The organism is Balneolaceae bacterium (assembly GCA_034521495.1).
Lineage (GTDB): Bacteria > Bacteroidota > Rhodothermia > Balneolales > Balneolaceae > Rhodohalobacter.
On the sequence record JAXHMK010000009.1, the window covers coordinates 595687 to 653357 of the forward strand.

The following is a 57671-nucleotide window of genomic DNA, read 5'->3' on the forward strand; positions in this document are numbered from 1 at the left end:
GTGATTTTCGCATGATTCATTCGGCCCGGTAGATCCCAGGCAGCCGGATAAATAAACAGTGAAGAGCAATAAGAGAGTAGCAGATCGAATCATATAACGTGCTTAAATTTTTGAAGTGAGTGATTTTGGTAATTATACACTTGCAAACGGAGGAAGACCTATTAAATTTTTTTCAATTGTCAGTAGTTTTCCAGGTATGGAGTGATCTAACTTCCTGAGAAGTTGAGAATCATAAAATTCCGGCTCGGAAAAATCACTCCAGAATCTCCGCTGTTGATCAATCAACGGAATAATATCTACGATCAGATCGGCATCATAAAAAAGAAGTTTCCTGTGAATCTCTTCGAGCATATCGTTGATAACTCCTGCGACGGATACAAAAAAGGGTGCTTCATCCGGGTTGTTCTTGGTCATCAGATTCTCGAGAGTGAACGTGAGTTTTCGAACATTACGAACCTTTTGGATAAGCTGATGCCGCGATGCAGTGTCTTCGTCCAGATTGTTGTAGTACTTATAGTTTCTTACAAGACGCAGGCTTTCGGTAAGGATGAGTGCAGAGGTTGCTGCGGTGAAATTTGCAAGCGCTTTACTGCTTAATTCGGCCATGTTTCGGGACTTTTTCTCCAGTCGTTTAACAATTTGAGATCTTTATTTTTGATGGTTCCCGTTTCAAGGGCAACGTCAATGAGTGTAGGGTAGTCTGTTAAACTGTAGAAAGGAACGTCTTTTTTTTCGAATTTTTTGATTGATTTGTCGAAACCGTATGTAAATATGCTGAGCAGTGCCTGTACATCTGCACCGATAAATTGAAGAGCATCTATGACTGAGATGGCAGATCCGCCCGTAGAAACGAGATCCTCAATTACAATAGTTTTTTGTCCTTTATCTACACCTCCCTCAATTTGATTGCCCATTCCGTATGATTTTGCTTTTGCACGAACATAAGCCAGGGGTTTGTCGAGATTTTGGGCAATCCATGCTGCATGTGGTATGCCTGCGGTAGCGGTGCCTGTAATTACTTCAACATCCGAAAAATTTTCTTCAATAAACGATACAAAAGCCTGCGCAATTTTTTTCCGTGTTTCCGGGTAACGGAGAGTAAGTCTGTTATCGCAGTAGATGGGGGAGTTCCACCCGGATGACCAGGTAAAGGGATCATTTGGCTTGAGAATTACGGCATTAATTTCAAGTAATGATTTTGCGAGCTCCCTGGAAAATGTCTTATCAATAATCATGCTTCAAAAAATATTCAGTCGAATTAAGATGTAACGTATAGAAAATGGAATTAATATAGTTTCAATAAAAAATTTACTGTCCGATAAACTTCTAAGCAGAATTATATCAGAGCAAAGTATGATAAATATAGAAACAACCTTCGAGACAGATGAAGGCATAAACTCCGGCTAACAGATCATCTGCTAATATACCAATTTCTCCGGGTAATTTTTGCAACTTATCTATACCCAACGGTTTAAGAACATCGAAAAACCGGAAAAGAAGAAAACCAAAGATCAATGTAAAAAGATCACCAAAAAAGGTGTAGGAAAAGCCACCCAGAATAAAAACAAGACTTTGTCCAGCGCATTCATCCATAACAAATTGTGAGGGATCATGACCATATTTTGCTTCCACAGCCGGCGCACAATAAAGAGATAACAGTATAGAGGCTACAAAGAAAGCTGGAATTCCCCAGGTTGGGAAAAGAAATGATGCAAGATAGATTAAAGGCAATGTAAATAAACTACCCCAGGTTCCCGGGGCTACGGGCAGATGACCGGCGCCGAACAGGGTGCCTAAAGCAACACGAATATTCATTATTTTTTGTATTTAAGCGAAAAGAGTGCGCGATTTACAACAAGATATTCAATGCCGGAATAGAGAGTAATGATGGTTACCAGCATCAATCCACCAAAGAATATATTCGAATCGAGAACGGTCTGGGTGATTTCACCAAAGCTGCCTTTAAGTAACATCAGAAATCCAAAGACGAGTGCAGCATAAAGATAGATCATTTGAATTGCGGTTTTTACTTTTGCCATGAAGCGGGTTTTCATGGTGACTCCTTTATAGTTGGCAAAAATTCGTAGAGATGTGATAGTAACATCGCGAAAAACAATAAGCAGCACCGCCCAAATAGGAAATTGATTTGAATCGAGGAACGGCAAACAGATAAACCCTGCAAAAGTGAGAAATTTGTCTGCCAGTGGATCAAGAAATACTCCGAAATCACTCTCTGCGTTAAAACGGCGTGCAATGTAGCCGTCGATGAAGTCTGTAGCTGCTGCTATAAAGAAGATCAACAGACTTAAGGCCCGCCAGAATATCTGCTCCTGGATAAACAGATACAGGAAGACCGGGGCCAGAAATAACCGGAAGCCGCTCAATATGTTTGGTATTTTTTGCACACTCAAAGTTATAATACTTGGCAGTTAATTGTTATCTGTGTGTATAATTTTTTAAGAATGGATAAACCCGTTAACAGCTATTTATAGTCTCCAAGCCTCATTCGTAATAAATTGGCAGAACTTTCAAGTACAAAAAAAGGAATTATATCTGTATTTCATACATGTTCAGCAAAATCCTATTTTCACATCTATGAAAAAAGCACATATCATTACAATCGGTAACGAGTTATTAATCGGCGATACCGTAAACACGAACGCTTCGTGGATTGGCAGTAAATTGACAGAATTGGGATTTTCGGTTCAAAAAACGATCACTGTTCCGGATGATTACAATCCAATTAGCGAACATATTTTAGATTCACTGAAAGAAGCTGAACTGACAATTGTAACCGGCGGATTAGGCCCCACGCACGATGACATTACCAAAAAAGTGGTGGCCGATATTTTTGAAAGTGAATTAATAGAAAATCAAAATGTACTGAATCATGTAAAAGCTATTTTTGAAAAAAGAGGATTTAAATTTTCAAAATCGAATCGCGAACAGGCGTTGGTGCCGGCTTGTTGTGAAGTGCTTTTCAATAATCAGGGTACAGCACCCGGAATGTGGTTTGAAAGGGATGAGCATTATCTTGCTGTACTGCCGGGTGTGCCCCACGAAATGAAGCATTTGATGGAAGACCGGGTGGCCGTTAAGATAGAAGATTGTTTTTCTGAAAGAGATACAATTATTACTGAATATTTCAGAACTGCGGGAATCCCGGAGAGTACGCTCAGCGATACGATTGGAAACCTGGATCAATTCATATCGAATGGAGTGGGAGTTGCCTATCTGCCGAATCCAAGTGGAGTGACGATTCGAATTAGTGCAAATTCTGAGGAAAAATTGGTTAAACTGCGTAAACACCTGCAGGAACGAGCCGGAACATTTATTTATGGAAATGGAAAAAACTTGAAACTGGCCGAGGTATTAGGTGAGTTGCTTGTTAATAAAAACCTGATGATTGCCACCGCTGAAAGCTGCACTGGTGGATTATTGTCGAATGAAATAACAGATATTGCCGGAAGCTCAAATTACATGCTGGGCGGTGTGGTAGCTTATTCAAATAGAGTAAAGAAACACCTGTTGGGAGTCTCGCAGGAATCACTGGATCAGTATGGAGCTGTAAGTAAAGCGGTAGCGCTCCAGATGGCAAAAGGAGTTGCTGAGCATCTGGGAGCCGATATTGGGGTATCTACAACAGGAATTGCAGGACCGGGCGGCGGTACGGAAGATAAACCGGTTGGATTGGTTTGGATGGGATTTTGGATGGACGGTGACCACTTTGCACTCCGGTCTGTTTTTACGAACAATCGTTTAATCAACAAAAAACGCACCGTGATGGTAGTAATGGAATCTGTACGGAGAAGATTGCTTGGAATTGACAGCCTGCCGTATGAACTCAAACCTCAACAGCCCTGATGTTGATATCCGCGATTATTGCTCTTGTATTTAGCTTGTTGCAGGTGGTACCGCCTCAATCTCCAGAAGATACGCTCTCTACAGCACCTCAAGACACATCTTTGACAGCACCCCGGGACAGCCTATCAACTACACCTCAAGATACTCTGTCGACAGGATTGGAAGACACTCTTTCAACGACTCAACAGGATTCGCTCTCGCAAGCTTTGCAAGAACAGGAGGCTGAGGAACAGATCCCTGATACGGTATATGTTTGGAATCAGAAGTTTCCGGAATCATTTGATGTGAGCGAAACAGATAGTACTCTCCGCTGGGTAAGCTTGCTAAATCTATTCGACAAATTTCACAAAGAGAGAGGGGCCATTACCTACCGAATGGGTACGGTGGGAAGGATGGATGGCGCTCTTCTTCATGCATATTCTACCCGGCATATGAACCTGGAGATGGAGGGACTGAATTTTAATGATCCACTGACGGGACATGTGAACTGGAATCGGCTGCCGATCCATAAAATCGCGGGTTTTTATGAGACGGATTACGGAGCATCTTACCGGTCGAGGGTGAGGTTGCGGGAGCACTATCTTATTCAACCACGAACGTATCTCAACTTTGATGAAAGTGATTTTAATTATCGAAGTCTGGAATTTTCTTATACACAAAATTTTTTAAAAACCACGAACCTGGAACTCTCCTTTTGGGACCGGAGGGATGGCGGTGGATATCGGGCGAACGAAGTTACAGGGCAACAAGTTACGGCAAGGGTATATCATCAGCTTAACCATCGATGGCTTCTTAAAGCGGGGTTTATAAATAATGGGATGGACCTGGGTGAACCGTTCGGATACCAGGTGAACGATCCGGAGTTTTTCGCATTTAATACCTTTGTGGCTTCACCGGTTGAATCGAATGCAAGTTCAGATTATTCCCTGAAGGATCTTTACGTTCAAGTTCATCACCGTACGGATACTATAAGTCCTGTTTCGACCAAAATGGGAATTCATTACCAAGTAGATAAGCGCTCAATGAGTTACAGTGCTGATACTCTTTCCACTAATTTTAGAAGACTTGAGATGTTTGCACGTCACCGGGTCTCGCTTTCTTCAACAGAGGTAACCGGAACCGGCCGGCTTACTCTCATGTCGGAGTTGGAAAAATTAAACCTGACGGAAAGCAGTTGGCTGGGGGGAGAGCTGAGTGTGGATGCATCACAAAAAATTGGAAGCCTGTTTGAGTTGAACGGACATGCATCCATCAAAACGTGGAATGACGGCCGTTCTACATCTGAACTTTCGGGACGATTGATATTTCGCCCGTTTAAACGATTGCGATTGTCTGGTTTTGGTGGTGTGTTATCCAGGGCACCGGACATCCAGGCGGCATACTGGCAGTCGGATGAATTTGCGGGCTCGCCCGGTTTGAGTAATGAGAATTCGCAGTTTGTGGGATTCCAGGCCGAGATCGATTTTTGGAGGGATCTGACCTTTGGTCTGCGCGGGGATATTCGAAATACAACAGATGCAGTTTTCCTCCGGGACGGACAGTTTCTAAATATTGACCCATACACGCTAACCAGTGGTACAGCATGGCTGTCGCTGGATTCGGATCTATTTGAGGGAGGCATATCGGGCACTTACAAAACCTATTCGTCTGACAGCTCTCAGCCTGTGAATTCATTGCTGGCCCAGTCTGGGGAGAGAATTTGGCTCAAGAGTCATTTTTACTGGAAAAATTATCTTTTTGACAGAGCTACGTTTGTAAAAGCCGGTTTTTCAGGAATTTTTTCTCCAAATCCTTTTCGAACAGCAGAGTTTATAACGCCGCTAAACCGATGGCAGCATGGAACAAACGAGTTCATTAATCCCTCATACTATCGGTTAGATCTGGATGTTTCAGCCAGGGTGCGTTGGTTCATGGTGCTACTGAAATGGGAAAACATACTTGATCAGGTTGGGCAACCGGGGTACTTTGAATCGGTGGGGTATCCCATGCCGGGCCGCCGGTTTCGGTTTGGAATCAGAGTTCTTTTTACGAATTAGACGGATGATATAGATGAGTGTAGGATATGTTTTGAAAGAAGGTTTTGCAGGTTTGGGCCGGGCACGGCTTGCAGCTCTTACATCAATGTTTTCTCTCTTTATTGCTGTGCTCCTCATCGGGGTTCTTTTTCGCCTGGGATATAATGCCTACGAACTCACTCAGCTTTTGAATAAACAGGTAGAGGTGGAAGTCTTTCTCGAAAATTTGAACAGTACAGATACTCAACTGATGGAAGGGCGCTTGATGGAGAATCCGGGCGTAACCGGCCTATCCTATATCTCCAAAGACAGTGCAGCCCAGGTATTTCAGCAGGAGTTTGGAACCGGTGGAGAAGCGATTGCTGAGCTTGATTTTCTGCCGGCATCATTTCGTTTGGAAATTTCTGATGAATACACAGTTGCCCAGGTCGATTCGCTCGTCCACGATATTGAAAGATACGAGGGTGTTGATGAAGTGAGGTTTAACATGGCCCTGTTGCAGATGATTGAGTCGCGTACAGAAACTATGCTTATTGCAGGTGGTGCCATCGGCATTTTTATCCTGCTGGTAGCGATGATTCTTGTTTTCAACACGATACGGTTAACCATTTACGCCAAACGGGATCTTATTAAGGCGATGAAATTAGTGGGAGCTACCAACGCATTTATACGCAGGCCTTTTTTGGTTGAAGGCGTTTTGCAGGGAATGTTTGCCGGTGGGCTGGCTGCCGGCGTGATCTATTCGCTTTTCCACTGGGCTATTCCATATTTTATGCCTCAAATTGGTGTGCTTTCCTGGCCATTTGGGCGATGGTACTATTTGATATCCGGGGTAATTATTCTGGCAATTATTCTCGGCTGGTGGGGAAGCCGCTGGGCAGCCCGGAAGTTTATTAAAGATATGGGCGTTTCTTCGTAATTTAGAACGATCATTCAAGGGGCGATACTGATCGAAGAATCTCAAAATTCCTTCTGAACAAAAATCCGCGAAGTTTTCTCTAACAAGAAGGCTTTGCAAAACTCTGACCGTCATCCTGAACTTGATTCAGGATCTCCAGATACTGGCTATAAAGACGAATGGAGAATCTGAATCGAGTTCAGATTGACCAATAACCACGGTTTTGCAAAGCTCTCAACGAGTGTTTTAGAATTTTATGAAGAGCATTACCCGTAGAACAGAAAAACTTCGCGGATTTCCTCGATCCGAAATTTATTTTAAGACAGGGTGACAAATAGTTGTCACCGCACCGGTTTACATTGTGGTATAACATCAAACAAACCACATATCACAATGACAAATGCAGCAAAAAAATTAAGCCAATTACAAAAAAGTGAACCTATTCTCATCTCCATTTTTAATAAAGCGGAGAAAGAGTACAAGGAGTTGGAAGAGATGTTCAACCTGATCGGATGGGGAGAACTGCCGGACAAGTTGAAATTTGCAATCGAATCGGATGTTCGAGGTTATATTGACGAACTGAATGGCCGGTATTCAACAACCTGTGCAGGCGTACAACGCAGGCGGGAAAGCGTTGATTTTTGGGTGAACAGCTACCTCGATGGAATCTGCTCGCTGGAAACTGCTATGGACGCATTAAAGGTTACAAAATTATGAATAACGTGATTTCGAAATATAGATGCCTCAAACTGACGATAAATATTAATTCCGATTTGGGGTAAGGAAGTTCACATGGATTTTTTATCTTTACAAAACTGTAAAAAAAGTAAATTTTCTCATGACGAACTCCTCATCCTTCGCCAATATTACCCGCCAGGGACTCACATACGATGATGTTTTATTAGTTCCCTCATATTCGCAGGTTTTACCACGCGAAGTTGAAACAAAAGTAGATCTCACACCAAGCATAACTCTCAATACGCCTATTTTCAGTGCGGCAATGGATACCGTTTCTGAATATCGTCTTGCCATTGCTCTTGCGCGTGAAGGCGGCATTGCCATGCTTCACAAAAATATGTCGATTGAAGACCAGGCAGAACATGTGCGGTTGGTAAAACGAAGTGAAAGCGGAATGATCGTAGATCCCGTAACACTGCCACCGGATGCCACCGTGAAAGATGCCCGTGCGTTAATGAAAAAGCATAAAATTGGCGGAATACCAATTGTAGAGAGCGGCAACAGATTGATTGGAATTGTAACAAACCGCGATTTACGGTTTGAGCACTACGTTGATAAAAGGCTGGATACAATCATGACCAGTGAGAATCTTATAACAGCCAAAGAGAAAACAAGTCTTGAAGAGGCAGAAGAGATTCTTCAAGAGTATAAAGTAGAAAAACTGCCAATCGTTAATAAAGACGATATACTGGTTGGATTGATTACGTTTAAGGATATCGAGAAAAAAATGAACTTCCCCAACGCCTGTAAAGACAGCATGGGCCGGTTGAGGGTGGGTGCTGCAGTTGGCGTGACTCCGGACACAATGGATCGCGTGGATGCACTTGTGGACTCCGGCGTGGATATTGTAACCGTAGATACCGCACACGGACATTCAAAGGGTGTGCTTGAAACGATTAAGAAAATTAAATCTGCTCATAAAAATCTGAATATTATAGGTGGAAACATTGCAACGCGAGATGCGGCTGAGGCACTGGTAGAAGCCGGCGCAGATGTTGTAAAAGTGGGCGTTGGCCCGGGTTCAATCTGTACAACACGGGTGGTTACAGGTGTGGGTGTTCCACAGTTATCTGCAATTATGGAGATTGCTGAATTCACAAAACAAAAGAATGTAGGTTTAATAGCAGATGGCGGAATTAAACAAACCGGCGATATCCCAAAAGCTATTGCCGGTGGGGCCGATGCTGTAATGATGGGCTCTATGTTTGCGGGTGTGGACGAAAGCCCCGGCGAAACGATTATTTATGAATCAAGGAAATATAAATCCTACCGGGGTATGGGCAGTCTTGGAGCGATGGCCAAAGGATCCAAGGATCGCTACTTTCAGGATGTTGAAGACGATCTGAAATTAGTACCCGAAGGCATTGAAGGACGTGTTCCATATAAAGGATATCTGAGTGAAGTGGTCCACCAGATGAGCGGCGGATTACGAGCTGCTATGGGCTATGTGGGCGCCTCAACAATAGAAGAACTGAAAAAAGCTGAATTTGTACAGGTTTCTGCAGCAAGTTATAAGGAAAGCCACCCGCATTCCGTGCAAATAACCAAAGAAGCACCCAACTATTCCGTTTCCTGATTTTTGGTTATCCGGACCAGTTTATATCTATAAATAGTACACGAGGGAAGAGTAGTTCAACCTGACACTATCATTTGATATGTGGAATTTTCTTAGAAAAATTTTTTCGGAGAAAGAAGGAGGGGTCACAGTAGTGGTGCTGGATGAAAGTGATCCAAATAGCTCAAGCACATACAAGCTCAATTCTTTTGATGTTATAAAAATCGGAGCTGCTGTGGTTGTGGTATCCATAGGTCTTACCATCGGGATTTTTTTTGTAACCCCACTCAGTTCAATCTATCAAAAACAGATTGATGAACGGTTTCGAGACCAGGTGATCTCCATTAACCAAAGAGTTGAGGCACTGCAGGACTCTCTTTATGCCAGGGAGGTACAACTCAATGATCTGAAACAGTTTATCCGAACGGTGCCTGATACAAATTTTACTGTAAACAGAAGTTTTGTAGGAGAAGGTCAAACCACCCGGGAAAATAGTTGGAACGAACCGCTAAGGATACCTACATATGATATGATTAACCAGGATGAGATTATCTCTTCATCCAGACTCGCCCGTATTCCTGATTTTCCAAGTCACTATCCAATTGAAGGTACGCTAACACAGGAATTTTCATCCGAAGAGAAGCACTATGGTATTGATCTGGCTGCAAACAGCAACACAGAATTTCGCTCAATTGCAGACGGAACAGTTGTGAATACAAGTTGGACAATTAACTATGGATATGTAATATACGTACAGCATTCAAATGGTATCATGAGTATTTACAAGCATGGTGCCAGACTTCTCAAGGAACAGGGAGATGTTGTTATGAAAGGCGATCTTCTTGGATTGATAGGCAATAGTGGTGTACTAAGCTCAGGGTCGCACCTGCATCTTGAGATTTGGAAAAACGGAGTTCCACAAAATCCACTCATGTATTTGATGGAGTAATTCTAAAATGTTTAAAAATAAACCTGGTAATAAAGTGAACGGAACATCTCAAAAATCACCTTCTCTGAATATGATTAGCGAAGGCACAACCATAAAAGGAACTATAAAATCGAATAACGATATTCGCATTGCCGGGAGGTTGGAAGGGGAAGCGATCTGTAAAGGAAAAGTTATTATCAGTTCCTCGGCACATGTTGATGGTAATATTGCATCAACCGAGGCCGATATTGCCGGAAAGATTGAAGGTACAATTAAAGTATCTGAAAAACTCTCTCTCAGGCAAACTGCCATCGTTGGCGGTGATATCTTCACAAAAGTTTTAGTTGTTGAGGAGGGAGCACAACTAAATGGAAATTGCAGGATGGGCGAACAGGATACCAACCTCGATGGCGAAACCGATGCTCAATACGCAGAATCAACAGTCGTTAAAGAGAAAGATTAACCTTATTCATTTGATTAAGGATTCTAAAAATAGAAAGTACCTGGAATATGCGGGTCTTGGTGTTGAAATTGCAGCTTCATTCTTTGTGCCAATTCTTATTGGATACTGGCTTGACGAACGGTATCAAACATCTCCATGGTGGTTACTTGCAGGGATCTTTACAGGAGTTCTATTGATGCTCTCTATCTTTATTAAAATTGCAAAAGATACAAACAGCCGGAATTGACAAACAGTATGCTGAAAGATGTACCGAAAAATATACAGCTCAGCATTTTTATTTTTGCACTTCTCGCATTTATCTTGATTCTTCTTTTACCTATTCATGAACGAATTGGTTTTAGTACCGGATATTTTTTGGGGCTCTTTGCTGTAATCATACATCTTGTTTTTTCGGCTATAAATAAAAATGCCGATCAAAACTTTCTGCAGATCTATTTTCTCTCTTTGTTTGTACGATTTTTGATAGTCTGCCTGCTCTTTATTTTGATTCTTACAATGACAAAAATTCACGAATTTAGTTTTACTGTTAGTTTTATAATTTCGTATATTTTCCATTCTGTAAATGAAGTGATTTTTTTGAATCATAAACTCACAAATTAATAGAGAATACTACTGCCGAAGATGAGTCTAATATTGCGTCGGATAGCTGTTACAGCTCTCTTTATTTTAACAATGAACCCTGCACTAACAGCTGCAGACGCATCTGAAGAGAGTGAGAATCCTATCGATGTTATCGGTAAAGTTCAGGATCACCACTATCTGGATGTAGCCGGATATCATTTGTACCTGCCAAGAATTTTATTTGTTGAAGGAAGTGCCATTCCCTACGTGTATGCTACTACTCAAGCCGCTGTAGCATCTGGAAATTTTGAAGAGCTTTCTGATCACTCCTTAGTATCTACAATGGGGAATAACGTTGTTTTGGACATGTCTATCACTTCGCATTTAATGTATTTCTGGTTTGGCGTAGTTCTTACTCTTTGGATAACCATTGCAATGGCAAGAAAATACAAGAGAGGGGCCGGCCGTGAAACCGAGCCGGAGGGATGGTTTCAGAACTTGTTTGAAATTACGTTTGTATTTGTTCGGGATGATATTGCAAAAACGAATATATCGGATGATAAATACAAGAAATTTGTTCCCTATCTATTTGCAGTTTTTGTAGCTATTACATTCATGAATTTATTTGGCTTATTGCCTTGGGGAGTTACAGCAACAGCCGATATTACAGTGACCGGTATTTTAGCGGCATTTACATTTTTTATTACCCAATGGAACGGATCGAAAGATCACTGGGAACACGTTTTTTGGTTTCCGGGCGTGCCGGGTTGGTTGAGATTTATTTTGACTCCCATTGAAATTTTAGGTTTGTTCACCAAGCCTCTTGCACTGGCTGTTCGTCTTTTTGCGAACATGTTGTCAGGCAAGATTATGATTATCTGTATTTTAGGGCTGATATTTATTTTTACTGAATATTTCAGTCCCGCGTTTGGATTAGGCTCCAGTATACTGGTAGTGCCGCTCACAGTTGCTCTCTATCTGTTAAAAGCATTTGTGGGCATTTTGCAGGCTTATATCTTTACCCTTCTTTCTGCGGTATTTATTGGTATGGCCGCAGAGCAGCACCCTCATGAAGAAGGACATGTCGAAGCGCATGCATAACGAACTTTATAACATCTATATACTCTAAACATTACAAAACAAAACAAGGTAAAATTATGGGTTTATTAGCAGCAGGAATCGGAGCAGGAATCGCGGCAATTGGTGCCGGTGTTGGTATTGGCATGATTGGTAAAGGAGCCGTAGAAAGTATTGCACGACAACCAGAAGCTTCAGGAGAAATTCGTGGCGCTATGATTTTGACAGCCGCTCTTATTGAGGGTGTTGCGCTTATCGCCGCTATTGTTTGTATTCTGCTTGTTTTCTTCGCTTAATCTTAAATCATCTTTATTATGACGCTGATTTTTGCAGAAGCGGCGAGTGGCGGCGGAGGTGCAATCCTCAACTTTAACAGTGGTTTTGCCATATGGGTAGCTATCACACTGATAATATTTTTAGCTGTGATGGGCAAATATGCAGTTCCGCTAATTATGTCAGCTCTTACTGAGCGTGAAGAACGCATTAAAGATTCTTTAGAATCAGCAGAGAAAGCCCTCGCCAAAGCTGAACAAATTTCGAAAGATAACGATAAGGCTTTACAGCAAGCTGAAGTGAAAGCCCAAAAAATTCGGAAAGAAGCTTTGGAAGATGCCGAAGTATTGCGCAGTGAAAAAATTGAGCAAGCAAAGAAAGATGCCGCTAATATTCTTGAAGATGCTCGAAATACTATTGAGCAGGAGAAGAAGCGGGCACTCAACGAACTCAGAGATGAGGTGGCAGATCTTGCTGTAAAATCTGCCTCCATGATTATTCATGCTGAACTCGATGAGAAGAAAAACAGGAAACTCGTTGATTCATTTATCAACGATCTACCAAAAATGAATTAATCAATGAGTACCAAGGCAGCAAAGCGATATGCAAATGCTTTTCTGGAGGTAGCAATTGAGAATGATATTCTCGAGGAAGCCAGGGAAGATATGCTCTTGATTAAAAATACTATTGATGCATCCTCTGATCTGCGAGTATTTCTCAAAAATCCGATTATCAAAAAAGATCAAAAAAAAGAAGTTGTACAAAAGATCTTTAAGGGTAAATTGCAGGATTTAACTTTCGAGCTAAATAACCTGTTAACACGAAAAGACAGGGAATCTCTTTTAGAGGAGATATCAAACAAGTTTATTGAATTATACAACCAACACCAGGGTATCATTAAAGTAGGAGTAACCTCAGCCAGGAAATTGGAAGAAGCTCAGTTAAAAGCATTGAAAAAGAATATTGAGCAAACAACCGGCAAAAAGGTTGAGTTTTCAACCGAGGTTGAAGAAGAGTTAATGGGCGGTTTGAAAATCCGAATTGACGACACTGTGGTGGATGGATCTGTTAAATTTAAATTAAGCCAGTTGAAAGATCGTTTGACCTCAACTGTAATTGAATAAAAAATTTAGGATAAGTAATGAGTCAAGTCAGACCTGACGAAGTATCGGCTATTTTAAGAAAACAACTGACCGGATTTGACGGCGAAGCTGACGTATATGACGTAGGTACCGTTCTCGAAGTTGGTGACGGTATTGCGCGCGTATATGGACTTTCTAAAGTTCAGGCCGGTGAACTGGTTGAACTTCCCGATTCTATAGATGATGCCGGAAATCCGGTTCGGGGAATGGTATTAAACCTTGAGGAGGACAATGTAGGTATTGTACTTTTTGGTTCCTCCAGGGTTGTGGAAGAGGGACATACGGTTAAACGAACAAAAAGTATTGCATCTCTGAATGTGGGTGACGGTCTGCTCGGAAGAGTGATTGATCCTCTTGGAAAGCCTCTTGATGGAAAAGGAGCAATTTCCGGCGATACGATGCGTCTTCCGCTGGAACGTAAAGCACCCGGTGTGATTTATCGGGAGCCTGTAAGTGAGCCGCTTCAAACCGGTATTAAGGCAATTGACTCATTGATTCCAATTGGACGAGGACAGCGTGAGTTGATTATTGGCGACCGCCAGACGGGTAAAACGGCTGTATCCATTGATACAATTATCAATCAAAAAAATACACAGGAAACAGACAAACCGGTCTATTGTATTTATGTAGCTGTCGGTCAAAAGGGATCAACAGTAGCGAGTATTGTAAGTACTCTGAAGGAGCATGACGCACTTGATTATACAGTTGTTGTTTCTGCACCTGCAAGTGTATCTGCACCATTGCGTTACATTGCACCATTTGCAGGTGCTGCAATTGGAGAATACTTCCGGGATACAGGACGACATGCTCTTGTTATTTATGACGACTTGTCGAAACAGGCGGTTGCTTATCGTGAGCTTTCACTCCTGTTGAGACGACCTCCGGGACGGGAAGCATATCCCGGTGATGTATTTTATCTGCACAGCCGATTGTTGGAGCGTGCAGCAAAAATCATTGATAGTGATAAAATTGCCAGGCAAATGAACAATGTGCCGGAAGAGCTTGCGCCGAAAGTAAAAGGAGGAGGGTCATTAACTGCACTGCCGGTTATTGAGACTCAGGCAGGAGATGTTTCCGCATATATTCCAACGAACGTAATTTCTATTACAGACGGACAGATCTTCCTGGATACCGATCTGTTTAACTCCGGCATCCGCCCTGCAATTGATGTAGGAATCTCAGTATCTCGTGTGGGTGGAGCGGCTCAGGTTAAGTCAATGAAGAAACTGTCCGGTACGTTGAAGCTTGATCTTGCTCAGTATCGTGAATTAGAGGCATTTTCCAAGTTCGGTTCAGATCTTGATGCCGCTACACAACGTCAGTTAAAACGGGGTGAACGAACCGTTGAACTGATGAAACAGGGTGAATACAAACCCTTGCCTGTAGAGCAGCAAATAGCCCTTCTGAAAGTAAATAACGAAGGTTTACTTGATAAACTTTCTATTGATCAGATTGGTGAATTTGAAAAAATGTTTCTTGAAACTATTCAGGCTAAGTATTCCAAGAGAATGGATGTTTTGGCTGAAACCGGAACGTTGGATGATGCATTCAGTGAAGAATTGATTAAAACGGCCGAAAGTACAATCGATCAACTGTTAGCTGTAACTGAAGAGAAGTAATTAAATGGCAAACCTCCGGGACATACGAAATCGGATTTCATCCATAAAGAATACCCAGCAGATCACAAAAGCCATGAAAATGGTTGCAGCTGCTAAGCTGCGAAAAGCTCAGCAGCGCATGAATGAAACTCGGCCGTATTCCAAGAAAATGGGTGAGGTTGTTGCAAAACTCGTTTCTTCACAGCAAAATATTCAGAACAAACTTTTGCGCAAACCCGAAGAAATTAACCGGATTCTGCTGATTGTTGTGGGTTCTGATCGTGGACTTTGTGGCGGCTTTAATAACAATCTTTTCAGAAAAGTAGAGTCTGTAATTGAAGAACAGTACAGTTCGTTTAACAGTGAAGGTAACCTGGAAATTATTACCATTGGTAAAAAGGCATCAGGTTATTTTAAGAAAAGAGATTATAATGTAGTGAGTGCATATCCCGGTTTCTTTGATGAGCTAAGTTATGAGGAAACATCAGCCATTATGGGTTATGCTACAGAAAATTTTGTGAAGAAAAATTACGACAAAGTCTTAATTGCGTTCAATGAGTTCAAAACGGTAATCACACAGAACAGGTTGATTGAGGAAGCCCTGCCGTTGAAAACCGAATTAATGGATGAAGGCGAAGAAGAATCGTCAAAGGAAAAAGATTATATTTTTGAGCCTGATCCGGTATCAATCCTGGAAAAGCTTTTGCCTGTTCATTTAAATATGCATCTTTGGAGAGCTGTTTTGGAATCGAATGCAGCAGAACAGGGTGCACGAATGGCTGCAATGGATAATGCTACTGAAAATGCGAAAGAGCTGGAACAAGATCTCAGACTTGAGTACAATCAGGCACGACAAAGTGCGATTACAACAGAAATTTCAGAAATTGTTTCTGGTGCGGCAGCACTGGAGGATCATTAGAATTGTTAATTTATGATTTAAGATTTTTGATTGGTGATTTTTTGATTGAACTTATTCAACAATAAAAAATTATCAATCAGCATTTTTTGGAGGGATGGCAGAGTGGTCGAATGCGGCGGTCTTGAAAACCGTTGAGGCTTCGCGGTCTCCGGGGGTTCGAATCCCTCTCCCTCCGCTTTAAATTAGAAAGCCTCAACATTTTGTTGGGGCTTTTCTGTTAAATAAACATACTATTTATACGTTGATGGCTAAACTCTCTCAATCTAAAATGCCATAATGCTAAACATTAAAGATTTATCCCGAACCGGGACGATAATATTTCTATTCTTTATTGTCTGTAAACCTGCTATCTCTCAAGATACACTGTTTGTAACATTACCTGAATTTTTAGAGAGAGGACTTAGTAATTCGGGCCAGGTTGCGTACGAGAGTGGTAAAGTAGATCTGGCAAGAAACCGAGTTCGTACAGTAAAATCTCAACGGATTTTCCCTCGCCTGGAACTGAATACACAACATGGTGTAGTACCGGGTGTAGAAAGTAAACGGCAGGATTTAGGGGAAGGAGAGTATTATCTCGATCCTGATCTTGAAAATGATTGGAACAACTGGGCTGTTTTTACACGCGCGGAACTTTCAGCCACTCAGCCTATCTACACATGGGGTGCTGTTTCAAGTGCTGTAAAAGCAGCAGAAGCAGGTGCAAAATCGGCTCAATACGAATTTAGTGCAGTAAAAGCTGAAGCAAGAATACAGCTCTTTGATCTTTATTACAGCTATCTGCTGGCCATAGAAATTTCAAGAATACTTGAAGATGCCAATGAACAGTTAAATCGGGTTGAGAAAAACATAAATGAGATGAGAGAGGAGGGAAACCCCGATCTGAAAGAATCGGATGTTTTTAAATTTGAAATTTTTAAATCAGAATTTGTCACACGCAGGGTAGAGGTTCAACAAAGTCTCGATTATATAAAGAGGGTATGGGATTATGCCCTGCAGGCTGAGCCGGGAGTTGTATATATGCCAGCATCAAACTTTTTAGACCCCGTACCTTACGAACTCCAGGATTACGATTATTACCGGGCAAACGCAGTACAGGAACGGCCTGAGTTACGAGGAGTTGAGTTTGGGATAACCGCACTGGAAAAGAGGCTTGAAGCCGAAAAAGCCCGGCAATACCCATTGTTCTTTTTTGGCATAACTGGCAGTTTTGCCAATACTCCAAACCGTCCGCGTCAAACGAATCCTTTTATCAGGAATAATACTAATTATGGTTCTGTTGGTGTAGGGTTCGGTATCCGGCAAAATCTGAATATTTTATCGATGCGTGCTTCTGTTGATAAAGCCCGTATTGAATATAAACGAGTGAATGACCTTGAAAAAGCTGTATCAGACCAAATCATATTGGATCTCAATGAGCGTTATCGTGAGGCGGCTGTTGCCGAAACAAGAATGAAACAGACCGAAGAGGCACTTGTAACAGCTCGTAATTGGGTTCGGAATGAGCAACTAAATTATGATATAGGTTTTGGTGATGTAGAAGATTTTCTGGATGCTGTTCAAAAAGAGTTGGAACTTCGCGTGAAATTGAAACAAAATGTATATGATTTGAATAAGAAAGTAGCAGCACTATACAAAGCAGGTGGCTTGCCTATTTCGCAACTGAATTTAAAATAAACTGATATGTTCAAGAAAATATATACTCTTTTAATTGTAATACTTTGTTTTGCTCCTTTGGTAACAGCCCAGGCAGAAGCCGATTCAATCCGAATGATGCTCGAAGAGCGCGATGATGAGATTAAAGATTTACTGGGACCCAAAGGAACTGAGTATACCCAAGAACAAAGAGACCGGTTGAAAGATATTATAAATGATGTTATTAATTACCGTTCTATGGCACAACACGCTCTTGGTGATACATACAATGAAATTAGCGAGGAAGAACGAGAAGAATTTGTATCTTTGTTTTCAACAATTATCCGTGATAATTCTCTGAACCGGTTAGATATTTATCGTGCGGAAGTTACGTACAACAATATTGAAGTAAATGAAGATTCGGCATTTGTGGCTACAACGGCTCAATTAGAAGATGTACGGACTTCGGTTGATTATAATCTTGAACGGTTCGATAATACCTGGATGATCACTGATATGACAATAGACCAGGTATCAACAGCTGACTCTTATAATCGTCAGTTTCAAAGCATTATCAGGCAACGGGGGTTTGATGCACTTATGGAAAGTTTAAGACGTCGTGCTGCCCGGTCATAAACATAATTTAAATGCATGGAAACAACTTTTTCCGGCAAGCCACTTGCAGATGAAGGCTATGTATATTCTACTTATGGGAAGCTGAAATATCTGAAGCATGCCGTATCAAGTGTGCAAACGCTGAGAAGATATGACCAAGATCGGCCGGTTGCCCTTTTTTGCTCAAAAGAGCATAAAGAGATACTCTCTAACTACAGTCTCAGTTCTCTTTTTACGCATATTTTTCATCTACCTGAAGAGTACCAGTCTATTACCGGTTTTAAGCATAATGTATATCGGTTTCTGGCTTTCAAAAAGAATCTGTTTCTCGACAGTGATATTCTATGGTGTAAAAACCCAGATAATCTTTGGAAACAGTTAAGTGCGTATAAGTTTACAATAACGGGTAACCAAACCTCCGATCTTTTTTTTGGAGCTCCCAAAGGGTTTCGGGTACTGATCGATGTTTTATTTCGCAGAAGGAAACGTACGCTTAGAAGATTCGATATCACTTATCTCAGCAGGGTGCAGTCCGGTTTGATTTATGCTGATGATTACGATGTAACAGAACAAGTTTGTGAGCTTGCTAAAGAGATGCTAAGCAGGCAAGACGAAACCCATTTTCGAAGTCGTAAAGAGGAGAAGGGTCGCAGTGAGGAATCATGTGAATGGAGCTACGCAATTGCGATGGCAAAATTAAAGCTGCAGGTTTTCCCGTGGTTAAATGGGTACGAGAGTTCACAGCTTGATTTTATTGAAAGTTATACGAACTACGATAAAGATTTTAAAAACGTTAAATGTCTGTTTTTTGGTGACCGATTTATCTATGATTTAAAAGGATTGAAAAAACTTTGGATCCAAAAATTGTTGATTCGGATGTTGACCTCCATCCCCGGAAAAGGAGACTATCTTTATGTAACTCCTTACTGTCTTCATTTTGGGTGGTATCACCAAAAAGAACCCCTCAATGAATTTTCAGAGCGATGCTGGCAAAAACTGATCAACTCGCAATAACTGAAATTCGGATCTTCAATCCATTGATATATTCAATGGGGTCATATTCACGCTCAAAAAAATTATTTTCTTGATGAAAACGGTTTTAATGATAGCGCCTTATTTTATTCCAAGAAGGCGAGTGGGCTCGTTGAGACCCTTTAAATTCGCAATTCATCTCCGATCTTATGGCTATCAACCGGTTATACTTACCATTTCCAGTCCGGGAAACCAGAGAACGAAATTGGAAAGCAAGCTACTTGAAGAGATTCCGGTCATTGAAATTGAACCTCCGTTCGATCGTACTACATCACAAAAAAACAAATCTGAGTCGGCAAAAAAGGAATCGCCTTTTTTAGACTGGCTGGATAAACAAACTCCACTCGATTCATGGATCTATCTGTTCGTTTTAAAATATTTCGAAATTAGAAAAAAAGTGAAGAAGATCGATCCGGATATTATTTGGGCAACAGGGGATCCCTGGTCGGGCTTGTGGCTGGGAGAAAAGCTTGCGCGAAGTTTTTCAAAACCGTTCATTGCCGATTTCCGGGATCCCTGGACAGCGGCGGAAGTTCATCTCAGAACTCGATCGCCGTTCTCTTTGGAGATAGACAAACAAGTAGAAAAGAGAATTTTGCAAAATGCCAATCGTGTTGTATTTACATCAGGCCTGACGGAGAAAAAATATCTGGATGAATTCAAACTGCCGAAGCAAAAAACAAAAACCATTTATAATTCTTTTGATTCATCTTTGATTAAGGAATATGAGAGTGAAACCTGGGGAGAAGAACTAAATCCCGAATACCTGAACTTAATTTTTTTCGGCCGGTTCAGGCGGCTGAGTCCCGTTACGCCAATAGCAGATGCATTGAGAGAGCTAAAAAGCAAAAATGCGGGGGATGCATCGAACATTCACATTCACAGTTTTGGGAAACCAGATGCCCGGAATCTCCGGAGAATTCGGGAGTATGGATTGGAAAAGAATTTTATTTTTCATGAGCCGGTTGTTCCGGAAAAAATGCTTCCGGTTTTAAAAAGTGCGGATATTTTACTGTTAAGTACCAATATGGAAAGAGAACAGGTTATTCCGGCCAAATTGTGGGATTATTTATCCGTGAAAGTTCCAATTTTATCAATCACGCCAAACCCGGAAGTGGGAGATATTGTCATGAGAAGTAAAGCCGGTATCCAGGTTCATCCCGATGAGAAAAAAGAAATTGCCGAGCTGTTACAATCGTTTGCCAGGGCAAAACAAAATGAGGAATCTTTTCTTTTATCTCCCGAAAAAGAGATTCCCGACAGAAACATGTACGAGGCAAAACATACATCAGGAGAACTGGCCTCTTTGTTTGACGAGCTCTTAACAAATGGCTAAAAAAAGTACCAATTTATCAGAGAAAGCTGGTGTAGTTGTTTTTGCAAGAATTGTAACAACTGTCATTGATCTGGCCATTGTTATTGCCACGATCCAGATCTTATCAAAAACAGATTTTGCAATTATCGGGTATCTTCTGATGATCCATGAGGTGGCCAGAAATCTTGCAACTCTCGGTTTTCCTGATAGCGTTTTTTACTTTTTTGAAAGAGTGAGCGGAAGTGCAAAACGTGCTTTTGTAAACCAAACCACGCTCATTCTGCTCGGAACTGCATTTATAGCAGGAGTAGTAATTTTGCTTGTAAGTTACTTTGCTCCATTGTTTCTCACAGAGTGGAGTTCCGATAGTATTGAGCAGGTTCAGCAATTGCTGCCATTTATGGCTATTGTAGCTGTATTTGAAATACCAACCTGGCCGGTGACCAATATTCTGCTTGCTCTTGACCGGCAAAAAGACTCGGCCTGGTTTGAGATGGTAACAAGCCTGTTAACATTCACATTTTTAGTGGGCCCTCTTGCTTTAGGATATGGCCTGGATATTGCCGTATATGGTCTCGTTGCATACGGATTCATTCGGTTTGCCGGTTCCTGGATATGGATGAAAATTGTTCTTCCGGAAGGAAAACTGAGTGATTCTGAAATTTCCGTTAAAAGACAGGTAAATTTTTCGTTACCACTTGGCTTGTCTGCATTGGTTAATAAAATAAACCGGTATGTGGATAAATTTGTAGTCTCCATATTGCTGCCCGTAGCGGCATATGCGGAATATACGATAGGAGCCCAGGAGGTACCGATCATTCGTGTGATTCCCTTTGCTGTCGGTTCAGTCTTAATCAGTCGTTATGTTGAATTCCAGTTAGAATCAAAAAAAGAGGAGTTGCTCGAACTTTGGTATAAAGGAGTTCAAAAAGTAAGCTTACTGGTAGTTCCGCTTACCATTCTTTCGATTGTGATTGCCTCGGATCTTATTGCGATTATTGCTGAATCGGAAGGGACCAGTTACCGCAATGCCGTATTACCATTTCAAATTTACAACCTCATTGTTCTGCTGCGGGTAACCCACTACGGAAGTATTTTGCAGGCTTTTGGTGATACGAAAGGGGTTTTTTATTTAAGTATAAACCTTGTGATAGCAAATCTGATTTTGAGTGTACCACTTACAATGATGTATGGAATTAACGGAACGGCTTTGGGGACCCTGATTGCCAATGTTTACAATTGGTACATTACCCTCAGAAGAATCGGCAGCCATATGGAACTGCCGGCGAGAAAAGTGCTTCCCTTTCCGTATTATTTAAAAGTACTGGGCGTTTCGGCCTTGACCGGTGTACTGATTTGGTATGGCAGAATAACCTTTATCAGTGAGGGGGATACAATCATGGGTTTATCTGTAAGCATAATCACATTTTTGCTGTTCTTTTCAATTCTTGGTACCGTTCTAAAAGTGATAACAACGGAAGATTGGGTTCAATTGAAAAATTGGATGCAGCTTAAATTTTTATCCCGAAACTGATCGTGTTTTTTAGTAAAACTCATGAAATCAAGAAGTTATTAATTTTATTCAGCGAACTATTTCCAATGAATATTCCAAGGGTACAATTATTCTTGATGCTTTTTTTCTTGCCATTTGAAATCCATCCTCAATATGAAATTCTGCTTTTGGAGAAGAGATTCAGGGAAATATCTTTGAAGATTTATTTGCCAAAAAATTTCTTCAAAATACTACAATGGACTCTGAACCTATTTGTAAGACTGGATAAGTGTACCAATCATTAATTCATTTTCAATTAACGAGTTTGGAATCTTTAAAGACCGCATAACCGGAGTAAAAATGATGGTTAACTGGGTGAATCGCTGCGACGAATTTTTACAAAGCGTGTAACGAAGGGAGAGCTACTTGAAAGGATCAGTACTGTGATGATTAATAAGGAAGAACCAGGTCATTATTTTATGGTAGCCTGTATTAAACTATTTCGACAGTTTTCAGGCGAGAACAAATTTAAATGAACTGCTACACTTCTGCGGGAATTTCTGAGTTGAGTATTTTTTCTGCATGTTCCAGCATTTCAGGAGTATCAACATCCTGCCAAAATGCATTTCTTATATCAAGTGTATGCATTTTGTTTTTATCAGCTAACGCTTGCACACCGTCTGATAGAGATGCATCTCCCTGTTTTTTATATACTTTCTTAATTTCATCTAATAAGCTTGGGGTACAAACAAAAACGCCCGTATCTATACAGTTGTAGTTCGTTATCTTTTTCCCGATTGTCTGGATTCGACTGTTTTGGGAATTTACTTTCGTGGCGTCATCAATATCGAATATCTCATCAACTTTGTAATCAACGAGAAGGGTGGCACCATTTTCGGGTGGAACATGCTCTTTAGCCATTAGCATCATCTCATCAGAAAGAATATGATCGGCCATTGTGAGTATAAAATTATCATCAATAAAAGGTTCAGCAGCCAGAACCGAAATTCCATTGCTCAAATCATATTGATCATTACGGGCAAATTCTATGGGCAGGTTACCCGTGTAAGATTCAAGAATATCTTTTTTGATTTGTTCGAATCCGTACCCAAGAACAATTACTACGCGGCTGCATCCGGCTATTTTCAGGCTTCGGATAGTGCGATAAATCAATGGAGTTCCATCAACATTGGTAAGTGGTTTTAGGTCAGTATCGTCATCGGTACCTGCCAAACGAGACCCAAAGCCGGCTGCTAAAATTATTCCCGTTTTCTTCATATAAATCAGTTTAACTTTAACAAAGCTTGATTACGTGTAACTTTCAAAATTTTCAGAAAGATGGGTGATAGGTTCTTCTCCACCCATGATCCGAAGTGTATTTTTCAATCTGAAGTGCTGGATAAAAATATCATGTTCAGGGATGTGTCCTTCCTCAACCTGTGGACTTTTGAAGTAGAAACTCAACCATTCCTGAATTCCTTTCTTGCCTGTACGTTTAGCCAGATCTAAGAAAAGCGCCAAGTCCAGCACGATAGGTGCAGCAAGAATAGAATCCCGACAAAGGAAATTAACTTTAATCTGCATGGGATATCCCATCCAGCCAAAAATATCAATATTGTCCCAGCCTTCCTTTTCATCTCCGGAGGGCGGATAATAATTAATTCGCACTTTATGATAGAGGTCTTCATAAAGATCACCGTATATCTCGGGTTGCAGAATGGTATCCAATACGCCTGTTTTTGAAACCTCTTTCGATCTGAAACTGTCCGGATCATCAAGGACTTCGCCATCCCGATTTCCCAAAATATTGGTTGAAAACCATCCTTTAATTCCCAGCATTCGTGTTTTAAAACCCGGGGCTAAAATAGTTTTCATTAATGTTTGGCCGGTTTTAAAATCTTTTCCTGCAATGGGTACTCCTTTCTGAACGGCGAGTTCGGTAAGAGCCGGCACATCAGCTGATAGATTAGGAGCTCCATTGGCATATGGAATGCCCTCCATGATGGCGGCGTAAGCATATAGTTGCGAAGGGGAGATCGCTTCGTCATTGTTTTTGAGCCCTTCTTCAAAAGCATCTATAGACATGTGGCAAGACGATGGGGACATAAAAACTTCGGTAGATCCACACCACACCATCACCGCACGGTCAGCGCCGGTTTCTTTAATTTTATTTTGAATATCATTCCGAAGTTGATCGGTCAAATCCTTCTTCGTTGTAAACTCCTTAACATTTTTTCCAACCAGTTTTTTAACATATTTCTGTTCAAATGCGGCTGGCATCGGTTCAATATCCTTTAAAAAATCAGCAATCGGTTCCACATCCTGAGAACTTAGCACCTGTGCACGTTTACATGCATCATACGCATTGTCAGAAATTACATCCCAACCACCAAAAGTAAGATCGTTTAAGTCAACCAAGGGAAGAAAATCCTTAATCAGGGGATTTCGATTCTCCGATCGTGCTCCCAAACGTATTGTTTGTTTCTGTGTTAACGAACCGATAGGCTTGGAAAGACCTTTTCGAATAGATTCAACACCTGCAATAAATGTAGTAGCAACAGCTCCCATTCCGGGGGTTAGAACTAATAGTTTTCCTTCTGATTTTGATTTCTCGTTATTTTCTGACATTGTAACTATTTGAATGAAATTATTTGCTTGGCAAAGATAAAGAATTTGAGCCTGTTATTTAAATATATGAACAGAATATTTACTGATTATTAAACGTCATAATTTACGCCCATTTGAATTTCATTCCTCTCAACTTCCCCCTATATTTGCACACCAAAAAATCACAAAAAACCGCTAATCCGATGATTTTACACGAAAATGAGTAATCGTCCTTTTGCCCGCAGAGTAGCTTCGTCGGTATTGTATAGCGGTGTGGGTTCTGTTTCAGCTCGTCTTTTAAATGCTGTTGCCCTCTTTTATACGCTAAAAGTTATTTCTGAAGAACAGTTTGGAATTGCTGCTCTTGCACTCGCTTTTTTTAGTACAACCAAAGCATTAACAGAGCTTGGCCTTGGCACGGCTATCGTACAGGAAAAAAGAATAGGACGAACCCAAATTGATTCTCTTTTTTGGACCAGTTTTTCCCTTTCTGTTGTAGTTTATTTGATCATATTTATTGCCTCCCCGTTCATCGCTTCATTTTATAATACACCTGTACTATCTGCCATGATAAGAGTCTACATGCTTGGCATCATTGCATTTAGTTTTTATATGATCTCAAGCAAACTAATGATGCGAGAGCTGGAGTTTAAGAAGCTTGCAATTAGCGACAATGTAGCGCTTGCATCATCGGCCGGTTTGATGATCTACCTGGCATATGCCGGTTTTGGTGCCTGGGCCATTATCCTGGCTGAACTGGCAAACAAAGTGGGACAGATGCTTTTTTGTATGGTCTTTAAGCCCTATTGGCCCCGATTGCAATACAGTTACAACCAGGTTAAAGGACTGATTGAATTCGGAATGTTTACTACCGGATCCAACTTTTTTCAAAAATTTTATATGAATGCCGATTACCTGATTATCGGAAAATTCTTTTCGATGGAACTCGTTGGAATCTATTCGTTTGCTTACAGGCTGGTTTTCGATACGGTTAAAGAGTTGGCGAATGTTATTAACCGGGTGGCGTATCCGGCGTTTGCTAAGCTACAGTACGATACTCCAAGACTACGGAACTACTTTTTTACGATGTCTCGCGCCAGCATGCTCCTGGTGGGAACAGTCATGGTTATTATTGGTGTGTATATCGACTGGTTTCTGCCATATGTAGGTTATGAAAAATGGTTGCCGGCCGTTCCCTACATGAGAATATTTGTAGTTGTGGGAATTATTCAGTGTCTCGTTACACTACTGCCTAAGCTAATCAATGCCAAAGGTGAGGCCCGGTTTATTTTTTATTACACTTCGGCAAATGCCATTCTTCTGCCTGCCGGTTTCTTAATCACGGCCCAGTACAGTATGATGGCTGTTGCCTTGGTTTGGCTTACAGTTTACCCTCTTGTATCGGTTGTAATTATCTATTTTGGAGCTAAATTGACAAAGACGAATGCCTGGACATTTGGATTGAAAAGTATTGCCGCCTTCGGCACACTTATACCATTAGCAGGGTTGGCGTATATCGTTCGGTATGGAATTAATTTGATATTCGGGGAGGCCAACCTGCTGCTGATTGCTCTGGCATCAATCTTCGTCTTTACTGTTGCTGCAACCGTAATATGGTTCCGTGAACAGGATGCGATTCAGGCAATTCGGAGTTAGAAAATATTAGCTTTTAATAGAAACCTGAGTGTGAGTAACCTCAACCCCACACTGTTCGCAGGTTTCTCGGGAGTTAAAATAAAATTGTTAGTAAACGAACGCTGTTATCTCAATGCTTTCGAATGCATCTTGAGGATTCCGATGAATGATGCTGTTAACCAGTAACCGAATTACAGGAGATTCCTTAGTTATGGATTGGTCAAGACCATATAGACATTTCTCTCGTAATATCTCTTTCATGTTTACTATTTGCTTCAATATTTCTTTTGATTCGAATCTGGAATTCTGTTTCTTTCCAAGGAAAATGCTTGAATTGAATCGATTGAGGAATGGGATTTACACTGATTGATGGCATTGTTGTTGTACTTTATTTGATCGTTGTAGCCGTTTTTGGGATCTGGTCGGCCGGCACTCAAAACACCACAACTGACTATTTTTTGGGAGGACGTGGTATGCCCTGGTGGGCTGTTCTGTTTTCTGTGGTGGCTACTGAAACCAGTACGTTAACGTTTATCAGTATTCCGGCGGTTGCATATGGAGGTAATCTTACATTCCTGCAACTCACCTTTGGTTATATTCTCGGCCGTTTGATTGTAGCGGTATGGTTACTCCCCGGCTATCTGCAGGGTGAACTGGCCACCGCTTACCAATTCCTGGAGAAGAGATTTGGTTCAGGTATGAGGAAAGCCGCCAGTTCAACATTTATTGTTACACGATTACTGGCCGATGGAGTGAGACTCTTTGCTACAGCCATTCCTCTGGCTATCATTTTTCGTTTTGCTGGAGTATTTGAAACCCTGGGTGATATTCAGGTTTATCTCCTGGCGATCTCTGTTATATCTTTAATTACACTCATTTATACCTTTCTCGGTGGAATTAAAGCTGTTATCTGGATGGATGTTGTTCAGATGGTTGTCTACATAGGCGGTGCGTTATTTGCGCTGTTTATGCTTTTTGGGAAGTTACCGGTATCAGCAGCTGATGCATTTTCTGCATTAAGCAGTTCGGGAAAATTTACACTTTTTAATTTCGGATTTGATCTGACCTGGAGTGAGTTTCTTGCCGATCCTTATGTATTTTGGGTATCTATTGTTGGAGGTGCCATTTTTTCTATCGCTTCCCACGGTACTGATCAGCTCATTGTACAACGTCTGTTATCTACGGGTTCACTTAAATCAGGCCAAAAAGCATTGATCTGGAGCGGTATTGTTGCCAGTATGCAGTTTGGTCTTTTCCTGTTTATCGGGTTAATTCTGTTTGTATTTTACGGCGGCCAGTCACCTGCTGATATTGGATTGTCAACCACAGATGAAGTTTTTGCTCGTTTTATTGTGGATCATATGCCGGTTGGAATTGCCGGGTTAATTGTCGCCTCTCTTTTCGCTGCAGCAATGAGCAGCCTCAGCTCCTCACTGAATGCACTCGCTTCATCTACGACCTACGATATTATTAAACCGATGTCTGGGGCCGACTGGGATGACGCTAAAGAACTTTGGGTCTCACGAATGGTAACTATTTTTTGGGGAGTGGTTTTAACCGGTTCAGCATTTCTCTTTACCTGGCTTCAACTCAGTGGAGATGACCGCCCGGCCATTGTGGAGCTTGGCCTGGGAATTGCTTCTTATACATACGGGGGATTACTGGGTATCTTTGCGTTGGGACGGCTTTTCCCGAAACCGGGCAAAACAGATGCAATGATTGGCTTTTTTACCGGCCTGATCTCACTTCTTTTTATGGTTGAAGGAGCTCTGCAGCAATTCATTCCGGGAGAAGGACTCACCATTGCCTGGCCCCTCTATACGGCGGTAGGAGCAATCATTGTGATTGTTGTGGCTAATCTCTCTTATCTTATTCGTGCTGGATTTGGCAATAATCAGGAAGAAAATTAAGGTTACCCGAAGATTGTGTTTAGGATCTCTTTGGCAATCTCTTCTTTGCTGCCCGAATAAAATTCTTCTGAATCAGAACTGATTAGCATAATTTTATTTTCATCAGCGCCAAATCCGGTATTATCACCTGATAATTGATTGGCACAGATCCAGTCCAGGTTTTTCTTTTCCAATTTTTTAACAGCATTTTCCTGAAGATTTTGCGTCTCCATAGCAAAGCCAATTAAAATCTGTCCCTCATTTTTTTGATTTCCCAGCCACTCCAGGATATCCGGATTTTTTACAAGCTGAAGCTGATTGTCTGCAGTCTCTTTTTTCATTTTCTGATCTTGAACATGGGAGGGTTTATAATCAGCCACGGCAGCCGCCATAATCACAACATCAGCATCTGCATGATTTTTGACGAGATCAAAAAGATCGTCTGCAGAAATGAAAGATTGTGCTTGAATTCGATCTGGAATTTCAATTGAAATGGGTCCATGAAGAAGAGTCACATCAGCCCCTAACAATCGGGCGGCTTCTGCCATGGCAAGCCCCATTTTTCCACTGCTGGGGTTGGAAATGAATCTTATCGGGTCGATAAATTCTCTTGTGGGACCTGCCGTTACAAGTACCTTTTTCCCGGTCAGAGGCCCCTGAATTCTGTGCTTTTTTATGATTTTTTTGGCCTCATCCAAAATAGCATTGGGCTCAGGAAGACGTCCTTTTGCTTCAAGTCCGCTGGCCAGATATCCTTCATCCGGTTCAAGAAGATAATGCCCCAGTGTTTTTGCTTTTTTAATGTTCTCCGTAACGGCATTACTTTCATACATCTCGCCGTCCATGGTAGGGCAGATTAAAAGTGGGCATCGTGCAGCAAGTGCAGTAGAAGTAAGCATATTATCAGATTGCCCCTGAACAATTTTGGAGAGAGTATTTGCAGTGCAGGGAGCAATTACAAAGAGGTCAGCCCAATCACCCCAGTGGATATGTTTTGTCCAGTCACCTTCGGGATCTTCATCACTAAAAACTTCAACTGCAACTTTGTTTCGGCTGAGGGCTGCAAAGGTTTCGGTGCCAACAAAATGGGTTGCAGAGGGGGTCATGGTAACCCGGATCTCAGCACCTGCTTTTTGAAATTCACGCAGAAGGTATGCTGCTTTGTATGCAGCAATACCACCGGTAACGCCAAGTAAAATGCGTTTACCGGCGAGCATAATTAGATCTCTTCTTTAGGATATCGGTAAGTAACTTTCCCTTCAAGCATCTCATTTACGGAACGCTGTGCAGCATGGGGAAGTTGTTCAAAAGCTTTTGAAATACGCTCTTGTTCTTCATTGAAGGTAAATTCATCTTCATCTTCAAATCCTTCAAAATATTTGAGCTTTTCGTCGAGTTCGAGCTTTTCCTGGGCGGCTACTTGCCGGGCTCTTTTCGACATCACAACGATCTTTTCGTACTTATTTCCTTTTTTTTCACCCAGTTTATCTAAGTCCAGTGTTCTTATCGGCATATTATTTATTTGTTTATAAAGTTGGTAACAAGTTCTTTGATCTGGCTGTATGCTGTTTCCAAATCGTCATTAATTATTACATGATCGAAACGGTTAGCATAACCCATCTCTTTTTTGGCGCGTTTTAAACGGACTTCAATGTCATGATTTGCATTGGCTGCCCGTTTCTGCAAACGCTCTTTCAGAACCTGAATAGATGGTGGCTGTATAAAAATTGCCAGTGCATTTTCTTCAAATATTTCCTTAACATTTAACGCACCAAGTACATCAATGTCAAGCAAAATAAAATATCCTTTTTTAAGTTCATTTTCAACGTTTGAACGAAGTGTTCCGTATAGCGTTCCATCGTACACTTCCTCCCACTCCAGGAAATCTCCGTTATCGATACGTTTTTTAAATTCCTCTTTTGATATAAAGTGATAATTTACGCCATTTTTTTCGCCTTTCCTGGGGGGGCGTGTTGTGGCACTGACCGAAAATCGTACCTGGTTAAAGTCCCTTAAGATGCGTTTTGCCATGGTTGTTTTACCACCACCGCTGGGTGCTACCAATACCAGGATTTTTCCTTTCTTACTCAATGTTTTGGACCTGTTCTCGTATTTTTTCCAGTTTTTCTTTTCCAAGCACAATATGATGTGCAATTGTTGAATCGTTTGATTTGGCTCCGATCGTATTCAACTCCCTGTTAATCTCTTGCGAGAGAAAATTCAACCGGCGTCCTACGGGTTCATCATTTTCAAGAGCTTCAAGGAAAAATTTAAGGTGAGATTGAAGTCGAATGATCTCTTCATTCACATCCATCTTGTCAATTAAAAGAGCAATCTCCATTTCGAGGCGATCGGGATCAATTTTTTCTTCATCAATCATTGTATTGATTCTTGTTTGCAATTTCTCTCTTACTTCCGGATTACGTTTCCCGGTAAGATCTTTTACTGTGTCTACCATTTCAGATATTCCATGAATTAAATCTTTAAGATCGTTACTGAGTTCTTTACCCTCCTGCTTTCTCATTTTATTTAACAGATCGAGTGATTTGTCGAGAGCCTCCTGTGTGCAGCTCCAAATATTTTCGATATCCTCCTCATCTTCTTCCTGGCTTTCAAAAATATCATCAAACCGTAAGAGGTCGTCTAATTGGATGGGCTGATCAATGCCGGCCAGGTTTTTCACCTTTTTCAACATATCGGTGTATGCTTTTATAAGCTGTTCGTTGTATGTAATGTCTGGGGATAACTGATCGGTTTTTTCGACATTTACATTAACGTGAGCCTTCCCCCGCGCCATTTTTTTCTGAATCTTCTCTTTTATATCAAACTCATATTCCTGGATGCTCTGCGGTACGCGGATGGAAATATCAAGATATCGACTGTTGAGGGTTTTGATCTCAACAGTAACCTGAAAGCCGTTTGAGGATGATTCTCCCCGGCCAAAACCTGTCATTGATTTGATCATAGAGATTGGTTAGTTACAATTAATCATTCAAAAATAATAAAGCTGAACCACGAAACCTTATCAAAATTAAAGAGGTTTTAAGATCATGAAATTCGATCTCAATAAATCCTTAGTTGTTAATAGAGTCTACTGAATTAAAGAGATTACATTTGCTGCAAGTTTTTCCGCCTCATCTTTAGTTTTGGCTTCGCTGTAAACTCTGACAATAGGTTCCGTATTCGATTTTCGAAAATGCACCCATCCTTCCTCAAAATCAATTTTTACCCCATCGGTTCGATTGATTTTTTCATGTTTATAAGCTTCGGCAACTTTATCGAGAAGTTCATCGGCATCTACACCGAGATTTTTCAGTTCAATTTTTTGCTTACTCATCTCGTAATCAGGCAGGCTCTTTCGATACGCAGATGCACTGATATTCCGTTCGGCAAGTAGTTGAAGAATCATCGCCGAACCCACAAGGGAGTCTCGTCCGGGATGAAGATCCGGGTTGATGACCCCGCCATTTCCCTCTCCGCTAATAACGGCCCCTTCTTTCTGCATTACTTTTACAACATTAATTTCGCCCACAGCCGAGCGGTGACAGGTATGATTGTATTTTTTAGTGATATCCTCCGCCGCACGAGATGATGACAAATTTGTAGCCGTGTCACCCGGTTTTTTGCTCAACATAAAATCAAAAGCGGCAACCTGTGTGTACTCTTCCCCAAAAAAGTTCCCATTTTCATCCACGAGAGCAAGTCGGTCGCCGTCGGGATCTGTAACAATTCCCAGGTCGCAGTTATTCTGTTTTACATATGTGCAGATATCATGCAAATTTTCAGGGAGTGGTTCTGGATTATGAGGAAAAATTCCATTCGGTTCACAATGAAGCCTTTCAACCTGAACGCCCAGGGATTCTAACATTTCGGGCAGTGCATGTGAGGCTCCTCCATTGACGGCGTCAACGGCAACTGTGAATTTTTTTTCTTTAATTTTATCAGTGTCTATATAAGGAAGGCCCAAAACTTTTTTTATGTGATATTCTGTGATTTCATAATCTTCTTCGATGCTTCCTGTCTTATCGAATTTTTGATATGTAAATGTACCTTTTTCGGCAAGATCCAAAACTTTCTTTCCCTGTTCTGCGTCCAGGAATTCACTTTTGTGATTAAGTAATTTAAGAGCATTCCATTCCTCGGGATTGTGGCTTGCGGTTAAGATAATTCCGCCTGCAGCATCATGTTTTAAAACTCCCATTGCCACAGTTGGGGTAGGAGTAATACCCGCTTTCACCACATTACAACCTGTGCTTTGAAGGGTGGCGCAGACAATATCTTCACAAATTTGTCCGGTTACACGGGAGTCTCGGCCTACAACTACAGTTCCTCCGTCGAGCCAGGTACCGTAAGCAGCCGTAAAATTAACGAGATTTTCAGGTGTGAGATGCGTCCCAAATATGCCCCGAATTCCCGAGACGGAGATCATTAATGCCATGATGAATATGATTTATAATTTTTTGTTAAAGGTATCGTGATTAGAAATATTTTATTAAGCTGCAATCTATTCACTCTTCCACTGCGTCTCTTTTTCCCCGGCTTCCTGATTTTCATATCGTGCCATAACAAAAAGAAGATCCGACAATCGGTTCAGGTAGATGATAATTTCATCTGAAACAGGATTCTCAAGTTTTAGTGCCACCGTATGCCGTTCAGCTCGTCTGCAAACGGTTCGGGCCTGGTGTAGAGTAGCTCCAGCTGGTGCGCCGCCGGGGAGGATAAAAGCAGTAAGTGCTGGTAATTTTTCATCCAGCTCGTCAATCCAGTTTTCTAATTGTGTTATTTCTCTGGAGCCAATCCGGTTGATTTTTGTCTTTTTAGAAGGCAAAGTTGCCAGGTCGGCTCCCAAAACAAAAAGCTGGTTTTGCAGTTCCTTTAAGATAGCTTCACCGCGTTCACTGAGTGAATATGTAAGTACAATTCCAAGAATAGAATTTAACTCGTCAACAGTTCCGTACGCTTTAATACGGAGGCTGTTTTTTCCAATGCTGGCACCACCGAAAAGGGAGGTGGTGCCCTTATCGCCTTTTTTAGTGTATATTTTCATAGGTAAAATATTTTTTTTGAAGGTAAGAAGCCTGTCGGAGTTTATCAGTTCTTTATGTGAAATGATTCATCCATCTTTTTAAAATTAATGAGTTGATGTTCCATAGATTGAATGGCTTTTTCGAAGGATTTGACTTCATCTTTAGGGCAACCCACTTTCATCTTCACAGTTTCAAAATATGAGGATTCAAGTTCGATCCAGGAAAATGTATTTTTCCATTTTTCAATAAGTGCTTGCTGAGAATAATCATATTCTAAGTGATAAGTTTTGATCGGGATGAGTGTTTTTAACCGAGCCGATTCTACCGATCTCTTAGCTGAAATTTTATAAGCATCTATCAATCCCGCCTTCCCAAGCTTGGTGCCTCCATAATACCGAACCACAATTAGAATTACATTCATCAGGTTGTAAGACTTGAGGGTGTTTAGAATTGGGAGTCCGGCCGTTCCATTTGGTTCACCATCATCAGAATAGAACTCAACAGGCTCATTGGGGTTTATCAAATATGCATAGCAGTGGTGGGTTGCTGTGCGATGTTCATGTTTTACAGCTTCAAGTTGCTTTTCAATATCTGTATCCGTTGTGGCTGGAGATAGATATCCTAAAAATCTGGAACTTTTTATTCGATATTCTGAACTGAAATTTGAGACTACGGTTTTCACATACAATGATTTTGAAGGTGAATGAACATCAACAATTTAGACCATTTCTTAATAAGCTCGAAATGGATTTTCCCGATCATTATCTTGCCTTTTATGGCAAAACAAGCGAATTTAAAGTTATAGTTTTGGAACTGAAATATTGTTCATCTTGTTATTATATCGATTTAAAAAATCTTCAGACATTTAAACAAATTAACCTATGCCATCTCTATCTGACGCGTTGAAATCGCAAGTTGGCCGAAAATTTTTAACAGGGATTACCGGACTTCTGCTCGTCTTTTTTATCATTTTTCACCTAATGGGTAACCTGGCTATTTTTGGAGACCCCAATGCAATGAACGAGTACTCAAAATTCCTACATGGTTTTGGCCCGCTTTTATGGGTTGCCAGAATTGGGTTGTTGATTGCGCTGATTCTTCATGCCTGGATCGGAATATCTATCTGGTGGAATAAGAAGAAAGCACGTCCGCAAAAATACAAAGTTTACAGCAGTAAAGGTGGTCCAAGCAAACAGAGTCTCAGCTCGCGAAGCATGGCTTTTACCGGTGTAGTTCTGCTTGTATTCCTTGTCATTCATATTCAAACCTTTGCCCTTGGCGATACTGAAACTATTACTATTGCAGGGGAGCAATATCATGATCTAAAGACATTAGTAATTAATACATTTGCAAATAGTGCTCTTTACACTTTCGGGTATACTATTGTAATGATTTTACTTGGCACTCATCTTGGGCATGGTATCTGGAGTGCATTTGTTTCGCTTACTATGCGTAGTAAAAAAACGTCAGCTATTGTTTATTCAGCAGGAGCTATATTGGCGGTTGTACTTGCTATAGGATTTCTGTTCATTCCGCTATATATCTATTTTGGCGGAGGATGTGAGGCAGCTCTTATTAGTTGTAATTAAAAGAAAGATTGTAACGATCATATAAAACCTATTATGAAGTTAGATTCAAAAGTACCTTCGGGTCCCTTAGAAGAAAAATGGACAAACCATCTGCAGGATATTAAACTTGTAGCTCCAAACAATAAGCGGAAGTACAATATCATTGTTGTTGGAACGGGTCTTGCGGGTGCATCAGCAGCTGCGAGCCTGGCGGAACTTGGATATAATGTAAAATCATTTTGTATTCAGGATTCAGCCCGCAGAGCTCACAGTATTGCGGCACAGGGTGGAATTAATGCAGCGAAAAACTATCCGAATGACGGAGACAGTGTTTGGCGGCTATTCTATGATACTATTAAAGGCGGTGACTACCGAAGCCGTGAATCTAATGTGTATCGCCTTGCCCAAAATTCGAACGAAATAATAGATCAGGCTGTAGCCCAGGGAGTTCCATTTGCCCGGGAATATGGTGGACTTCTGGACAATCGATCTTTTGGTGGAGCACAGGTTTCCCGAACATTTTATGCACGAGGACAGACGGGACAGCAGCTTCTTTTGGGTGCCTATCAGGCCATGATGAAAGAAATACACTCAGGGAAAATTGAGTACTATCCAAGGCATGAAATGCTGGACCTGGTTACAGTTGATGGCCGGGCGAGAGGAATTATTACCCGCGACTTGGTTAAAGGGGATATCAACAAATTTGAAGCTGATGCTGTTGTACTTTGTACAGGTGGTTACGGCAATGTTTTTTATCTCTCCACAAATGCAAAAAACTCAAATGTAACGGCCGCGTGGCGTTGTCATAAACGAGGAGCGGCATTTGCAAATCCTTGCTACGTTCAGATTCATCCAACCTGTATTCCGGTATCCGGTGATTATCAGTCTAAACTGACACTTATGAGTGAAAGTTTGAGGAATGATGGACGTGTATGGGTTCCGAAGAAAAAAGGAGATGAACGCCCACCAAACGAAATCCCGGAAGATGAACGGTATTACTATTTAGAAGAGAAATACCCAAGTTTTGGCAATCTGGTACCGCGTGATGTTGCATCCAGAAATGCAAAGCTTGTGACGGATGACGGCATGGGTGTCGGTGAAACCGGTAAAGCTGTTTACCTCGATTTCAGAGATGCTATCAAACGAGATGGTATCGAAACCATTCGTGCGAAGTATGGAAATCTGTTCGATATGTATGAGAATATCATGGACGAAGATCCATACGAGGTGCCTATGAAGATTTTCCCGGCAGTTCACTATACAATGGGCGGCCTTTGGGTTGATTACAACCTGATGAGTAATGTTCCCGGACTTTTTGTAGCCGGTGAAGCGAATTTTTCTGATCACGGTGCCAACCGGCTTGGTGCAAGTGCATTGATGCAGGGACTTTCTGATGGATACTTTATCATACCCTATACTATTGGAAACTACCTGGCAGAACATAAAACCGATGATCTCTCTACGGATCATGAGGCGTTTTCAGAAGCAGCCGAAACGTCAGAAGCGCAGCTCAAAAAATTACTCTCCATTCAAGGTGATAAGACCATTATTGAATTTCACCGGGAACTCGGTAAGATCATGTGGGATAAAGTCGGTATTTCCCGGAGTGAGGAAGGGCTTGAAAAGGCAATTGAAGAGATTCGGGAATTGCGCGAAGAATTTTGGACCAATGTTCGGGTGCCCGGAGAGATGACTTACTACAATAAGTATCTTGAATTTGCCCTTAGAGTGGCAGATTATTTTGAACTGGCCGAGCTGATGGCGATTGATGCTCTCGATCGGGAAGAATCCTGCGGTTGCCATCTTCGGGATGAATATCAAAGCGAAGAGGGTGAAGCTATTCGAAATGACGAGGAATATTCATACGTCTCTGCGTGGGAATACCTGGGTGTGAACGGAAAACTCAACACCAAGCTTCATAAAGAAAACCTTGAGTTTGAATTCGTGGAACTGAAGCAAAGAAGCTATAAATAATCTCGATCTCTCAAAGAAACAGACAGACAAGAAAATTTTAGTTTTTAACCAACGACTGAAAATAAATTGAATTGATTTTAACGCCGCTGAAAGTTTAAATAATATTATTTGATTTAATTTTTAGCGCCCCTATAACTAAGGCAATATGGCAGATTTGATGACGATACATCTCAAAGTTTGGAGACAAAAAAATGCGAATGATTCCGGTCGTTTTGAGGACTATACTCTCGACGAGGTTAACGAACATATGTCTTTCCTTGAAATGCTGGATGTTCTCAACGAAAAACTGATGATGGACGATGTAGAACCAATTGAGTTTGATTACGACTGCCGTGAAGGAATTTGCGGATCGTGCAATCTCGTAATTAATGGCCGGGCACACGGTCCGAAACACAAGACGGCTGTCTGCCAACTCCATATGAGAAATTACAATGATGGCGATACAATTGTCATTGAACCTCCAAGAGCAGCATCATTTCCGGTGATTAAAGATTTAGTCGTCGATCGTTCCGCCTTCGACCGAATTATTGAAGCGGGCGGTTATGTATCTGTCAAAACAGGGTCGGCGCCGGAAGCAAATCTTATTCCAATCGCCCAGGATACAGTAAATGAATCGTTTGATTTTGCTACCTGCATAGGTTGTGGTGCGTGCGTGGCTGCTTGTCCGAATTCATCTGCATCTCTGTTTACAGGTGCCAAGTTGGGTCATTTGAATATGCTTCCCCAAGGTCAACCTGAACGAGAAAAACGTACCATCGCAATGGTTGAACAGATGGAGAAAGAAGGGTTTGGTGATTGTTCAAACCACGCTGAATGTGAAGCGGTTTGTCCGGTAGGAATTAGTATTGCAGCGATAGCCGAGATGAGAAAAGATTATCTGAAGGCTGTTATTTAGATTACTTTTGATAAGTCACTGCAAGAGTGCCTGCCTTAGTGATCTGAGCGGCTATTTGTTAATGTAGAGCCGTCTGGAAATTCTATTTGATAATTGACCTTTGATATAAAATTGGTTCTTCAAGTCCTGTTTTTTCAGGGCTTTTTTTACTTTTAGAAGAAACTCTGAAAACCAGCCTGTCGTATAACTTTTAAATGAGACGTTACAATCAAATAGTAGAGAAAGTTTTCGTCTGATAATTTAAAACTAACGGTGAAAAAATCTTTATGAAGAGAATTTTAATACTTACAGTATTTCTATTTATTGGCTTTTCAGGTTCAATATATTCCCAGGAACTTCAAGCTGCTTTTGATTTCGGAGTCGGAATTCCACAGGGTGATTTTCGGCAGCAGTCTGATCACATTGGTGGCGGAATAAATGTAATGGGCGGATACAGGTTGCCAAACTCACCGGTAATGCTGGGATTGGAGTTTGGATTTATGAATTTCGGAACAGATACCCGTGAAGAAGCCTTAAGTAAAAATATTCCAGATGTAAGAGTGGAAGTTGAAAATAGCTATAACCTCGTTCATGGAGATTTACTGCTCCGATTAATTGCACCACCTTCAACGATCCGGCCATATGTTGACGGACTTTTTGGCTTTAACTACTTCTTTACAGAAACGGTTATACGCGACCGGGATAATTTTTTTGATGATGAAGAGAAGCTCAGTGATACTAATTTTGAAGATACGGCACTCAGTTATGGTTTTGGGGCCGGGTTACAGATCCGACTGTGGCAAAAACGTGATGAAGTAACACAAGCACCGGATGACATTGAACCCTCTTCAGTGTATATGAATCTGCGCGGGCGATATATGTTTGGACGCGAAGCTGAATATTTACAGAAAGGATCAATTAGTACGGATAATGGCAGGGTTACTTATGATGTAACCCAGTCTGCAACCAATTTGCTGCATTTAAAAATTGGTGTAGGTGTAAACTTTTAAAATCAGATTGGGTTTTGTAATGTTCGCTAACCGGATGCCCCGAATCGTTGGGCCGCCAGTTGGTAAAGTTTCAAAATTAAAGAACCTGATTTTGCCGGAAGAAATCACAATAGAAAAAGCACGGGATGCATTAAAAACCTATTGGGGATTTTCTACATTCAGGAGCGGACAGGAAGAGGCTATTCGATCAGTTTTAGAAGGAAACGATACTCTTGTTTTGTTTCCTACAGGTGGAGGGAAATCACTCTGCTACCAGGTTCCGGCGGTTATACAGGGTGGATTGACGGTTGTCATCTCTCCGCTTATTGCGTTGATGCAAGACCAGGTACAACAGCTTAATCAAGCCGGAATTCGCGCAACCTTTCTGAACAGTACAATCTCATCGTACGAGGTAGAACAGCGGTTGGTAAATGCCCGGAACGGGATGTATAAACTGATCTACATCGCCCCGGAGCGATTATCAACAGAGTTATGGAAGGCAGAACAGCCCAAACTGAATATTGAGCTTGTGGCCATTGACGAAGCACACTGTATATCAGAATGGGGACACGATTTTCGTCCCTCTTACAGAGATATTCGAACTGAGTTTGAAGATCTGCCAGAATCAACACGCTGGATCGCTTTGACGGCCACTGCCACCCCCGAGGTAAAAAATGATATTCTTGATAACCTTGAGTTTGATGATCCGGCTGTAATCACCGGTGGGTTTAAACGAGAAAATCTGCATTGGTGGGTTGCTAAAACAGAAAAGAAAAGATCAATGCTTAAGAAATCCGTAAAAAAAGCTGCTGGCCTGGGGAGCGGGATTGTGTACGCATCAACCCGGAGAGAGTGCGAAGAATGGGCAAAATATTTTAGCAAAAATGGAATTAAAACAAAGCCCTACCATGCAGGTTTGGATACAGATGTCCGAAATAAGATTCAGAATGATTGGATTGACGGCGAAATATCGCTGGTAGTTGCAACCAATGCATTTGGAATGGGGATAGACAAGGCAGATTGCCGGTATGTAATCCATTATACAATTCCATTTTCACTCGAAGCCTATTACCAGGAAGCTGGACGCGCGGGACGGGACGGGGAGATTAGTTACCCGATTTTAATCTATAAAGAGAGTGATGTACAGTACCTGAAGAGTCGTGTGGAACAGAATTATCCCGATTCGGAAACGCTTCAGAAAGTGTATGACGGCCTTTGTGATGAGTTGGACGTAGCGGTAGGCAGTGAGCATGAGGCACCCGAAGAGATTCATCTCGACAAGATTTCAAGGAGAACGAAACTCTCGGTCTCGCAGATTTCAAATTCTATCAATTTATTGCAGCGCCTGGACCACTTGATCCAAATTGATCTGAGGGAACCCCGGGTAGGAGTTCAATTCATAGTAAACAGTGATTATCTACTGGAATTTATTGATGAGTCGGAGCCTGAAAAGGGAGACTTTTTGGATAAATTATTTAGGCAATTTGGTCCTCATGTATTTTCAGAAATTCAGTACCAGGAACTGGAATATCTAACTCAAAAGTTAGAAACAACGTCTAACCATCTTTATAAAGCGTTACGGGTTTTTGCCGAACACGATCAGATTTTAAAATTTAAATGGCAGGAAGAGGCTAAGCTTATCCAGATTAAAGAGGCACGTGTACAAAAACTTAGAATTGATACTGAACGGGCCTACAATTACCGGGATATCTTATTGAAAAAAATTGAGTATATGGCCCGGTATGCTTCCACGGATGTGTGCAGAGAATTGTTTTTGAGGCATTATTTTGGAGAAACAGATTGCGAACCATGCGGAAACTGTGATAATTGTAAATCGGAAAAGGTAGTACGGAATCTTGTGAGCTCTGAAGATGTGCAAAGTGTTGCCAAAATACTGGAAAAAGACGAAAAATCTTTAAGTGAAATCTCAAAACTTGTTCAATGGAAGCGGGATAAAACAAATAAAGTACTCTCATTTATGGTTCGTGAGAATTACGTTGAAAGCGATCCGTCCGGCGAGATCTACCGGTTGTTGCGCAAGACTTGACGGAGACTGTCTGCTTGTTCCGGTGATGTTATCTGATTGTATTCCCGTTCAATGGTAACCAGCGAGTCGCGTTCTGCCCGTAAAATTTTCGACATCTCTTTGACTCGTTCCAACTGTTCATCAACCTGCTGTTCATAATATTCGTGAGAAATTCTGAACTCCTCTTCTGTAACATTATAATGTTTGTAGACCAACTGTCTCAGTTCTTCCGGCGATCTCTCCTCTAATATCTGTTGATCTAACTGGTTGATGATGGCAAACTCCATAAACATTTGCTGGTAGGTTTGCTCATCAATCAGTTCATCCGGGGAGACGACTCAGAACTACAACTCCAAAATGTCATCGACAGGATGAGTAGAATGAACAGTTTTCTCACTTCTCGTTCGGATTTTTTGGATTCAATGGCCGAAGTGTAATTTCATTTACCAGGAAATTATCGGGTGTTTCCAGCAGGTGGATTAATGTATCGGCAACATCATCAGGTTGAAGCATATTGGAATGCGTTTCATTGCCAACTCTATCGAAAAAATGGGTTGATATTGAACCCGGAAACATGGCGGTTACTTTAATATTATGATACCTGAGCTCTTTAAATAACGCTTCACTAAAACCCCGAACTCCATATTTTGTAGCGTTGTATCCGGAAAGCTGAGGATTTCCGAGTAAACCGGCAATAGATGAGATGTTAATGATATGATTGTATTCCTCAGAATCTTTCATATATGGAACCAGTTCGTGTGTCAGGTAGAAAACGCCATTCAGATTTGTCTCAACCATAGTGTTCCAATCCTCAATGGAAAGTTTTTCCACATTACCAAAAATACCGAGGCCTGCGTTATTAATAAGAACGTGAGGTAAAGTATCTTCCGAAAACGTTTCTTTTACCCACTGCTGAATGTCATTGGGTTTGGTAATATCCATTTTTACGGGAATAAAAGATTCGCCAAGGTGTTCTCGAACTTCATTAAGTTTATTCAATCTTCGTGCAAGTCCGTATACCCTGGCACCTTTCGCAATCAATTTTTTACTGAATGAGATACCAATTCCGCTGCTTGCACCAGTTACAATGGCGTTTTTTCCTGTTAAATTCATAGTCAAATTTTAAAATTATCATGTTTTTATTGCTCAGTAGCATGAGTAAAAGAACAACAACTAAGTTATTTTGTCCATTTAATGAATCAATGAATCCAAATTTATTTACTATGTTATTGTTCTTCTTCTTGAACGCTCACTCCGCTGAAAACTAATAAAATGAAACCACTTTATCTTGATATTGGAAACTCTTTCGTGAAACTTGCAGAGCGAAACGGGGATGACTGGCAGATACTATTTGACGGAAAAATTAACCGGTTTGATGAACTCGTTAAATTTTTAGATTCAAAAAAAATAGATCAAAAGATTATCCTCTCTTCAGTTCGGAAAGATATTTCTAAAAAGTTAAAATCTTCGTTGACTGAACGGTTTATTGTGGAGCGTAGTACCTCAGATATTCCACCGAAAATGATAGATTACAAAACTACGGAGACCCTTGGTTTGGACCGGTTTTTAGTCTGCCTGGCCGCCTGGAAAGAATCAAATAATGAAGATGTGATTGTAGTTGATGCCGGAAGCGCCTGTACTGTGGATCTAATGACAAAGGAAGGTGTGTTTATAGGCGGAATTATCATGCCCGGATTACAGATCATTAAACATTCAATGAAAAATCGTCTCCCTGAACTTCCAGAAGCACCGGACTCTATCCCTCAAGAATGGCCCGGTAAATCAACGATTGAGTGTATTGGATGGGGAGTGAATGGAGGATTCTTGATGGCTATTCAGGGATTTATTGATCAGTACAGAACCATCACAGAAAACCCAAAAATATATATAACGGGAGGAAATGCAAGGCAGATTTTGAACTGGATGGGCGATAGAGAATCTTTAAAAAGCAGAAAAAACCTGATCTGGAACGGAATGGAAGAATTTGAAAAATTAATTCAATCGTAGAGAGAAATTAATGCCTGCTCAACCTGTCTTTGATGAGTGCATTAACCATCTGCAAGGCTACCCGGTTTTCTCCGCCTCTTGGAATAATGATATCTGAATAGCGCTTACTCGGTTCCACAAATTCCAGGTGCATGGGCCGCACAAACTTTTCATACTGATGTAAAACGCCATCAAGGTCCCGGCCCCGTTCAGAAATATCGCGTTTCAACCGGCGCAAAAGGCGAACATCATCATCTGTATCAACAAAAATTTTTATATCCATACGGTCCCTTAGATTCGGCTCGCTAAAAATCAGAATACCGTCAATGAGAATAATTTTTTTGGGTGATGCGGTGATGCTCTTGTCAGTTCTTGTATGGGCTACAAAATCATATACCGGAATATCAATTTTATACCCTTGCTTCAGCGCATCGAGGTGGCGGATCATAAGTTCTGTTTCGAGCGCAGATGGGTGATCAAAATTCTGTTTCTTGCGCTCTTCCAACGGTAGGTGGCTCAGGTCACGATAGTAGGAGTCGTGTTCTATGAGTAAAACATTATCTTCACCGATACTCTTCACAATATTGCTGACAACCGTGGTTTTTCCTGAACCGCTCCCGCCGGCTACACCTATGATAAGCGGAGAATTACTCATTACTGGCTGTACTGGCTTGATCAATACTTCTGTCGTATTCTGCTTTGAAATTCCGGATCGCCCGAAAAATGGCTGAAGCCAAAATTGTCTGGCCGTATTCACTGTTCATATATCGGGCTTCATTGGGATTGGAAAGAAACCCAAGTTCAACAAGGATGGCGGGTGTGGATGCATGCCATAATACCATCAATCCGGCTTGCTTAACCCCTCTGGAACGTCGTTGTGCCCGATTCCGAAACTGATTTTCGATCATGGCTGCAATTCGTTCGCTTACTGCAATGTTCCCGGCATTGGCAAGTTCGTATATCAACAGTTCCTCTTCGCTGAGCTGCTCTTGTCCGCCATTTTCTTCAAGATTCACCACGCTGTTTTCGCGTTTCATAATCTCCAGTGCCGATTCACTTCGGTGCATTCCCAGGAAGAAAACTTCCGAGCCGTAGGCCCTTGAATCATTCACGGCATTTAAATGAATGGACAGAAAAAGGTCGGCCTTTGCCCGTGTTGCGATGAGTCCGCGTTTGTCTAATGGTACAAAGGTATCGTCTTCGCGCGTGTAGATAACCTCCATATCCGGAATGTGTTCTTTGATATAGTTACCAACCCGAAATGCTACCTCAAGTGCAATATCTTTTTCTTGAAGCCCAAGCCGCCGGTTCATTGATCCGGGATCATGGCCTCCGTGCCCCGCATCAATCACAATAGTGTTAAATTCTCTGCCGTCTCGAATTGGCACAGTCGCCTCATCTTCTCCACGCATAAACTCTGTGGTTTGCCTCTCTTTAAAATCGTGCCAATAGATAAAATCCGTTTCATCTGTAATTTTGGTGATTTCATCTTCAGTTGTGTATTCAAGCGCAACCAACATGTCATTGCTGTTACGATCGGGATAAGCAGCAGTCTTTACAAACATCTCTTTATCCAGAAAAATATCGAATCCAAACCCTTCCGTATTTTTATGATAGTCGATATGATTATATGCCGGTGATTGATCGGGATGGATAAAATCAAGAGTATCTAAGTTTGGAGAATAGAGCATAACCTGGATGAGATCCGGTGCCGGCTGGGAGACAGCAAACGAGTCAACTGCTTCTGAGAGATGATACCGAAATACATAACCTTTGCCATCACTTCGCTCATGCACAGAAATTCTGTTGAGTTGATTTTGGGCCGGCAGTTTTTCCGGAAGCCATGCAATAAGCAAGCCAAGGAGGCACAGAATGGTAAGAATTGGCGTTCTTTCCATCGCGATGGGTTATATTATCGGAGATATTGTCTGGATGATATTACCTAAATGTACTGAATATTTTAAGATTAGATAAATTTAAAGTGTGTACGCTGCCAAAAATCTGTTTAAAAATTGGATGCGCTATCTATAGAAGTTCCAGAATCTCTCTTAAAAGGGTTAGTACTTCAAAAATTATGTCCGGGCATGAGAGTATTCAAAATTGGGATCACCAAATTTTTTAAGTGTTCGGTAATGAGAAGCCACGGCCTCGCGGAAGGTCTCATGGTGATTGTATGGGATATCAAACTCGTTTGCCGTTTTTTCAACTATTTTGCTAATCTCCGGGTAGTGAATACTGCAAACTTTTGGAAAGAGATGGTGTTCAATTTGAAAATTTAGCCCTCCAATATACCATGATAACAGTTTGTTATCCCTGGCAAAATTATTGGTAGTTACCATTTCATGTATGGCCCAATGTTCATCAATCATGTTCTCTTCATTCGGCTCGGGATGGTCGGTTTCTTCAACCACATGTGCCAGTTGAAAAATAATTCCCAGGATCAACCCCGCTGTGAGATGAAGAGATGCAAATCCAATAAAAAGTTGAAGTATCGTTATATCGAGAACCAGGTAAGGAATTACAAGTGTATATGAGTAATAAAGAATTTTAGTAACAATTAGGGTAATCCATTCACTTACGGGATGTGATTTATTTTCATACGGCCCGAGGTTTTCTTTGAAAAAATATCTGTAATCTTTAATAAATACCCAGAAGAAAGTTGCAAAACTATAAGCAAAAAACGCCAATATGTGTTGAACCCGGTGAACAGGTTTATATTCTGAATGCGGAGAGAGCCGTATGAATTCAGCAACTTCCAGATCCTCATCATGCCCGTGAATGTTTGTATAGGTGTGGTGGATGATGTTATGCGTTATTTTCCAGATATATCCGTTGGCACCCATTAGGTCGAAAGTATAACCAAGCAGTTTATTTATGGTGGAATTTGAAGAGTATGCACCGTGAAGGGCATCGTGTGAAATGGAAAAGCCAATTCCGGCCATTCCTATTCCCATAACGACTGAAAGAAACCACATCACCCCAAGGGAAAACTGACCGGATAAAATCATAGCATAGGCACCAAAATAGAGTGTCAAAAGAATAACGGTCTTCGATACCATCTCGAAGTTGGCATGCCTGGAGAGATTGTTATCTTCAAAATATTGATTGACTCTTGATTTTACCGTCTTGCTAAAATCTCTGCTGATCTTATTATTAAATGTTACTCTTGTAACTTGACCCATAAAAACGATTTAGATTATTGAATAGCTTTAATTTAACTATAAAATAACTGTTAAACACCGAATCAACAATCGTGTTTTTATGTGATTATCATAGATTTTCGTTATCAACGCCGGCAATTTTCAGGCATAATGTCAGGGTTAAACCGTAACTGATATGCATCACCATTCCAGCCAGGATAATTAATCCGGGAATCCAGGTATTCAAATAAAAGATTCCAAATGATTCACCGGCGGCTCTTGCAAACAAAGGAGAGATTACCAATCCGGTAAAAAGGGATATTAAAATCCCCAGAATAATTCCCTGTATAAACCAGTTTCCGGGAATCCGTTTCTGAAGAAAAGCTACCCATGCCAGGGCCATTAATATTCCGCCAATATTAAAAGCTGCATTTCCCCAAATAAGGCTGTAGACCTCAACCCCATGAACGTAATTGAATGTTTCTTTTAAAATATGACCGATGTCGATTGCCGGCAGCCCAATTCCTCCCTGTAAAAAGGAGACCATCGTCATCACAAAAGTTGCAATTAATCCAGAAATAACGGTTCTCCAAAATGTGCTTGAACTCATCTTAAATTAACTCCTGTTGTATATTTTGTTTTCAAACAAACTCATTTTACCAATAATGAATTTGCAATGCGTGTTTAATTATAAAGAATGTTTAGCACTTAAAAAGTGAAGTTATCCCGTTTTTTTTTAAATATGAAAATGCAGCTTGAGGTTTTTGTAAGTCAATAAACAGTTTGCCATATTGCGGATTCTATCTAACAATTAAAACAATACACTATGAAAAAAATTATTAGCTGTACATTCAGTTTTCTGCTTTTAATCTTAATTGCACTGCCGTTACATGCTCAGAATGATGTTAAAGGTTTTTTTGATCAACAGTTTTCATATGCTTCAAGAGTATTACAACTTGCAGAAGCAATGCCTGCAGATAAATATTCCTGGCGTCCCATGGAAGGAGTAAGCTCAACAGGTGAAATATATTTGCATATTGCACAGGCTAATTATGGTATGTTGGGGGCTATAGGTGTTTCAAGTCCGGAGGGACTCAACCTGGAATCCATAGACTCAAATGATAAACAAAGTGTTATCGAGGCACTCTCAGAATCTATTGATTTTGTCTCTTCGGCTGTTGAAGGATTACCGCAATCCACTTTGGGGAATACGTTTGAAATGTATGGACGAACGATGAAAGGAGAACAAGTTCTGATGTTTATGTTAAATCACATGAGTGAACATGTGGGGCAATCGATTGCTTATGCAAGAATGAATGAGATTGTTCCACCATGGAGTGAATAGATTATCTCTGTTATAATAAAACCGCGAAGTTTCTAAACCGTGGTTATCGGTCAATCTGAACTCGATTCAGATTCTCCATTCGTCTTTACAGCCATTATCTGGAGATCCTGAATCAAGTTCAGGATGACGGTCAGTGTTTTGCAAAGCCTTCTAAAAGAGCTAATATTGACTCAATACATAAGACTATTACTTAATCATCCTGGTTCTAAAAACGTCAAAACTTGCTCTTTAAATCGAAAGCAGTTCTCAACTATTTTTCCCTATTTCCTTATTTATTTGATATCTCTTTGTGATCAATATCTCTCCAAATTGAATTCCAACAAATCCCCATACTTTCCTTATGTTGCATGGATACATTAATCTTCACTTCCGATTTACGGTGTTTGTAAATAAGCGAGATATCAAGAAGTGATTATTATGCTCCCGGCCTCTAAAGCGTGTTTGTAAGAAAACTCAGTAGTGTTCTTAGAGACACGAAGTAGCGTGCAGATAATTCAAAGAGAAATAGGCAAATCACTTTGGCAGAATCATTAAAAACACGAAAATAAAATTATGGACGAATTTAATAATCCTCTTAAGGGGACAGACATCCCGCCCCAGGTACAAAAATTACTGGGAAATTTTAAACTAATTGCAATTGTCATTATAGTGGCAATTTTCTCTTTTTTATCATTTTACACAGTAGAACCCGAGGAGGTTGGTGTTATACAGCGGTTTGGAGAATACCAGCGAATAGCTGAACCGGGACTGAATTTTAAAATACCACTTGCAGAAACAGTAAAAATTGTACCTGTAGAGCGGCAACTGAAGCAGGAATTTGGTTATCGCACTGTTGAATCGGGTGTTCAATCACAATACCAGAAAGCCGGGTATGGCGGTGAATCGTTAATGCTGACGGGAGACCTGAACCTGGCAGATGTAGAGTGGGTAGTACAATACCGGATATCCGATCCATATAGATACCTGTTCAAAGTTCGCAACCCTGATAATACCCTTCGTGATATGTCGGAAGCGGCCATGCGGGAGGTTGTGGGAAACCGAACAGTAAATGAAGTATTAACAATAGGGCGGGCCTCTGTTGCTGCACGTGTTCAGGCAATTCTGCAGGAAATGAATACTGAGTACGAAACAGGTATGCAGATTGAACAGGTAGTGTTACAGGATATCAATCCTCCGGACCCGGTGAAGCCTTCCTTTAATGCAGTTAACGAGGCTCAACAGCAGCGTGAAACATTGATAAACAAAGCCCGATCTGATTATAACCGTGTGATTCCGAGAGCAAGGGGAGAGGCAGAACGGACTATTCAACAGGCAGAAGGGTATGCTACGAACCGGACAAATAGAGCACTGGGTGAAGTTGCAGCCTTCAATGATCTTTATACAGAGTATGTGCGTGCACCACAGGTTACAAAGCGGAGAATCTATTATGAAACCATGCAAGAGCTACTCCCGAAAATTAGCAATAAGGTAATTACAGATCAGGATGGTGCAAATGTATTGCCTTTATTGCAGATGCAAATGGATGGTATCAATAGGTTAAACCAAAATGAGAATGATAATTCAAATAACGAATAAGAGAGAATTATGAAAAAGAAACAGATAATTATCATAGCATTATTTCTCGCACTGTTCCTGGTGATGTTTGACGGATTTTATTCCGTGGATGAAACAGAACAGGTTATCATTACGCAATTTGGTGCACCAGTGGGGGAGGCTGTAGTTGACCCGGGACTAAAAATGAAAATTCCTTTTATTCAAAAAGTTAACCGATTTGATAAAAGATTCCTGGAGTGGGATGGCGATCAAAATCAGGTGCCCACTAAAGACAAGAAATTTATATTTGTTGATTCCTATGCAAGGTGGCATATTACCGATCCGTTGCAGTTTTTCCAGCGAATGCGGGATGAGCGCGGTGCACAATCCAGACTGGATGATATCCTGGACGGAGAAACACGAAACGCAGTAGCTTCTCACGATTTATTAGAATTAGTCCGTACATCCAACAGGGAACCCGATGTAGAAGGGGAAGTTTATGAAGTGTTAGAAGATTCTCTGGAAACGATTGATGTAGGACGAAGCGCTATCCAGGATATCGTACTGGAATTGGCAAACGAGCGGACAACCGATTTGGGTATTGAAGTTCTCGATTTCCGTTTCAAACGGATTAACTATGTAGAAGATGTCCGGCAAACTGTTTATGACCGTATGATTAGTGAGAGGAATAAAATTGCCGATCTCTTTCGTTCGGAGGGACAGGGAGAAGCATCCCGAATTGAAGGGGAAAAAGAACGAGAGCTTCTTGAAATACAGTCTGAGGCATTCCGGCAGGCAAGGGAAATCCGGGGTCGCGGAGATGCGGAGGCAGCATCGATCTATAATGAGGCATATAACCGGAATACATCCACTCGTGAACTCTATGATTTCATCAAGGCGATGGAAGCATATGAGACATCATTTGACGGGAATACATCTATTTTTCTCTCCACTGACAGCGACTTTTTTAAATACTTGAAGTCGATAGACTGATTACAGATATCCCTGCGCCACCTTCAATGGGTTATTAGATCATTGAAGCGTGGCAGATTAATGATAGACAATGGATAAAGCTTTCAAAATTTAATTATAGCCACTGAATGTATTCCTTCAAAGAGTGGTTATTTTAAAATTCAATCAACTTTTTTCGTAATTTTTCCAGGTTCGTTTGCACATCTTCTTTTTCAGTCTTTCTTTTTTCAGCAGCGGCATCTGGCGAGTTATTCACGAATTATTCATTAACGGAGTTATCTTCCAGTCTTTTCAGATGAATTAAACTCAAATTCTTCAATTCCTGTAAAGTTATAACTTTAATGGATTGTATTCCTTTTTAGTTATAACTATAAAAGATTATATTCCTGTAAAGCAATTTTTTAGGGAAAAATAATGGATGCCAAGAATATGATAGACAGGAATTTATATCCGGAAATTGAAAAAAGATTATTTGGAGGGAAAGCAATACTACTCATTGGTCCCAGGCAGGTTGGGAAAACTACCTTGATAAAAGAGATTCTTAAGGATTTGGGTGAAAAATATCTTTTTTTGGATGGGGACGATCCAACAGTGAGGGACCAGCTTGATAACCCGAATACGGAGCGAATAAGGCAAATAATTGGTCAATTTACAGTGGTTTTTATTGATGAAGCACAACGTATTTCAAACATAGGTTTAACTTCAAAAATAATCGTGGATCAGTTTCCGGAGAAACAATTAATCCTGAGCGGCTCATCAGCTTTTGAGTTAGGAGAAAATATGCAAGAGCCTTTAACCGGCAGGAAATGGACCTATCAGCTTTATCCGATTAGCTGGAATGAGTGGGAAAATCATAATGGTTTCATGAAAGCTGAACAAGATTTTGAAAACAGGCTGATTTATGGCTTTTATCCGGATGTTTTGAATCATCCCAGGGAACCTGAAGATATTTTAAGTGAACTGGTTGATAGTTATCTGTACAAAGATATTCTAAATTATGCGGGCATTCGTAAACCCGAAAAGATCCAGAAACTTGTACAAGCTATTGCATATCAGGTGGGGCAAGAAGTGGTTTATAAGGAAGTGGGAGATTTAGTTGGATTAGATCCTAAAACGGTTAGCAACTATATAGACATTCTTGAGAAGGCATATGTACTATTCAGTTTACCGTCTTTTAGCAGAAACCTGCGTAATGAAATAAAGAGGAACAGAAAGATATACTTTTATGATAATGGAGTGAGAAATGCAGTTATAAATGCATTTCACCCAATAGAAAATCGTCAGGATATAGGTGCACTCTGGGAAAATTTTCTAATTAGTGAACGGCTAAAACTGCATAGTTACTATAAAATTCGTTCCAACAGATATTTTTGGAGAACGAAACAGCAGCAAGAGGTAGATTATGTAGAAGAGTTGGACGGAAATATTTTCGGCTTTGAGTTCAAATGGAGTCCTAAAAGAAAAATTCGGTTTCCAAAAACATTTGTCAAAAATTACAATGCAACCGTAAAGGGCGTCAATCGCGACAATTTCCGTGAATTTTTATCTCTTTAGGCCTCAAATTCCTCCAACTGCTTTCGCAGTTTCTCCAAATTCGAATGCGTATCCGCCTTTTTCTGCCTCTCTTTTTCTACTACAGCATCCGGCGCGTTTTCTACAAACTGCTCATTAGCCAGTTTTTTCTCAACACTTTTAAGAAATCCTTCCAGCCGGTTGATCTCTTTTTGAATGCGTTCTCGTTCTTTTTCAAGATCAATTAAACCTTTTAGGGGAATATAGATTTCCGATCCGCTTACAACAGATGCAGCAGATGCTTCCGGTTTTTCTGCATGAACATCAAAAGTGATCGACTCTACAGCCAGGAGTTTTTTGAAGATCCATTCGGCAGTAGCCAGCTTCTCAGACAGTTTCTCATCTTTTGGTTTGATGATAATTATCAGCTCAGCTTTTGGCGAGAGATTCATTTCTGCCTGGATATTCCGAATGGCCGAAATTTGGGCTTGAACGGTTTTAAAGAGTGTGATAGAATCGTCAAAGGTTTCTCCGGTCATTTCAGGCCACGAACTGATGGTCAATGCTTCCTCTTCAGACCGATCCTGGATTCTCTGCCAAATCTCTTCTGTAATGAACGGTGTGAATGGGTGAAGCATTTTCATCAACATTTCGAAAGAAACCGAGTGCTCGTTCCAGGTTTTCTTTCGGCATGTTTTCTCCGGGCTGGTCTGCTTTACAAACCTCGATGTACCAATCACAAAAATCATCCCACACGAGTGAGTAGATTTTTTTAAGAGCTTCATTCAACCGGTACTTGGAAAAATCGTCCTCCATCTCTTCCAGCGTCGTTTGAATGCGGCCCATCATCCATTTGTCTGCCAGATTCTCTGGATCTATTTCGGTTGTTGGCGTGTAGGTCTCATCCTCCTCCATATTCATGGTGAGAAACCGGTAGGCGTTCCATATTTTATTGGAGAAATTTCGCCCTTGCTCACAAAGTGCAATATCAAACAACAGGTCATTCCCGGCAGGAGAGGCGAAGAGCATGCCAACACGGGTTCCGTCAGCCCCATACTGGTCAATCAGTTCCAGTGGATCAGGTGAATTCCCTAAAGATTTCGACATCTTACGCCGTTTCTCGTCGCGAACGATTCCGTGATAATAGACATTGCTGAACGGTTTTTCACCGGCAAAGGCATACCCGGCCATAATCATCCGGGCAACCCAGAAAAACATTATTTCGGGGGCGGTTACTAAATCCTGAGTAGGATAATAGTATTCTAATTCTTTGTTGGGCTCTTTGTTTTTGATAAAATCGGGATCAAAAACAGACATCGGCCAGAGCCACGAGGAGAACCAGGTATCCAAAACATCTTCGTCCTGGCGGAGATCTTCAATCGTCAACTCTTCTCCTGATTTCTTTTGCGCTTTTTCGAGAGCTTCTTCTTTGGTTTTGGCGATTACATAATCCTCTTCACCTTGTCCAAAATACCAGGCCGGAATCTGATGTCCCCACCACAACTGACGCGAAATGCACCAGTCACGAATGTTTTCCATCCAGTGTTTGTAGCTGTTTTTGAACTTCGCCGGATGAAACTGAACTTCATCGTTCATCACATTTTCGAGAGCAGGTTTACTCAGCTCATCCATTTTGCAAAACCACTGAAGAGACAATCGCGGTTCAATAACAGAATCAGTTCTTTCTGAATAACCGACTTTGTTCGCCATCTCTTCGACCTTTACCAAAAGTCCCGCTTTTTCTAAGTCGTACGTGATTAATTTTCGAGCCTCAAACCGATCTTTGCCGATGTAGTGTTCGGCATCATCAGAAAGTGTTCCGTCGGGGTTGAGCATGTCGATAATTTCCAGATCATGCTTTTGCCCAATCTCATAATCGTTCTCATCATGTGCAGGAGTGATTTTAAGGCAGCCAGTCCCGAATTCGGGATCAACATATTCATCGGCAATTACTTTCACTTCACGATTAACTATCGGGATAATCACCGTTTTACCAATCAGATCCTGGTATCGCTCATCATCAGGATTTACACAAACAGCCGTATCCGCCAAAATGGTTTCGGGGCGGGTTGTTGCGATGGTTACATATTCATTCGAATCTTTAATTGGATATTTTACATGATAAAACTTGGACTGCACCTCTTTGTGAATTACCTCTTCATCACTCAGAGCAGTTTGAGCAGCGGGATCCCAGTTTACCATTCGGAGTCCTCGATAGATATAGCCGCGCTCATAGAGATCAATAAAACAGTCGATAACTGTATCATAGAGCTCATCTTCAAGCGTAAAGCGAGTTCGTTTCCAGTCGCAGGAGGCACCAAGTTTACGAAGCTGCTGAAGGATAATGCCCCCGTGTTCCTCAGTCCATTCCCATGCATGATTCAGAAATTCATTGCGGGTTAAATCTCGTTTTGTAATGCCTTCTTTCCGAAGCTTTTGTACAACTTTTGCTTCCGTTGCAATCGAGGCGTGATCGGTGCCGGGAACCCAGCAGGTATTTTTACCAAGCATACGTGCACGGCGCACCAGAACATCCTGGATAGTGTTATTGAGCATGTGCCCCATGTGCAGAACACCGGTAACATTCGGAGGCGGAATCACAACCGCAAACGATTCGCGGTCATCCGGTTCAGAATGGAAATAGCCGTTCTCTTCCCAATAGTCGTACCACTTTTCTTCTGTGGTGGAAGGATCGTATTGTTTTGGTATATCCTGTGTTTTGCTCATAAATCATTTATTGTTTAACCGCAAAGAGCGCAGAGATACGCTAAGATTATTCTCAGCGTACCCCTGCGCCCTCGGCGGTTTTAAAAAATTATTTTACCCGAACTAACCGAACGCCAAAATGTCCGTCGCAATTGTGGACATGCGGCAGTGTTTGATAAGCTAAGCCGTCTTCAGCCAAAACGCTTTCCGGCAGAAAGTCATCGAGTGGTTCGAGCTCAAAATTATCATAATTGTCGAGGAACTTCTGGATCTGCTCCCAGTTCTCCTCCGGTTCGATAGAGCATGTACTGTAGATCAAACGCCCGTCTCGTTTTACATGGTTGGCCGCTTCATCCAATAACTCTTCCTGAAGTTTGATGCAATCTTCCAGATCTTGTTCTGTTCGTTTCCAGCGGAGATCGGCACGTTTACTCAAAACGCCTGTTCCTGTACACGGTGCATCAAGCAGGACCCCATCAGCCAGTCTGAGATCCAGATCCCTGGCATCCGCTCTTCGTATTTTTATATTTTCAGCATGATAGTCCATTGCGCTTCTGGCGAGTAGTTCAAGCCTGTCTGAGTTGATGTCAATAGCCGTGATGGATCCTTCAGCTTCCATCATATCAGCCATTACAATGGTTTTTGTGCCGGGTGCTGCACAGATATCAAAAATATTTTCTCCGGGCATCGGTTCAACAATGGTGGGAGCAAAGCCAGCGGCAATATCCTGCACAAGGCAGATTCCTTTCTTAATCAAATCCTTGGCGATAAAGGGTGCAACGGATTCCACTTTAAAATAACCGGGAAGCCAGTCGCTCTCCTTATATTCAATGTCCAGCTTCTCCATTCGCAATTTAAAATTCTCTGTCTTGGTGCGCAGGTTATTCACACGAACATAGTAGTGGGGGCGCTGATTATTGGCCTGCATTAACTGGAAAGCTTCGCGTTCGCCAAATCGTTTTACCCACCGTTTTACCATCCACTCGGGATGTGAAAAAGTAGTTGCCACAAGTTTTGTTCTGTCTTTAAAAGCAGGTTTTGGCAGATTGTCGATATCGCGCTGAATATTTCTGAGAATTGCATTCACCAGGTCGCCTGATTTAGACCCCAAATTGTACTTGGCAATATCAACTGCCTCGTTGATGGATGCGTAATCGGGAGTACCGCTCATAAACACCAGTTCATACAAACCCAGCCGCAAAATATTTTTAAGCAGAGGTTTCATATCCTCTACGGTAATACTCGAAAATTCATTGATGATAAAATCGAGGTAACTTCTCCTTCTCAGAATATTCTGCACATACTCTCGCACTTGTGCTCGTTCTCTGGGCTCAAGTTTATTCGCATCCGAATAACTCAGTGTACCCTTCTCATCAAACGTTAAAAGTAGATCAATACTTACCGACCGTGCAGTAGCTTCAGTTTCCAATTATACCTTTGATTTTTAAATGTTTGAATTCGCTCGAAAATCAGCTTTTAATGAAGCTAAATTCTGTAAATAAAACAGTTTTAAATATAGAGGTTTGATCGTCTTTTTGCTAATGATGACTGAGAATATCTGAGTGTTACTTTACACGTTCCCGAGTTAAGGTTGTGCTTTGTAGTAATATCGACTGACAACAGGGAAGATCTTCATTCTTTCGTATCTGCCTGAGTTCGATTCATAATTTATCAAATGTAGTCAATGAAAGTCGCTACTCTTCCCATTTTACATAGGAGAGGAGCGCAATAGTCCGCATTTATTAATCGAACAGGTTTACTGTCCTTTTATGCAGAAGAGATTTTGAGATCTCCATCTGAGGACTTACCCCATTTTTATGATGTAAATTTGTTGCACATGCTTGTTCTTTTGTCTTGATACAAAAGAACGAAAAAATCAAGGCTGTGAATACTTGGCGGCGGACACGAGTTCACCGTGGAATCCTTTCAATGGTCCATATCGCCCAAAAACTTTAAAATTCGCTACTCACCGGTATGAAAGGATTCATTTCACGGTTCAATCGTTGTCCTTTTACCCGCCAACTATTCAAGGCCTACCTATACCAATTATTTTCAGTTTCCACTTTTAAAATTTTACAAATTATTGATATTATTTACTTTATATATTATAAAGTATCAATTTCGGGGTAACTTCTCCTCCATCTCTTTTGAGCCGTACCTCATCCATTAAACCCGTTTTATTCATCAAGAAATTTGGTTGTGAATGCAGTGCATGGGAAAATTTCAAAGGCTTTTGCTGCAATATTCAAATTTGAGCTATATTCGATAGTCGATATATGAAACGATATCATTCACCTAACTTCTATTTTATATTCTTACCTGTATAATCCGGATTAAAGTTGGTTCTGCTGCGAATGGCAACCAGAATAAAGCAAAACGCCAGCGTTTATTAGTACTCGTTTTTTCAGAAGATGTTGGATAAAAATCAAGCCAAACTTTTTGATTTTTGAAATAGAAAGAGGTAACTTTTCAAGCTGTCATGAGTAACGTATTTCGTGACATAAAACTCAAGAAATTCGAAATAATCTATCCCGGCTGATTAGCCAAAAACGACTAATTGAATGAATAAAGGAACCGTAGCACAAGTTATTGGACCGGTTGTCGACGTTGATTTCGACCACGGTCAACTCCCCCAAATTTTAAATGCCCTGTATATAGAAAGAGAAGACGGATCAAAACTTTACCTGGAGGTAGCACAACATCTGGGTGAAGACAGGGTGCGAACTATTGCAATGGATTCTACCGATGGACTGGTACGAGATACTGAAGTTATCGATACCGAAGATTCTATCTCAATGCCGGTTGGCGAAGATATTCGAGGCCGTCTTTTTAATGTTGTAGGTGAAGCCATTGATGGAATTGAAGCGCCGGAGGGAAAACGATCTTATCCCATCCATCGTGATGCACCGGCTTTTGAAGATTTAGCCACCAGCAGTGAAATGCTTGAAACCGGTATTAAGGTAATTGACCTTCTCTGCCCATATGCCAAAGGGGGTAAAATTGGGTTATTTGGAGGTGCCGGTGTAGGTAAAACCGTATTGATCCAGGAGTTGATTAACAATATTGCGAAGCAACACGGTGGTTTGTCTGTATTTGCCGGCGTTGGAGAGCGAACCCGTGAAGGAAATGACCTTCTTCGTGAATTTATTGAATCAGGGGTTATCAACTATGGCGACGAATTTAAGAAATCGATGGAAGAGGGCGAATGGGATCTCTCCAAAGTAGATCACGATGTTTTAAATACATCCCAGGCAACACTTGTATTTGGCCAGATGAATGAGCCGCCGGGAGCACGTGCACGTGTAGCACTTTCCGGGTTAACAGTAGCAGAGTATTTCCGGGATGAGGTATCTCGTGATATTCTTCTTTTTATAGATAACATTTTCCGATTTACCCAGGCTGGTTCCGAGGTATCTGCACTTCTGGGACGTATGCCTTCGGCTGTTGGTTACCAGCCAACGCTGGCTACCGAGATGGGTGATCTGCAAGAGCGTATTACATCAACAAAGAACGGGTCAATTACATCAGTACAGGCGATATATGTACCTGCCGATGATCTTACTGACCCCGCACCTGCTACAACATTTTCTCACCTGGATGCAACAACTGTATTGAGCCGGGCATTGACACAAATTGGTATCTATCCCGCTGTGGATCCGCTGGATTCTACATCCCGAATTTTGGACCCTAAAGTTGTGGGAGAAGCTCACTACAAGTGTGCCCAGGAAGTGAAAGAAATTCTACAGAAATACAAAGATTTGCAGGATATTA

56 protein-coding genes and 1 tRNA gene (2 of these 57 only partly in view) are annotated in these 57671 nt (G+C 41.2%); 34 read left to right on the forward strand and 23 right to left on the reverse strand.

The window, feature by feature from the left end; translation table 11 throughout:
- The 5 genes from U5K72_07635 to pgsA all read right to left on the reverse strand — a co-directional run.
- Nucleotides 1–93: the 5' portion of an FKBP-type peptidyl-prolyl cis-trans isomerase gene (locus U5K72_07635; GenBank protein MDZ7718669.1), read on the reverse strand. It extends 381 nt beyond the left edge of the window; only the first 93 of its 474 coding nucleotides appear in the window; its start codon is at nt 91–93; its stop codon lies beyond the left edge, outside the window.
- 39 nt (nt 94–132) lie between these two features.
- Nucleotides 133–606: a hypothetical protein gene (locus tag U5K72_07640; protein ID MDZ7718670.1), complete on the reverse strand. Its 474-nt coding sequence runs from the start codon at nt 604–606 to the stop codon at nt 133–135.
- The gene (gene pyrE, locus U5K72_07645) at nt 594–1235 is read right to left on the reverse strand and encodes an orotate phosphoribosyltransferase (GenBank protein ID MDZ7718671.1); all 642 of its coding nucleotides are present in this window, start codon (nt 1233–1235) and stop codon (nt 594–596) included. The genes U5K72_07640 and pyrE overlap by 13 nt, the downstream gene beginning before the upstream one ends.
- A 106-nt stretch (nt 1236–1341) precedes the next feature.
- Nucleotides 1342–1815, reverse strand: coding sequence for a phosphatidylglycerophosphatase A (locus U5K72_07650; protein MDZ7718672.1), 474 nt, complete (start codon nt 1813–1815; stop codon nt 1342–1344).
- The gene (gene pgsA / locus U5K72_07655) at nt 1815–2405 is read right to left on the reverse strand and encodes a CDP-diacylglycerol--glycerol-3-phosphate 3-phosphatidyltransferase (protein ID MDZ7718673.1); all 591 of its coding nucleotides are present in this window, start codon (nt 2403–2405) and stop codon (nt 1815–1817) included. The genes U5K72_07650 and pgsA overlap by 1 nt, the downstream gene beginning before the upstream one ends.
- 190 nt (nt 2406–2595) lie before the next feature.
- Here pgsA and U5K72_07660 point away from each other — a divergent pair, with 190 nt between their 5' ends.
- From U5K72_07660 to U5K72_07760, 21 genes are all read left to right on the forward strand, one after another.
- A complete protein-coding gene (locus U5K72_07660) occupies nt 2596–3864 on the forward strand; it encodes a competence/damage-inducible protein A (protein MDZ7718674.1) in 1269 nt (422 codons plus the stop codon).
- Complete coding sequence (locus tag U5K72_07665; GenBank protein ID MDZ7718675.1) at nt 3864–5900, forward strand: hypothetical protein; 2037 nt, start codon at nt 3864–3866, stop codon at nt 5898–5900. Before U5K72_07660 ends, U5K72_07665 begins: the two co-directional genes overlap by 1 nt.
- Before the next feature lie 13 nt (nt 5901–5913).
- Nucleotides 5914–6798, forward strand: a complete 885-nt coding sequence (locus tag U5K72_07670; protein MDZ7718676.1) for a permease-like cell division protein FtsX — start codon at nt 5914–5916, stop codon at nt 6796–6798.
- A gap of 372 nt (nt 6799–7170) precedes the next feature.
- Complete coding sequence (locus U5K72_07675) at nt 7171–7494, forward strand: hypothetical protein (GenBank protein MDZ7718677.1); 324 nt, start codon at nt 7171–7173, stop codon at nt 7492–7494.
- A 121-nt stretch (nt 7495–7615) separates the two neighbouring features.
- Nucleotides 7616–9091, forward strand: coding sequence for an IMP dehydrogenase (gene guaB / locus U5K72_07680; protein ID MDZ7718678.1), 1476 nt, complete (start codon nt 7616–7618; stop codon nt 9089–9091).
- Between the two features lie 79 nt (nt 9092–9170).
- A complete protein-coding gene (locus U5K72_07685; protein ID MDZ7718679.1) occupies nt 9171–10019 on the forward strand; it encodes a M23 family metallopeptidase in 849 nt (282 codons plus the stop codon).
- 34 nt (nt 10020–10053) lie between these two features.
- On the forward strand, nt 10054–10461 hold the full coding sequence (locus U5K72_07690; protein ID MDZ7718680.1) for a polymer-forming cytoskeletal protein: 408 nt from the start codon (nt 10054–10056) through the stop codon (nt 10459–10461).
- Nucleotides 10462–10471: 10 nt separating this feature from the next.
- The gene (locus tag U5K72_07695) at nt 10472–10687 is read left to right on the forward strand and encodes an AtpZ/AtpI family protein (GenBank protein MDZ7718681.1); all 216 of its coding nucleotides are present in this window, start codon (nt 10472–10474) and stop codon (nt 10685–10687) included.
- Entirely contained in the window at nt 10684–11061 is a 378-nt protein-coding gene (locus U5K72_07700) for a hypothetical protein (protein ID MDZ7718682.1), read from the forward strand. Before U5K72_07695 ends, U5K72_07700 begins: the two co-directional genes overlap by 4 nt.
- A gap of 21 nt (nt 11062–11082) precedes the next feature.
- Nucleotides 11083–12123 carry a F0F1 ATP synthase subunit A gene (atpB, locus tag U5K72_07705; protein MDZ7718683.1) on the forward strand — a complete coding sequence of 347 codons (1041 nt, stop codon included), beginning with the start codon at nt 11083–11085 and terminating at the stop codon, nt 12121–12123.
- Between the two features lie 56 nt (nt 12124–12179).
- Nucleotides 12180–12395 carry an ATP synthase F0 subunit C gene (gene atpE / locus U5K72_07710; GenBank protein MDZ7718684.1) on the forward strand — a complete coding sequence of 72 codons (216 nt, stop codon included), beginning with the start codon at nt 12180–12182 and terminating at the stop codon, nt 12393–12395.
- Nucleotides 12396–12413: 18 nt separating this feature from the next.
- Nucleotides 12414–12947: a F0F1 ATP synthase subunit B gene (atpF, locus tag U5K72_07715; GenBank protein ID MDZ7718685.1), complete on the forward strand. Its 534-nt coding sequence runs from the start codon at nt 12414–12416 to the stop codon at nt 12945–12947.
- Between the two features lie 3 nt (nt 12948–12950).
- Complete coding sequence (atpH, locus tag U5K72_07720) at nt 12951–13496, forward strand: ATP synthase F1 subunit delta (protein ID MDZ7718686.1); 546 nt, start codon at nt 12951–12953, stop codon at nt 13494–13496.
- A 17-nt stretch (nt 13497–13513) separates the two neighbouring features.
- Nucleotides 13514–15133 (forward strand): F0F1 ATP synthase subunit alpha, encoded by a 1620-nt coding sequence (gene atpA / locus U5K72_07725; protein ID MDZ7718687.1) that lies wholly within the window; start codon nt 13514–13516, stop codon nt 15131–15133.
- A 4-nt stretch (nt 15134–15137) separates the two neighbouring features.
- Nucleotides 15138–16031, forward strand: coding sequence for an ATP synthase F1 subunit gamma (atpG, locus tag U5K72_07730; protein MDZ7718688.1), 894 nt, complete (start codon nt 15138–15140; stop codon nt 16029–16031).
- A gap of 88 nt (nt 16032–16119) precedes the next feature.
- A tRNA-Ser gene (locus tag U5K72_07735) sits at nt 16120–16206 on the forward strand.
- Nucleotides 16207–16307: 101 nt separating this feature from the next.
- Nucleotides 16308–17705 (forward strand): TolC family protein, encoded by a 1398-nt coding sequence (locus U5K72_07740; GenBank protein MDZ7718689.1) that lies wholly within the window; start codon nt 16308–16310, stop codon nt 17703–17705.
- 6 nt (nt 17706–17711) lie between these two features.
- Nucleotides 17712–18299 (forward strand): ABC transporter substrate-binding protein, encoded by a 588-nt coding sequence (locus U5K72_07745; GenBank protein MDZ7718690.1) that lies wholly within the window; start codon nt 17712–17714, stop codon nt 18297–18299.
- A gap of 15 nt (nt 18300–18314) precedes the next feature.
- Complete coding sequence (locus U5K72_07750; protein ID MDZ7718691.1) at nt 18315–19292, forward strand: hypothetical protein; 978 nt, start codon at nt 18315–18317, stop codon at nt 19290–19292.
- Nucleotides 19293–19515: 223 nt separating this feature from the next.
- Nucleotides 19516–20646: a glycosyltransferase gene (locus U5K72_07755; protein MDZ7718692.1), complete on the forward strand. Its 1131-nt coding sequence runs from the start codon at nt 19516–19518 to the stop codon at nt 20644–20646.
- Entirely contained in the window at nt 20639–22159 is a 1521-nt protein-coding gene (locus tag U5K72_07760) for an oligosaccharide flippase family protein (protein ID MDZ7718693.1), read from the forward strand. The genes U5K72_07755 and U5K72_07760 overlap by 8 nt, the downstream gene beginning before the upstream one ends.
- Nucleotides 22160–22657: 498 nt before the next feature.
- Here the strand turns inward: U5K72_07760 and U5K72_07765 are convergent, their stop codons facing one another.
- Together U5K72_07765 and U5K72_07770 are read right to left on the reverse strand one after the other, a co-directional pair.
- Nucleotides 22658–23395: an NTP transferase domain-containing protein gene (locus U5K72_07765; GenBank protein ID MDZ7718694.1), complete on the reverse strand. Its 738-nt coding sequence runs from the start codon at nt 23393–23395 to the stop codon at nt 22658–22660.
- A gap of 30 nt (nt 23396–23425) precedes the next feature.
- The gene (locus tag U5K72_07770) at nt 23426–24745 is read right to left on the reverse strand and encodes an inositol-3-phosphate synthase (protein ID MDZ7718695.1); all 1320 of its coding nucleotides are present in this window, start codon (nt 24743–24745) and stop codon (nt 23426–23428) included.
- A 198-nt stretch (nt 24746–24943) separates the two neighbouring features.
- Between U5K72_07770 and U5K72_07775 the strand changes: the two genes are divergently transcribed.
- Together U5K72_07775 and U5K72_07780 are read left to right on the forward strand one after the other, a co-directional pair.
- Entirely contained in the window at nt 24944–26380 is a 1437-nt protein-coding gene (locus tag U5K72_07775) for a lipopolysaccharide biosynthesis protein (GenBank protein ID MDZ7718696.1), read from the forward strand.
- A 329-nt stretch (nt 26381–26709) separates the two neighbouring features.
- The gene (locus U5K72_07780) at nt 26710–28269 is read left to right on the forward strand and encodes a sodium:solute symporter (GenBank protein ID MDZ7718697.1); all 1560 of its coding nucleotides are present in this window, start codon (nt 26710–26712) and stop codon (nt 28267–28269) included.
- A 2-nt stretch (nt 28270–28271) separates the two neighbouring features.
- On the opposite strand, the gene coaBC is transcribed toward U5K72_07780, so the two are convergent.
- The 7 genes from coaBC to U5K72_07815 form a co-directional block, all read right to left on the reverse strand.
- Nucleotides 28272–29465: a bifunctional phosphopantothenoylcysteine decarboxylase/phosphopantothenate--cysteine ligase CoaBC gene (gene coaBC / locus U5K72_07785; GenBank protein MDZ7718698.1), complete on the reverse strand. Its 1194-nt coding sequence runs from the start codon at nt 29463–29465 to the stop codon at nt 28272–28274.
- A gap of 2 nt (nt 29466–29467) precedes the next feature.
- On the reverse strand, nt 29468–29761 hold the full coding sequence (locus U5K72_07790) for a DNA-directed RNA polymerase subunit omega (protein MDZ7718699.1): 294 nt from the start codon (nt 29759–29761) through the stop codon (nt 29468–29470).
- 5 nt (nt 29762–29766) lie between these two features.
- Nucleotides 29767–30339, reverse strand: coding sequence for a guanylate kinase (gmk, locus tag U5K72_07795; GenBank protein MDZ7718700.1), 573 nt, complete (start codon nt 30337–30339; stop codon nt 29767–29769).
- On the reverse strand, nt 30332–31213 hold the full coding sequence (locus U5K72_07800; protein ID MDZ7718701.1) for a YicC/YloC family endoribonuclease: 882 nt from the start codon (nt 31211–31213) through the stop codon (nt 30332–30334). Before U5K72_07800 ends, gmk begins: the two co-directional genes overlap by 8 nt.
- Before the next feature lie 126 nt (nt 31214–31339).
- Nucleotides 31340–32686 (reverse strand): phosphoglucosamine mutase, encoded by a 1347-nt coding sequence (gene glmM, locus U5K72_07805; protein ID MDZ7718702.1) that lies wholly within the window; start codon nt 32684–32686, stop codon nt 31340–31342.
- Nucleotides 32687–32752: 66 nt separating this feature from the next.
- Nucleotides 32753–33295 carry a cob(I)yrinic acid a,c-diamide adenosyltransferase gene (locus U5K72_07810; GenBank protein ID MDZ7718703.1) on the reverse strand — a complete coding sequence of 181 codons (543 nt, stop codon included), beginning with the start codon at nt 33293–33295 and terminating at the stop codon, nt 32753–32755.
- A gap of 44 nt (nt 33296–33339) precedes the next feature.
- Nucleotides 33340–33957, reverse strand: coding sequence for a YigZ family protein (locus tag U5K72_07815; protein MDZ7718704.1), 618 nt, complete (start codon nt 33955–33957; stop codon nt 33340–33342).
- A gap of 199 nt (nt 33958–34156) precedes the next feature.
- On the opposite strand from U5K72_07815, the gene U5K72_07820 reads away from it, so the two are divergent.
- The 5 genes from U5K72_07820 (at nt 34157) to U5K72_07840 (ending at nt 40727) form a co-directional block, all read left to right on the forward strand.
- Entirely contained in the window at nt 34157–34864 is a 708-nt protein-coding gene (locus U5K72_07820) for a succinate dehydrogenase cytochrome b subunit (GenBank protein MDZ7718705.1), read from the forward strand.
- A gap of 33 nt (nt 34865–34897) precedes the next feature.
- The gene (locus U5K72_07825) at nt 34898–36817 is read left to right on the forward strand and encodes a fumarate reductase/succinate dehydrogenase flavoprotein subunit (GenBank protein ID MDZ7718706.1); all 1920 of its coding nucleotides are present in this window, start codon (nt 34898–34900) and stop codon (nt 36815–36817) included.
- 145 nt (nt 36818–36962) lie between these two features.
- Nucleotides 36963–37712: a succinate dehydrogenase/fumarate reductase iron-sulfur subunit gene (locus U5K72_07830; protein ID MDZ7718707.1), complete on the forward strand. Its 750-nt coding sequence runs from the start codon at nt 36963–36965 to the stop codon at nt 37710–37712.
- 266 nt (nt 37713–37978) lie between these two features.
- On the forward strand, nt 37979–38701 hold the full coding sequence (locus U5K72_07835; GenBank protein ID MDZ7718708.1) for an outer membrane beta-barrel protein: 723 nt from the start codon (nt 37979–37981) through the stop codon (nt 38699–38701).
- A 34-nt stretch (nt 38702–38735) separates the two neighbouring features.
- Nucleotides 38736–40727: an ATP-dependent DNA helicase RecQ gene (locus tag U5K72_07840; GenBank protein ID MDZ7718709.1), complete on the forward strand. Its 1992-nt coding sequence runs from the start codon at nt 38736–38738 to the stop codon at nt 40725–40727.
- Here the strand turns inward: U5K72_07840 and U5K72_07845 are convergent.
- Nucleotides 40703–41026 carry a DUF4296 domain-containing protein gene (locus tag U5K72_07845; GenBank protein ID MDZ7718710.1) on the reverse strand — a complete coding sequence of 108 codons (324 nt, stop codon included), beginning with the start codon at nt 41024–41026 and terminating at the stop codon, nt 40703–40705. The genes U5K72_07840 and U5K72_07845 overlap by 25 nt on opposite strands.
- A 73-nt stretch (nt 41027–41099) precedes the next feature.
- Entirely contained in the window at nt 41100–41819 is a 720-nt protein-coding gene (locus U5K72_07850; protein MDZ7718711.1) for an SDR family NAD(P)-dependent oxidoreductase, read from the reverse strand.
- Nucleotides 41820–41978: 159 nt separating this feature from the next.
- Between U5K72_07850 and U5K72_07855 the strand changes: the two genes are divergently transcribed.
- The gene (locus U5K72_07855; GenBank protein MDZ7718712.1) at nt 41979–42713 is read left to right on the forward strand and encodes a type III pantothenate kinase; all 735 of its coding nucleotides are present in this window, start codon (nt 41979–41981) and stop codon (nt 42711–42713) included.
- A gap of 7 nt (nt 42714–42720) precedes the next feature.
- On the opposite strand, the gene udk is transcribed toward U5K72_07855, so the two are convergent.
- From udk to U5K72_07875, 4 genes are all read right to left on the reverse strand, one after another.
- Nucleotides 42721–43347 (reverse strand): uridine kinase, encoded by a 627-nt coding sequence (gene udk, locus U5K72_07860; protein ID MDZ7718713.1) that lies wholly within the window; start codon nt 43345–43347, stop codon nt 42721–42723.
- Nucleotides 43340–44590 (reverse strand): N-acetylmuramoyl-L-alanine amidase, encoded by a 1251-nt coding sequence (locus U5K72_07865; GenBank protein ID MDZ7718714.1) that lies wholly within the window; start codon nt 44588–44590, stop codon nt 43340–43342. Before U5K72_07865 ends, udk begins: the two co-directional genes overlap by 8 nt.
- 174 nt (nt 44591–44764) lie before the next feature.
- A complete protein-coding gene (locus U5K72_07870; GenBank protein MDZ7718715.1) occupies nt 44765–45874 on the reverse strand; it encodes an acyl-CoA desaturase in 1110 nt (369 codons plus the stop codon).
- Nucleotides 45875–45962: 88 nt separating this feature from the next.
- Entirely contained in the window at nt 45963–46442 is a 480-nt protein-coding gene (locus U5K72_07875) for a hypothetical protein (GenBank protein MDZ7718716.1), read from the reverse strand.
- Nucleotides 46443–46658: 216 nt separating this feature from the next.
- On the opposite strand from U5K72_07875, the gene U5K72_07880 reads away from it, so the two are divergent.
- From U5K72_07880 to U5K72_07895, 4 genes are all read left to right on the forward strand, one after another.
- Entirely contained in the window at nt 46659–47177 is a 519-nt protein-coding gene (locus U5K72_07880; protein ID MDZ7718717.1) for a DinB family protein, read from the forward strand.
- A gap of 552 nt (nt 47178–47729) precedes the next feature.
- Nucleotides 47730–48752, forward strand: a complete 1023-nt coding sequence (gene hflK, locus U5K72_07885) for an FtsH protease activity modulator HflK (protein ID MDZ7718718.1) — start codon at nt 47730–47732, stop codon at nt 48750–48752.
- Between the two features lie 9 nt (nt 48753–48761).
- A complete protein-coding gene (hflC, locus tag U5K72_07890) occupies nt 48762–49703 on the forward strand; it encodes a protease modulator HflC (protein ID MDZ7718719.1) in 942 nt (313 codons plus the stop codon).
- 393 nt (nt 49704–50096) lie between these two features.
- A complete protein-coding gene (locus tag U5K72_07895; protein MDZ7718720.1) occupies nt 50097–51236 on the forward strand; it encodes an ATP-binding protein in 1140 nt (379 codons plus the stop codon).
- Here the strand turns inward: U5K72_07895 and U5K72_07900 are convergent.
- The 3 genes from U5K72_07900 to rsmB all read right to left on the reverse strand — a co-directional run bounded on the left by U5K72_07900 (nt 51233) and on the right by rsmB (nt 55329).
- Nucleotides 51233–51832 (reverse strand): class I tRNA ligase family protein, encoded by a 600-nt coding sequence (locus tag U5K72_07900; GenBank protein ID MDZ7718721.1) that lies wholly within the window; start codon nt 51830–51832, stop codon nt 51233–51235. The genes U5K72_07895 and U5K72_07900 overlap by 4 nt on opposite strands.
- Complete coding sequence (locus U5K72_07905; protein ID MDZ7718722.1) at nt 51768–53921, reverse strand: valine--tRNA ligase; 2154 nt, start codon at nt 53919–53921, stop codon at nt 51768–51770. Before U5K72_07905 ends, U5K72_07900 begins: the two co-directional genes overlap by 65 nt.
- 88 nt (nt 53922–54009) lie before the next feature.
- Complete coding sequence (gene rsmB, locus U5K72_07910) at nt 54010–55329, reverse strand: 16S rRNA (cytosine(967)-C(5))-methyltransferase RsmB (protein ID MDZ7718723.1); 1320 nt, start codon at nt 55327–55329, stop codon at nt 54010–54012.
- A gap of 1132 nt (nt 55330–56461) precedes the next feature.
- Here rsmB and atpD point away from each other — a divergent pair.
- Nucleotides 56462–57671, forward strand: the 5' portion of a protein-coding gene (atpD, locus tag U5K72_07915) for a F0F1 ATP synthase subunit beta (protein MDZ7718724.1). 278 nt of this gene lie beyond the right edge of the window; only the first 1210 of its 1488 coding nucleotides appear in the window; the start codon lies at nt 56462–56464; the stop codon falls past the right edge of the window.

Excerpts from the sequence above, each read along its gene's own strand:
- U5K72_07880 (MDZ7718717.1), top strand. The coding sequence starts at position 46,659 with ATGAAAAAAATTATTAGCTGTACATTCAGTTTTCTGCTTTTAATCTTA.
- hflC (MDZ7718719.1), top strand. The coding sequence starts at position 48,762 with ATGAAAAAGAAACAGATAATTATCATAGCATTATTTCTCGCACTGTTC.
- hflK (MDZ7718718.1), top strand. The coding sequence starts at position 47,730 with ATGGACGAATTTAATAATCCTCTTAAGGGGACAGACATCCCGCCCCAG.
- U5K72_07750 (MDZ7718691.1), top strand. The coding sequence starts at position 18,315 with ATGGAAACAACTTTTTCCGGCAAGCCACTTGCAGATGAAGGCTATGTA.
- U5K72_07675 (MDZ7718677.1), top strand. The coding sequence starts at position 7,171 with ATGACAAATGCAGCAAAAAAATTAAGCCAATTACAAAAAAGTGAACCT.
- U5K72_07660 (MDZ7718674.1), top strand. The coding sequence starts at position 2,596 with ATGAAAAAAGCACATATCATTACAATCGGTAACGAGTTATTAATCGGC.
- U5K72_07780 (MDZ7718697.1), top strand. The coding sequence starts at position 26,710 with ATGGGATTTACACTGATTGATGGCATTGTTGTTGTACTTTATTTGATC.
- U5K72_07855 (MDZ7718712.1), top strand. The coding sequence starts at position 41,979 with ATGAAACCACTTTATCTTGATATTGGAAACTCTTTCGTGAAACTTGCA.
- U5K72_07775 (MDZ7718696.1), top strand. The coding sequence starts at position 24,944 with ATGAGTAATCGTCCTTTTGCCCGCAGAGTAGCTTCGTCGGTATTGTAT.
- atpA (MDZ7718687.1), top strand. The coding sequence starts at position 13,514 with ATGAGTCAAGTCAGACCTGACGAAGTATCGGCTATTTTAAGAAAACAA.
- U5K72_07765 (MDZ7718694.1), bottom strand. The coding sequence starts at position 23,395 with ATGAAGAAAACGGGAATAATTTTAGCAGCCGGCTTTGGGTCTCGTTTG.
- U5K72_07810 (MDZ7718703.1), bottom strand. The coding sequence starts at position 33,295 with ATGAAAATATACACTAAAAAAGGCGATAAGGGCACCACCTCCCTTTTC.
- U5K72_07850 (MDZ7718711.1), bottom strand. The coding sequence starts at position 41,819 with ATGAATTTAACAGGAAAAAACGCCATTGTAACTGGTGCAAGCAGCGGA.
- U5K72_07760 (MDZ7718693.1), top strand. The coding sequence starts at position 20,639 with ATGGCTAAAAAAAGTACCAATTTATCAGAGAAAGCTGGTGTAGTTGTT.
- U5K72_07665 (MDZ7718675.1), top strand. The coding sequence starts at position 3,864 with ATGTTGATATCCGCGATTATTGCTCTTGTATTTAGCTTGTTGCAGGTG.
- U5K72_07835 (MDZ7718708.1), top strand. The coding sequence starts at position 37,979 with ATGAAGAGAATTTTAATACTTACAGTATTTCTATTTATTGGCTTTTCA.
- udk (MDZ7718713.1), bottom strand. The coding sequence starts at position 43,347 with ATGAGTAATTCTCCGCTTATCATAGGTGTAGCCGGCGGGAGCGGTTCA.
- U5K72_07800 (MDZ7718701.1), bottom strand. The coding sequence starts at position 31,213 with ATGATCAAATCAATGACAGGTTTTGGCCGGGGAGAATCATCCTCAAAC.
- glmM (MDZ7718702.1), bottom strand. The coding sequence starts at position 32,686 with ATGGCATTAATGATCTCCGTCTCGGGAATTCGGGGCATATTTGGGACG.
- atpB (MDZ7718683.1), top strand. The coding sequence starts at position 11,083 with ATGAGTCTAATATTGCGTCGGATAGCTGTTACAGCTCTCTTTATTTTA.
- U5K72_07840 (MDZ7718709.1), top strand. The coding sequence starts at position 38,736 with ATGCCCCGAATCGTTGGGCCGCCAGTTGGTAAAGTTTCAAAATTAAAG.
- U5K72_07900 (MDZ7718721.1), bottom strand. The coding sequence starts at position 51,832 with ATGCTTCACCCATTCACACCGTTCATTACAGAAGAGATTTGGCAGAGA.
- U5K72_07825 (MDZ7718706.1), top strand. The coding sequence starts at position 34,898 with ATGAAGTTAGATTCAAAAGTACCTTCGGGTCCCTTAGAAGAAAAATGG.
- U5K72_07875 (MDZ7718716.1), bottom strand. The coding sequence starts at position 46,442 with ATGAGTTCAAGCACATTTTGGAGAACCGTTATTTCTGGATTAATTGCA.
- U5K72_07745 (MDZ7718690.1), top strand. The coding sequence starts at position 17,712 with ATGTTCAAGAAAATATATACTCTTTTAATTGTAATACTTTGTTTTGCT.
- U5K72_07820 (MDZ7718705.1), top strand. The coding sequence starts at position 34,157 with ATGCCATCTCTATCTGACGCGTTGAAATCGCAAGTTGGCCGAAAATTT.
- U5K72_07865 (MDZ7718714.1), bottom strand. The coding sequence starts at position 44,590 with ATGGAAAGAACGCCAATTCTTACCATTCTGTGCCTCCTTGGCTTGCTT.
- atpF (MDZ7718685.1), top strand. The coding sequence starts at position 12,414 with ATGACGCTGATTTTTGCAGAAGCGGCGAGTGGCGGCGGAGGTGCAATC.
- guaB (MDZ7718678.1), top strand. The coding sequence starts at position 7,616 with ATGACGAACTCCTCATCCTTCGCCAATATTACCCGCCAGGGACTCACA.
- U5K72_07870 (MDZ7718715.1), bottom strand. The coding sequence starts at position 45,874 with ATGGGTCAAGTTACAAGAGTAACATTTAATAATAAGATCAGCAGAGAT.
- atpG (MDZ7718688.1), top strand. The coding sequence starts at position 15,138 with ATGGCAAACCTCCGGGACATACGAAATCGGATTTCATCCATAAAGAAT.
- pyrE (MDZ7718671.1), bottom strand. The coding sequence starts at position 1,235 with ATGATTATTGATAAGACATTTTCCAGGGAGCTCGCAAAATCATTACTT.
- atpH (MDZ7718686.1), top strand. The coding sequence starts at position 12,951 with ATGAGTACCAAGGCAGCAAAGCGATATGCAAATGCTTTTCTGGAGGTA.
- U5K72_07640 (MDZ7718670.1), bottom strand. The coding sequence starts at position 606 with ATGGCCGAATTAAGCAGTAAAGCGCTTGCAAATTTCACCGCAGCAACC.
- U5K72_07650 (MDZ7718672.1), bottom strand. The coding sequence starts at position 1,815 with ATGAATATTCGTGTTGCTTTAGGCACCCTGTTCGGCGCCGGTCATCTG.
- U5K72_07685 (MDZ7718679.1), top strand. The coding sequence starts at position 9,171 with ATGTGGAATTTTCTTAGAAAAATTTTTTCGGAGAAAGAAGGAGGGGTC.
- atpE (MDZ7718684.1), top strand. The coding sequence starts at position 12,180 with ATGGGTTTATTAGCAGCAGGAATCGGAGCAGGAATCGCGGCAATTGGT.
- U5K72_07670 (MDZ7718676.1), top strand. The coding sequence starts at position 5,914 with ATGAGTGTAGGATATGTTTTGAAAGAAGGTTTTGCAGGTTTGGGCCGG.
- U5K72_07790 (MDZ7718699.1), bottom strand. The coding sequence starts at position 29,761 with ATGCCGATAAGAACACTGGACTTAGATAAACTGGGTGAAAAAAAAGGA.
- U5K72_07895 (MDZ7718720.1), top strand. The coding sequence starts at position 50,097 with ATGGATGCCAAGAATATGATAGACAGGAATTTATATCCGGAAATTGAA.
- U5K72_07905 (MDZ7718722.1), bottom strand. The coding sequence starts at position 53,921 with ATGAGCAAAACACAGGATATACCAAAACAATACGATCCTTCCACCACA.
- coaBC (MDZ7718698.1), bottom strand. The coding sequence starts at position 29,465 with ATGCTCGCCGGTAAACGCATTTTACTTGGCGTTACCGGTGGTATTGCT.
- U5K72_07770 (MDZ7718695.1), bottom strand. The coding sequence starts at position 24,745 with ATGTCAGAAAATAACGAGAAATCAAAATCAGAAGGAAAACTATTAGTT.
- U5K72_07740 (MDZ7718689.1), top strand. The coding sequence starts at position 16,308 with ATGCTAAACATTAAAGATTTATCCCGAACCGGGACGATAATATTTCTA.
- U5K72_07830 (MDZ7718707.1), top strand. The coding sequence starts at position 36,963 with ATGGCAGATTTGATGACGATACATCTCAAAGTTTGGAGACAAAAAAAT.